General features: G+C 58.8%; 49 protein-coding genes, 1 tRNA gene and 4 pseudogenes. 17 read left to right on the top strand and 37 right to left on the bottom strand.

Features of this window, described 5'->3' with window-relative positions; genetic code table 11:
* Nucleotides 1-270: 270 nt before the first annotated feature.
* Nucleotides 271-580: pseudogene (locus EGJ86_RS25370) on the top strand (DUF3363 domain-containing protein); the annotation flags it as partial.
* Nucleotides 581-702: 122 nt separating this feature from the next.
* On the opposite strand, the gene arcC reads toward EGJ86_RS25370, so the two are convergent.
* From arcC to phbB, 12 genes are all read right to left on the bottom strand, one after another.
* Entirely contained in the window at nt 703-1,629 is a 927-nt protein-coding gene (gene arcC / locus EGJ86_RS16260) for a carbamate kinase (protein WP_038664471.1), read from the bottom strand.
* Nucleotides 1,630-1,718: 89 nt separating this feature from the next.
* A complete protein-coding gene (locus EGJ86_RS16255; protein WP_038664468.1) occupies nt 1,719-2,729 on the bottom strand; it encodes an ornithine carbamoyltransferase in 1,011 nt (336 codons plus the stop codon).
* A 118-nt stretch (nt 2,730-2,847) separates the two neighbouring features.
* A complete protein-coding gene (gene arcA, locus EGJ86_RS16250; RefSeq protein WP_038664465.1) occupies nt 2,848-4,098 on the bottom strand; it encodes an arginine deiminase in 1,251 nt (416 codons plus the stop codon).
* A gap of 51 nt (nt 4,099-4,149) precedes the next feature.
* Nucleotides 4,150-5,577, bottom strand: coding sequence for an arginine-ornithine antiporter (gene arcD, locus EGJ86_RS16245; protein WP_011911900.1), 1,428 nt, complete (start codon nt 5,575-5,577; stop codon nt 4,150-4,152).
* Between the two features lie 141 nt (nt 5,578-5,718).
* Entirely contained in the window at nt 5,719-5,934 is a 216-nt protein-coding gene (locus EGJ86_RS16240; RefSeq protein ID WP_010563423.1) for a YgdI/YgdR family lipoprotein, read from the bottom strand.
* On the bottom strand, nt 5,931-7,382 hold the full coding sequence (locus tag EGJ86_RS16235; protein ID WP_038664460.1) for a TolC family outer membrane protein: 1,452 nt from the start codon (nt 7,380-7,382) through the stop codon (nt 5,931-5,933). Before EGJ86_RS16235 ends, EGJ86_RS16240 begins: the two co-directional genes overlap by 4 nt.
* Nucleotides 7,383-7,447: 65 nt before the next feature.
* Complete coding sequence (locus tag EGJ86_RS16230) at nt 7,448-8,563, bottom strand: ABC transporter permease (protein WP_038664457.1); 1,116 nt, start codon at nt 8,561-8,563, stop codon at nt 7,448-7,450.
* 1 nt (nt 8,564) lies between these two features.
* On the bottom strand, nt 8,565-11,303 hold the full coding sequence (gene rbbA, locus EGJ86_RS16225) for a ribosome-associated ATPase/putative transporter RbbA (protein ID WP_106733390.1): 2,739 nt from the start codon (nt 11,301-11,303) through the stop codon (nt 8,565-8,567).
* Entirely contained in the window at nt 11,300-12,373 is a 1,074-nt protein-coding gene (locus EGJ86_RS16220; RefSeq protein WP_003464255.1) for an HlyD family secretion protein, read from the bottom strand. Before EGJ86_RS16220 ends, rbbA begins: the two co-directional genes overlap by 4 nt.
* A gap of 26 nt (nt 12,374-12,399) precedes the next feature.
* A complete protein-coding gene (phaC, locus tag EGJ86_RS16215) occupies nt 12,400-14,100 on the bottom strand; it encodes a class I poly(R)-hydroxyalkanoic acid synthase (protein WP_011911904.1) in 1,701 nt (566 codons plus the stop codon).
* Between the two features lie 140 nt (nt 14,101-14,240).
* Complete coding sequence (locus EGJ86_RS16210; protein ID WP_003464250.1) at nt 14,241-15,419, bottom strand: acetyl-CoA C-acetyltransferase; 1,179 nt, start codon at nt 15,417-15,419, stop codon at nt 14,241-14,243.
* Nucleotides 15,420-15,455: 36 nt separating this feature from the next.
* Nucleotides 15,456-16,211, bottom strand: a complete 756-nt coding sequence (gene phbB, locus EGJ86_RS16205; protein ID WP_011911905.1) for an acetoacetyl-CoA reductase — start codon at nt 16,209-16,211, stop codon at nt 15,456-15,458.
* A gap of 241 nt (nt 16,212-16,452) precedes the next feature.
* Here phbB and EGJ86_RS16200 point away from each other — a divergent pair.
* A pseudogene (locus EGJ86_RS16200) lies at nt 16,453-17,433 on the top strand (AraC family transcriptional regulator); the annotation flags it as partial.
* Between the two features lie 51 nt (nt 17,434-17,484).
* Here EGJ86_RS16200 and gltS read toward each other — a convergent pair.
* The 6 genes from gltS to EGJ86_RS24995 are packed head-to-tail and all read right to left on the bottom strand — an operon-like array spanning nt 17,485 to nt 24,369.
* A complete protein-coding gene (gene gltS, locus EGJ86_RS16195) occupies nt 17,485-18,705 on the bottom strand; it encodes a sodium/glutamate symporter (RefSeq protein ID WP_010563430.1) in 1,221 nt (406 codons plus the stop codon).
* A gap of 15 nt (nt 18,706-18,720) precedes the next feature.
* The gene (gene fabI / locus EGJ86_RS16190) at nt 18,721-19,500 is read right to left on the bottom strand and encodes an enoyl-ACP reductase FabI (protein WP_010563431.1); all 780 of its coding nucleotides are present in this window, start codon (nt 19,498-19,500) and stop codon (nt 18,721-18,723) included.
* On the bottom strand, nt 19,497-20,705 hold the full coding sequence (locus tag EGJ86_RS16185; protein ID WP_003464233.1) for an acetate/propionate family kinase: 1,209 nt from the start codon (nt 20,703-20,705) through the stop codon (nt 19,497-19,499). The genes fabI and EGJ86_RS16185 overlap by 4 nt, the downstream gene beginning before the upstream one ends.
* On the bottom strand, nt 20,702-21,634 hold the full coding sequence (locus tag EGJ86_RS16180) for a phosphate acetyltransferase (RefSeq protein ID WP_003464230.1): 933 nt from the start codon (nt 21,632-21,634) through the stop codon (nt 20,702-20,704). Before EGJ86_RS16180 ends, EGJ86_RS16185 begins: the two co-directional genes overlap by 4 nt.
* The gene (locus EGJ86_RS16175; RefSeq protein WP_003464227.1) at nt 21,631-24,180 is read right to left on the bottom strand and encodes a DUF3141 domain-containing protein; all 2,550 of its coding nucleotides are present in this window, start codon (nt 24,178-24,180) and stop codon (nt 21,631-21,633) included. The genes EGJ86_RS16180 and EGJ86_RS16175 overlap by 4 nt, the downstream gene beginning before the upstream one ends.
* Before the next feature lie 39 nt (nt 24,181-24,219).
* Entirely contained in the window at nt 24,220-24,369 is a 150-nt protein-coding gene (locus tag EGJ86_RS24995; RefSeq protein ID WP_153336801.1) for a hypothetical protein, read from the bottom strand.
* Nucleotides 24,370-24,427: 58 nt separating this feature from the next.
* Here EGJ86_RS24995 and EGJ86_RS16170 point away from each other — a divergent pair, with 58 nt between their 5' ends.
* On the top strand, nt 24,428-24,994 hold the full coding sequence (locus EGJ86_RS16170; RefSeq protein ID WP_003464225.1) for a phasin family protein: 567 nt from the start codon (nt 24,428-24,430) through the stop codon (nt 24,992-24,994).
* 34 nt (nt 24,995-25,028) lie between these two features.
* On the opposite strand, the gene phaR is transcribed toward EGJ86_RS16170, so the two are convergent.
* Nucleotides 25,029-25,553, bottom strand: a complete 525-nt coding sequence (gene phaR, locus EGJ86_RS16165; protein ID WP_010563433.1) for a polyhydroxyalkanoate synthesis repressor PhaR — start codon at nt 25,551-25,553, stop codon at nt 25,029-25,031.
* 300 nt (nt 25,554-25,853) lie between these two features.
* Between phaR and EGJ86_RS16160 the strand changes: the two genes are divergently transcribed.
* The 4 genes and pseudogenes from EGJ86_RS16160 to EGJ86_RS25650 form a co-directional block, all read left to right on the top strand.
* Nucleotides 25,854-27,776 carry a triacylglycerol lipase gene (locus tag EGJ86_RS16160; RefSeq protein WP_231998077.1) on the top strand — a complete coding sequence of 641 codons (1,923 nt, stop codon included), beginning with the start codon at nt 25,854-25,856 and terminating at the stop codon, nt 27,774-27,776.
* On the top strand, nt 27,773-28,807 hold the full coding sequence (locus tag EGJ86_RS16155) for a DUF4105 domain-containing protein (protein ID WP_003464218.1): 1,035 nt from the start codon (nt 27,773-27,775) through the stop codon (nt 28,805-28,807). Before EGJ86_RS16160 ends, EGJ86_RS16155 begins: the two co-directional genes overlap by 4 nt.
* Nucleotides 28,807-28,971 carry a hypothetical protein gene (locus EGJ86_RS25110; RefSeq protein WP_010563435.1) on the top strand — a complete coding sequence of 55 codons (165 nt, stop codon included), beginning with the start codon at nt 28,807-28,809 and terminating at the stop codon, nt 28,969-28,971. Before EGJ86_RS16155 ends, EGJ86_RS25110 begins: the two co-directional genes overlap by 1 nt.
* 319 nt (nt 28,972-29,290) lie before the next feature.
* A pseudogene (locus tag EGJ86_RS25650) lies at nt 29,291-29,692 on the top strand (very short patch repair endonuclease); the annotation flags it as partial.
* Between the two features lie 338 nt (nt 29,693-30,030).
* Here the strand turns inward: EGJ86_RS25650 and EGJ86_RS16145 are convergent.
* Entirely contained in the window at nt 30,031-32,112 is a 2,082-nt protein-coding gene (locus tag EGJ86_RS16145; RefSeq protein WP_003464215.1) for a S9 family peptidase, read from the bottom strand.
* An 89-nt stretch (nt 32,113-32,201) separates the two neighbouring features.
* Between EGJ86_RS16145 and EGJ86_RS24990 the strand changes: the two genes are divergently transcribed.
* Both EGJ86_RS24990 and EGJ86_RS16140 read left to right on the top strand, forming a co-directional pair.
* A complete protein-coding gene (locus tag EGJ86_RS24990) occupies nt 32,202-32,360 on the top strand; it encodes a hypothetical protein (protein WP_153529665.1) in 159 nt (52 codons plus the stop codon).
* Nucleotides 32,361-32,524: 164 nt separating this feature from the next.
* Nucleotides 32,525-32,680 (top strand): annotated as a pseudogene (locus tag EGJ86_RS16140) (IS21 family transposase); the annotation flags it as partial.
* Nucleotides 32,681-33,087: 407 nt separating this feature from the next.
* Here EGJ86_RS16140 and EGJ86_RS16135 read toward each other — a convergent pair.
* From EGJ86_RS16135 to EGJ86_RS16110, 6 genes are all read right to left on the bottom strand, one after another.
* On the bottom strand, nt 33,088-34,050 hold the full coding sequence (locus EGJ86_RS16135) for a site-specific integrase (RefSeq protein ID WP_003464213.1): 963 nt from the start codon (nt 34,048-34,050) through the stop codon (nt 33,088-33,090).
* Nucleotides 34,051-34,283: 233 nt separating this feature from the next.
* Nucleotides 34,284-34,532, bottom strand: a complete 249-nt coding sequence (locus EGJ86_RS16130) for a hypothetical protein (protein WP_125835803.1) — start codon at nt 34,530-34,532, stop codon at nt 34,284-34,286.
* Nucleotides 34,533-34,759: 227 nt separating this feature from the next.
* Complete coding sequence (locus EGJ86_RS16125) at nt 34,760-35,086, bottom strand: hypothetical protein (protein WP_045107818.1); 327 nt, start codon at nt 35,084-35,086, stop codon at nt 34,760-34,762.
* Between the two features lie 54 nt (nt 35,087-35,140).
* Nucleotides 35,141-35,470, bottom strand: coding sequence for a hypothetical protein (locus tag EGJ86_RS16120; RefSeq protein WP_226342867.1), 330 nt, complete (start codon nt 35,468-35,470; stop codon nt 35,141-35,143).
* Nucleotides 35,471-35,539: 69 nt separating this feature from the next.
* Nucleotides 35,540-36,265, bottom strand: a complete 726-nt coding sequence (locus EGJ86_RS16115) for a phage antirepressor N-terminal domain-containing protein (RefSeq protein WP_003464201.1) — start codon at nt 36,263-36,265, stop codon at nt 35,540-35,542.
* Between the two features lie 4 nt (nt 36,266-36,269).
* Entirely contained in the window at nt 36,270-36,755 is a 486-nt protein-coding gene (locus tag EGJ86_RS16110) for a hypothetical protein (protein ID WP_003464199.1), read from the bottom strand.
* A 96-nt stretch (nt 36,756-36,851) separates the two neighbouring features.
* On the opposite strand from EGJ86_RS16110, the gene EGJ86_RS16105 reads away from it, so the two are divergent.
* The gene (locus tag EGJ86_RS16105) at nt 36,852-37,106 is read left to right on the top strand and encodes a helix-turn-helix domain-containing protein (RefSeq protein ID WP_003464196.1); all 255 of its coding nucleotides are present in this window, start codon (nt 36,852-36,854) and stop codon (nt 37,104-37,106) included.
* Here the strand turns inward: EGJ86_RS16105 and EGJ86_RS16100 are convergent.
* From EGJ86_RS16100 to EGJ86_RS16085, 4 genes are all read right to left on the bottom strand, one after another.
* Nucleotides 37,103-37,408 carry a hypothetical protein gene (locus tag EGJ86_RS16100; RefSeq protein ID WP_038664426.1) on the bottom strand — a complete coding sequence of 102 codons (306 nt, stop codon included), beginning with the start codon at nt 37,406-37,408 and terminating at the stop codon, nt 37,103-37,105. The genes EGJ86_RS16105 and EGJ86_RS16100 overlap by 4 nt on opposite strands.
* 491 nt (nt 37,409-37,899) lie before the next feature.
* Nucleotides 37,900-37,975, bottom strand: a tRNA-Thr gene (locus EGJ86_RS16095).
* Between the two features lie 271 nt (nt 37,976-38,246).
* Nucleotides 38,247-38,576, bottom strand: coding sequence for a DUF2790 domain-containing protein (locus EGJ86_RS16090; RefSeq protein ID WP_125835802.1), 330 nt, complete (start codon nt 38,574-38,576; stop codon nt 38,247-38,249).
* 119 nt (nt 38,577-38,695) lie between these two features.
* Complete coding sequence (locus tag EGJ86_RS16085) at nt 38,696-39,937, bottom strand: OprO/OprP family phosphate-selective porin (RefSeq protein ID WP_232531624.1); 1,242 nt, start codon at nt 39,935-39,937, stop codon at nt 38,696-38,698.
* A gap of 502 nt (nt 39,938-40,439) precedes the next feature.
* On the opposite strand from EGJ86_RS16085, the gene EGJ86_RS16080 reads away from it, so the two are divergent.
* Entirely contained in the window at nt 40,440-41,345 is a 906-nt protein-coding gene (locus tag EGJ86_RS16080) for a LysR family transcriptional regulator (RefSeq protein ID WP_037020081.1), read from the top strand.
* Between the two features lie 73 nt (nt 41,346-41,418).
* Nucleotides 41,419-42,747, top strand: a complete 1,329-nt coding sequence (locus EGJ86_RS16075; protein WP_012017832.1) for an OprD family porin — start codon at nt 41,419-41,421, stop codon at nt 42,745-42,747.
* A gap of 48 nt (nt 42,748-42,795) precedes the next feature.
* Here EGJ86_RS16075 and cadR read toward each other — a convergent pair whose 3' ends face one another.
* Nucleotides 42,796-43,236, bottom strand: a complete 441-nt coding sequence (gene cadR, locus EGJ86_RS16070) for a Cd(II)/Pb(II)-responsive transcriptional regulator (RefSeq protein WP_021488258.1) — start codon at nt 43,234-43,236, stop codon at nt 42,796-42,798.
* A gap of 240 nt (nt 43,237-43,476) precedes the next feature.
* Between cadR and EGJ86_RS16065 the strand changes: the two genes are divergently transcribed.
* Nucleotides 43,477-44,817: an OprD family porin gene (locus EGJ86_RS16065; RefSeq protein ID WP_031306429.1), complete on the top strand. Its 1,341-nt coding sequence runs from the start codon at nt 43,477-43,479 to the stop codon at nt 44,815-44,817.
* Nucleotides 44,818-44,958: 141 nt separating this feature from the next.
* A complete protein-coding gene (locus EGJ86_RS16060; RefSeq protein ID WP_021488260.1) occupies nt 44,959-45,150 on the top strand; it encodes a hypothetical protein in 192 nt (63 codons plus the stop codon).
* Nucleotides 45,151-45,929: 779 nt separating this feature from the next.
* Here EGJ86_RS16060 and EGJ86_RS16055 read toward each other — a convergent pair.
* Together EGJ86_RS16055 and EGJ86_RS16050 are read right to left on the bottom strand one after the other, a co-directional pair.
* Nucleotides 45,930-47,363: a heavy metal sensor histidine kinase gene (locus EGJ86_RS16055; protein WP_012017834.1), complete on the bottom strand. Its 1,434-nt coding sequence runs from the start codon at nt 47,361-47,363 to the stop codon at nt 45,930-45,932.
* A complete protein-coding gene (locus EGJ86_RS16050) occupies nt 47,360-48,034 on the bottom strand; it encodes a heavy metal response regulator transcription factor (RefSeq protein ID WP_003464910.1) in 675 nt (224 codons plus the stop codon). The genes EGJ86_RS16055 and EGJ86_RS16050 overlap by 4 nt, the downstream gene beginning before the upstream one ends.
* Before the next feature lie 399 nt (nt 48,035-48,433).
* On the opposite strand from EGJ86_RS16050, the gene EGJ86_RS16045 reads away from it, so the two are divergent.
* The 3 genes from EGJ86_RS16045 to EGJ86_RS16035 are packed head-to-tail and all read left to right on the top strand — an operon-like array spanning nt 48,434 to nt 54,182.
* Complete coding sequence (locus EGJ86_RS16045) at nt 48,434-49,684, top strand: TolC family protein (protein ID WP_003464906.1); 1,251 nt, start codon at nt 48,434-48,436, stop codon at nt 49,682-49,684.
* A gap of 57 nt (nt 49,685-49,741) precedes the next feature.
* Complete coding sequence (locus EGJ86_RS16040) at nt 49,742-51,007, top strand: efflux RND transporter periplasmic adaptor subunit (RefSeq protein ID WP_012017835.1); 1,266 nt, start codon at nt 49,742-49,744, stop codon at nt 51,005-51,007.
* 22 nt (nt 51,008-51,029) lie between these two features.
* The gene (locus EGJ86_RS16035) at nt 51,030-54,182 is read left to right on the top strand and encodes a CusA/CzcA family heavy metal efflux RND transporter (RefSeq protein ID WP_125835801.1); all 3,153 of its coding nucleotides are present in this window, start codon (nt 51,030-51,032) and stop codon (nt 54,180-54,182) included.
* A 75-nt stretch (nt 54,183-54,257) separates the two neighbouring features.
* On the opposite strand, the gene EGJ86_RS25645 is transcribed toward EGJ86_RS16035, so the two are convergent.
* From EGJ86_RS25645 to EGJ86_RS16020, 4 genes are all read right to left on the bottom strand, one after another.
* Nucleotides 54,258-54,401 carry an IS3 family transposase gene (locus EGJ86_RS25645; RefSeq protein WP_372237972.1) on the bottom strand — a complete coding sequence of 48 codons (144 nt, stop codon included), beginning with the start codon at nt 54,399-54,401 and terminating at the stop codon, nt 54,258-54,260.
* 106 nt (nt 54,402-54,507) lie between these two features.
* The gene (locus EGJ86_RS16030) at nt 54,508-54,864 is read right to left on the bottom strand and encodes a histone-like nucleoid-structuring protein, MvaT/MvaU family (RefSeq protein ID WP_125835800.1); all 357 of its coding nucleotides are present in this window, start codon (nt 54,862-54,864) and stop codon (nt 54,508-54,510) included.
* Nucleotides 54,865-54,908: 44 nt separating this feature from the next.
* Entirely contained in the window at nt 54,909-55,832 is a 924-nt protein-coding gene (locus EGJ86_RS16025) for a tyrosine-type recombinase/integrase (RefSeq protein WP_125835799.1), read from the bottom strand.
* 6 nt (nt 55,833-55,838) lie between these two features.
* Nucleotides 55,839-57,465, bottom strand: a 1,627-nt coding sequence (locus tag EGJ86_RS16020) for a helicase/relaxase domain-containing protein (RefSeq protein ID WP_125835798.1), incomplete at its 5' end; no start/stop codon positions are given.

The following is a 57,465-nucleotide window of genomic DNA, read 5'->3' as shown; positions in this document are numbered from 1 at the left end:
GTAGCTGCTGCTCAGTTTTGAAGTCAGCGCGACTTCTAGCTCTTTCGCCGCCATATTCCCGGCCGCCTTTCCGCTCTGGTTCTACCCGATCACTCTCCTGCTGACTAGAGTGCTACTCCTAGGTTGGCAAATCGGGCTCGTTTGGATTTTCGGCACGTTGGCCTTTCGTGATGGCTACCTGCGTATCGGGCTATGAACGGTTGGGCCGGTGGGGCACTGGTGGCATTTGGGTTCCAGAAGATCTTCGCGCGCTGAGACGCCTGAGCAGTTCAAGGTCGTCGTGTAATCCTGACGCGTAACCTGCAGGCGACGTTGCGCAATCGAGAGCGAACCCAGTTCGCTCTCGAGATCGCCGCCGAAACGGGGTTAGAGCACCGACCAATCCTTGATGATCGGCGCGTGATAGGCATCTACGGCGTAGCGTCTGCTCGCCAGTGGACGTTACGCCGTGCTCGATGACGGTAAGGGATTCAGCCTAATGCCGTGAACCCCATCATCGAACAACGACTCGGGCAGCAAATTGCAGTGACCCATGCGCCATGGCAGAGTGTTCTGGGAGATTAGTCGGTCGCAAGGCTGAGATGTAGAGTCGAAGCATACTGGTGAAAACCAAGTGAACCTCGTAGCCCTCTAGATTGTCTCGAGTTTGTCCAAGTTATCGCGATGCAGATGGCCGGGCTCGAACATGTTGGCATCTCTCCTTCAGCGATAGGCGATGGCGCTGTAATCCAGGCTGATCCGGGTACCGGATTTGCCCTGGACGATGGCCTCGATATTTTCCAGCGAGCCGATCACCGCCGTGCTGCCAGTGTTGCGGGCGAACTCGCAGGCGGCTTGCACCTTCGGCCCCATGGAGCCGGCGGCAAAGCCGAGTTTGTCCAGCTCGTCGGGGTGAGCTTCGGCGATGGATTTCTGCGTCGGCTTGCCCCAGTCGATATAGGTGGCGTCGACGTCGGTGGCGATTACCAGCAGGTCGGCGTTGAGCTGTTCGGCGAGCAGTGACGAGCACAGATCCTTGTCGATCACCGCCTCCACGCCATGCAATTTGTTGCCGTCGTACATGGTGGGAATACCGCCGCCACCGGCGCAGATCACCACGCTGCCTTTTTCCAGCAGCCATTTGATCGGGCGAATTTCGAAGATGCGTTGTGGCCGTGGGCTGGCCACGACGCGGCGGAACTTGTCACCGTCCGGGGCGATGCTCCAGCCTTTCTCGGCGGCCAGGCGTTCGGCTTCTTCCTTGGCGTAGACCGGGCCTATAGGTTTGGTTGGTTTCTTGAACGCTGGATCGGCGCTGTCCACTTCGACCTGGGTGAGGATGGTGGCGAAGGGCACCTCGAACGGCAGCAGGTTGCCCAGCTCCTGCTCGATCATGTAGCCGATCATGCCTTCAGTTTCGGCGCCGAGTACATCCAGCGGGTAAGGATTGGCGGCGTCGAAGGCATTGCCCTGCAGGGCCAGCAGGCCGACTTGTGGGCCGTTGCCGTGAGCGATCACCAGCTCGTTTCCGCCTGCAACCTTGGCTATCTGCTCACAGGCGATACGTACATTTTCACGCTGGTTTTCCGCGGTCATGGCTTCGCCGCGACGAAGCAGGGCGTTGCCGCCCAGGGCGATGACGAGTCGCATGATGGTTGCTCCTTGTTCTCGTTCGTAGCCCGGATGCAATCCGGGGATGGCGAGGGGGCGATTGCCCCGGATTGCATCCGGGCTACGGTTTAGATGTCGGCCAGGGTCGCGACCAGAATCGCCTTGATGGTGTGCATGCGGTTTTCCGCCTGCTCGAAGGCGATGTTCCATGGCGACTCGAAGACGTCCTCGGTCACTTCGATGCCGTTCTTCAGGTGCGGATACTGTTCGGCGATCTGCTTGCCGACCTTGGTTTCGCTGTTGTGGAAGGCCGGCAGGCAGTGCATGAACTTCACCCGCGGGTTGCCGGCGGCCTTCATGATTTCGGCGTTGACTTGGTACGGCAGCAGTTCCTGGATGCGTTCACCCCAGGCTTCCACCGGCTCGCCCATCGACACCCAGACGTCGGTGTGGACGAAGTCGACGCCCTTGACCGCTTCCTTCGGGTCTTCAGTGAGCAGCAGGCGGGCGCCGCTTTCCTCGGCGAATTTCTTGCAGGCGGCGACATGTTCGGCGCTCGGCCACAGCGCCTTGGGCGCGGCGATGCGCACGTCCATGCCGAGCTTGGCGCCGATCAGCAGCAGCGAGTTGCCCATGTTGTTGCGCGCATCGCCGAGGTAGGCGTAGGCGATGTCGTGCAGCGGCTTGTCGCTGTGCTCGCGCATGGTCAGCACGTCGGCGAGCATCTGCGTGGGGTGGTACTCGTCGGTCAGACCGTTGAACACCGGCACGCCGGCGTAGGTGGCCAGTTCCTCGACAATCTCCTGCTTGAAGCCGCGATACTCGATGGCGTCGTACATGCGTCCGAGCACGCGAGCGGTGTCCTTCATCGACTCCTTGTGACCGATCTGCGAGGAGCCGGGGTCGATGTAGGTGACGTTGGCGCCCTGGTCGTAGGCGGCCACCTCGAAGGCGCAGCGGGTGCGGGTCGAGGTCTTCTCGAAGATCAGCGCGATGTTCTTGCGGCTCAGGTGCTGCTGCTCGGTGCCGGTGTACTTGGCGCGCTTGAGGTCGCGCGACAGGTCGAGCAGGTAACGCAGCTCACGGGTGCTGTGGTGCATCAGGCTGAGCAGGTTGCGGTTGTGCATGTTGAAAGCCATGAGATTTCGCTCCGTTGGCAAGGGCAACTGTAGGGCGGACATGCTGCAGGCTTGTCCGCCTTCTTGCTGGCAAAGGTGGACAAGGCTGCGCCATGTCCACCCTACGAATATGTGTCCGTCAGTAATCGATTGGGTCGCGGATGATCGGACAGGTCATGCAGTGGCCGCCGCCACGGCCGCGTCCCAGTTCGCTGGCGCTGATGGTGATGACCTCGACGCCGGCCTTGCGCAGCAGGGTGTTGGTGTAGGTGTTGCGGTCGTAGCCGATGACCACGCCGGGTTCCAGGCAGACCACGTTGTTGCCGTCGTCCCACTGCTCGCGTTCGGCCTCGTAGGCGTCGCCGCCGGTTTCCACCACGCGCAGTTTCTTCAGGTTGAGCGACTCGGCGACCACGTCGAGGAAGCTGCGCTCGTCGCGGCGCAGGTCGATACCGCCAGGCTTGCTTTCATCCGGGCGCAGCACGAAGGGCACGATGGAGTTGGCCACTTCCGGGAAGATGGTCACTAGGTCGCGGTCGCAGAAGCTGAACACGGTGTCCAGGTGCATGGCCGAGCGCGATTTGCCCAGGCCGGCGACTATCACCTTGTCGGCGGCGCCTTTGGCGAACAGGGTACGCGCCACCTGGCCGATGGCCTGGTGCGAGCTGCGCTCACCCATGCCGATCAGCACGGTACCGTTGCCGATTGGCATCACGTCGCCGCCTTCGAGGGTGGCCGAGCCGTGATCCTGATCCGGGTCGCCATACCAGACCTCGAACTCTTCATTGATGAAGTCCGGGTGGAATTTGTAGATGGCACTGGCGAGCAGGGTTTCCTGGCGGCGCGCCGGCCAGTACATCGGGTTGAGGGTTACGCCGCCGTAGATCCAGCAGGTGGTGTCGCGGGTGAACTGGGTGTTGGGCAGCGGCGGGAAGATGAAGCTGGACTCGCCCAGATAGGCGTTGAACATCTTCGCTGCTTCCGAATCTTTGTATTTCTGCAGGTCTGCGCCGGACACGCCGCCGATCAGGAATTCGGCGATGCGCCGTGGCTCCAGGCTTTCGATAAACGAACGAACTTCGTTCTGCAGACCGAGGCCGACGCTGTTGGGGGTGATCTTGCGCTCGAGAATCCACTGCAGCGCTTGCGGGTTGCGCACGGTCTCTTCGAGCAGGTTGTGCATCTCCACGACCTCTATACCGCGTTCACGCATCTTGGTCATGAAATCGAAATGGTCGCGCTTGGCCTGCGATACCCAGATCACGTCGTCGAACAGCAGTTCGTCGCAGTTGGCGGGGGTCAGGCGCAGGTGCGCAAGGCCGGGCGAGCAGACCATCACCTTGTGCAGCTTGCCGGCTTCGGAATGAACGCCTAGGGCTTTCTTGGACATGTCAAACTCCTTCTCGTGGAACGTGGCCCCGGAAGGTCCGGGGCGGCACTTTTACAAACTCAGGAAACCGTCATACAGGCCGAATGCGGCAATGCCGGCGCCGATCAGTACGGCGATGAAGATCAGCTTCTCGACGCCCGTGAACACCGGTTGGCCCAGCTCGCGCTTGGCCTTGGCGAACAGGATTGCGCCAGGGGCATAGAGCAGCGCGGAGAGCAGCAGGTACTGCACGCCGGCGGCGTACACCAGCCACACCGCATACAGCGTGGAGATCAGCGCGATCAGCAGATCCTTGTTGCGTTCGCCGGCGGCGTTTTCGTAGGTCTCGCCGCGCAAGGCCAGCAGCACGGCGTAGGCACTCGACCAGAAGTACGGCACCAGAATCATCGAGGTGGCCAGATACAGCAGGCTGAGGTAGGTGGACTCGCTGAACAGGGTGATGATCAGAAACAGCTGGATCAGCCCGTTGGACAGCCACAGCGCGTTAGCCGGGACCTGGTTGGCGTTCTCCTTGCGCAGGAACTCCGGCATGGTGTGGTCACTGGCGCTGGCGAAGAGAATCTCGGCGCACAGTAGTGTCCACGACAGCAGCGCCCCGGCCAGCGAGATGATCAGGCCGATGGAGATCAGTTGCGCCCCCCAGGGGCCGACTACCTGTTCCAGCACGGCAGCCATCGACGGGTTTTTCAGTCCGGCCAGTTCGGCCTGGGCGAGGATGCCCTGACTGAGGATGTTGACCAGCACTAATAGCAGGAGCACGCCGATGAAGCCGATGACGGTGGCCTTGCCGACATCGCTGCGTTTCTCGGCGCGGGCGGAGAAGATGCTCGCACCCTCGATACCGATGAACACCCAGACGGTGACCAGCATCATGTTGCGCACCTGATCCATCACGCTGCCGAGCTCGGTGTTGCCGCTGCCCCAGAAGTCCGAGGTGAACACGTCCATCTTGAAGGCGACGGCGGCGATGACGATGAACAGCGCCAGCGGCAGCATCTTGGCGATGGTGGTGATGGTATTAATGAAGGCCGCTTCCCTGATCCCGCGCAGCACCAGAAAGTGCAGCAGCCAGAGCACGATAGAGGCGCAGATGATCGCCGGCAGGGTGTTGCCCTCGCCGAATACCGGAAAGAAGTAGCCGAGGGTGGAGAACAGCAACACCATGTAGCTGACGTTGCCGATCCAGGCGCTGATCCAGTAACCCCAAGCCGAGGAGAAACCCATGTAGTCGCCGAAGCCGGCCTTAGCGTAGGCATACACCCCGCCATTGAGGTCGGGTTTGCGGTTGGCCAGGGTCTGGAAGACGAAAGCCAGGGTGAGCATGCCGACACCGGTGATCAGCCAGCCAATAAGGGTGGCGCCGGCACTGGCACTGGCGGCGATATTCTGCGGCAGGGAGAAGATCCCGCCGCCAACCATTGAACCAACAACCAGAGCGATCAACGCGCCGAGGCGCAGTTTTTGAGTCGAGTCAGACATAGCGAGACCTCCTTGGTCTAGTAATAACTACCGGGCAGACTCTTTCGGAGTTTTCCTAATGTTTAACAAGTTCAATGCAGTCGTGATAAATGGGGTTAGAAAGTTTGAAGGTGGTATCACGAAACCGCTGTCATTGCTGAATCAGAGCGTCCTGATGGTATTCACCTGATCTTTATTTATACGTTGGGGTTTCCCGTCAGGTTGCTTAAATTCGTAGAAACCACTTTTTGCATCGTATTTGGGTTCGTCTAGTGTCTGGATTTCCTGACCGCTGTTGAGCACGATCAGCGAGGGGGTAGAACAGCCAGCAAGCAGGCTGAGAGTCAGAGCGGAAAGTACAAGGCAGATTTTTTTCATGATGATGCTCCTAAGTTGTCGTCAGTAAAGTTGGCTTCTAATGTTTCTTCCGGTAGGAAGTCTTTGTCCGGGTTGTAGTCAGGCTTGAGGAAGCTGTCCAGCGCTTCCAGGTCAGCCGGACTGAGGGTGCCGGCGGCCTGCTTCAGGCGCAGGTTGTTGAGGATGTAGTCATAGCGCGCGTCGTTGTAGTTGCGCACCGCGCTGTACAGCTGACGCTGGGCATCGAGCACATCGACGATGTTGCGGGTGCCGACCTGGTAGCCGATCTCGGTGGCTTCCAGGGCGCTCTGGTTGGAGATGATCGACTGGCGGCGCGCCTGCACGGTCTCCACGTCGGTATTCACCGCACGGAACAGGTTACGGGTGTTCTGCACCACCTGGCGGCGCAAGCTTTCGCGCAACTGCTCGGTCTGCCCCAGGCGCTGATAGGCCTCACGCACCTGCGAGCTGGTCAGGCCGCCGCTGTACAGCGGGATATTCAGTTGCAGGCCGATGGAGCGCTGCGAAACATCGCCACCGTATGTAGTGGGTGACGCAGCAGAGTTGGTAAAGCCCAGGCTGTCATTGTCGCCCTTCTGATAGCTGGCCACGGCATCCAGGGTCGGCGCATGGCCGGCCTTGCGCTGGCGCAGGTTTTCCTCGGCAGCATCGACCGCGAAGAAGCTGGCCTGCAGATTGAGGTTCTGCGCAGCGGCGGTATCGACCCAGGTTTTGGCGTCGTTCGGTGTCGGCGCCAATACCGGCAAGGTATGCACGATACCTTCGACTGCCGTGTAGCTGCGATTGGTCAGCGCCACCAGGGCCTCGAAGGCATCATCCACGGCGCGCTCGGCGAGAATGCGGTTGGCTCGGGCAGTGTCGAAACCGGCCTGCGCTTCGAGCACGTCGGTCTTGTCGGAAAGGCCAACATCGAAGCGCTCGTTGGCCTGATCCAGCTGGCGCTTGAACGCCGCCTCTTCGGCACGGGTCGAGGCCAGGGTGTCCTGGGCGCGCAACACGGCAAAGTAGGTCTCGGCGCTCTGCAGAATCAAGCTCTGCTCGGTCGCTGACAGCTCCAGCGCCGCCTGCTCACTGGTCGCCTCGGCCGCCTGCAGCTGGAACCATCGATCGGCACGGAACAGTGGCTGGCTCAGGTTGGCCTGATACACCAGACCGCTGCGCGACAGGGTGTTACTCGGCGAATCGAGCTCGGTGCGGGTATCGCCATAATTGGCCCCCGCCGACAGGTTGGGCAGCAGCCCGGCACGCGCCTGCGGCACCACTTCGCGACGCGCCTGGTAGTCGGCGCGAGCGGCAGCGATATCGGCGTTGTTCTTCGCTGCTTGTTTGTACACGGTGACCAGGTCGGTTTTGGCCGGGGTGGGTAGGGAGGTTGCCCAGCCCTGTGCTGGGATGCCCAGGCAGATGGCTGTCACCAGGGCCAACCTAGCGGTTGTGGTTATCTCCACGTATTAGTTTCCTTATTTGGTCTGTCTTGCATGTCTATTCGAATGGCACCGTGTGGATGGCCTTCTCAATGCAGGGATTTGCGCAGCCGCGACAAGGCACCGATGAAAAACACGCTACCGATGGCGCCTAGGGCAAGCATTTGCGGCCAGACGACAGCCGGGCCGGCGCCACGGAAGAGAATGGCTTGGGCTAGCTCGACGAAGTGCGTGGTGGGTGCCGCCAGCATGACGTTCTGTACGACTTCCGGCATGCTTTCGCGCGGGGTCATGCCGCCGGAGAGAATCTGCAGAGGCATCAGCACGAGAATGATCAGCAGGCCCAGCTGTGGCATCGAGCGGGCCAGGGTGCCGAAGAAGATGCCCATCGAGGTGGTGGCGAACAGGTGCAGGGCGACACCGCCGAGGAACAACAGCACGGAGCCGGGAATGGGGACGGCCAGCCAGCCCTCGATGATGATGCGCATGGACAGGGCGGTGGCGGCCAGCACCACTAGGCCCATCGACCAGACCTTGGCCGACATGATCTCGAACGGCGTGACGGGCATCACCAGCAGGTGCTCGATGGTGCCGTGTTCGCGTTCGCGGATCAGTGCGGCGCCGGTGAGGATGATCGACAGCATGGTGATCTGGCTGACGATTGCGTTGACGGAGCCGAACCAGGATTGCACCAGGTTGGGGTTGTACTGCATGCGTACCACCGCTTCGACGGGTACCGCGTTGGCGCCACGAAAGCGCCTGAGGAACTCGCCGACCTCGTCATTAATGATCTGCTGGATATGTCCAGCCCCCGTGAACGCTTGGCTGACTTGTGTGGCATCGACATTGAGCTGGATGGTTGGCTGGCGTCCGGCTAGCAGATCTTGCTGGAACTGCGGCGGGATGTTCAGGGTGAAGGTATAGCGCCCGGCGTCCATGCCGCTGTCCATGGTTTCCAGGTCGATGGCCGCGGGCTTGATGAAGTAGGGCAACTGGAAGCCGCCGACGATGCGCGTCGACAGTTGCGAGCGATCCTCGTCGAGCACGCCAATGCTGGCCCGGTGCGGCGACTCCGGCACACTGTTGGCTTGGGAGTAAATGCTCAGGGTGAAGGCGTAGAGGATCAGCAGCAACAGGGCCGGGTCGCGATACAGGCTGCGCAGTTCCTTGATGCCCAACTGCAGGATGTTGTTCAGTTTGCGCATCTTATTTCTCCTGCTTCTTCAGGCCGGCGACGCTGAGCAGGGTCAGTGTGGGGATGGTGATCAGCAAGGGAATGAAGTAGGGGTAGAGTTCGGCCAGGCCCAGCGCCTTGGAGAACACGCCACGGCTGATGATCAGGAAATGGCTGGTCGGGTAGAGGTTGCCGATCAAGGCGCTGGCGCCTTCCAAGGCCGATACCGGGTGGATCAGACCGGAGAATTGCGTAGCCGGCACCACGGTGGCGATGGCGGTGCCGAAGATCGCGGCGATCTGGCTATTGAGCACCGAGGAGATCAGCAGGCCGAGGCTGGTGGCGCAGGTCACGTAGAGCAGTGCGCCGAGTGTCAGGGTCAGCATGCTGCCCTTGACCGGCACATCGAAGAAGCAGACCGAGAAGGCCACCAGCATGAAGAAGTTGGCCATGCCCAGGGCGATATAGGGCAACTGCTTGCCGATCAGGAACTCCAGGCGGGTCACCGGCGTGACGTAGAAGTTGGTGATCGAGCCCAGCTCCTTTTCCCGCACCACGCCCAGGGCGGTGAGCATCGCCGGAATCATCATCAACAGGATCGGGATCACCGCCGGCACCATGGCTTGCAGGCTTTGCACATCGGGGTTGTAGCGGTAGCGCAGGGCGATGTCGAACTGGCTGCGGGCCGCATTCCCGGGAGCCGTCGCGGCAAGCTGCTGCAGGTAGCCCTGGTGGATGCCCTGTACGTAGCCCTTGACCGTATTGGCGCGGGTCGGCATGGCGCCGTCGACCCAGAATCCCAGCTGTGGTACGTCACCGCGCTTGAGCTCGCGACCGAAGCCTGGCGGAATCTCCACGGCCAGGCTGATATCGCCCTGGCGCATGCGCCGTTCGAGTTCGTCGTAGTCGCGCAGTGGCGGTTTTTCCTGGAAATAGCGCGAGCCGGTAAGGGTCTCGGCATAGGCGGCGCTGGTGGTGGTCTGGTCGCGATCGAGTACCGCGTAGCTCAGATCCTCGACATCCAGGTTGATGCCGTAGCCCATGATGAACATCAGCAGAACCGTACCGATCAAGGCCAGGGTGGCGCGAACAGGATCGCGGCGCAGTTCCATGGCTTCGCGCTGGGCGTAGCTGTACAGGCGCCGAGGGCTGAAACATGATTTTGCCGCGCTGGCATGGACGAATTCCGCCTCCTCTGGTGCCTGCTGCGGGGCGTCCGCCGGTGTGTCGTCAGCGGCATCGCGCAGGTAGGCGATGAAGGTTTCTTCCAAGGTGGACAGGCCGCGCTTGGCCATCAGCGCCTGCGGCGTGTCACTGTCCAACACGCGGCCGGCGTGCATCATCGACATGCGGTCGCAGCGCAGCGCCTCGTTCATGAAATGGGTGGAAATGAAGATGGTCACGCCATCCTTGCGCGACAGGTCGATCAACAGCTCCCAGAAGCCGTCGCGGGCTACCGGGTCGACGCCGGAAGTCGGCTCGTCGAGGATCAGGATCTCCGGCTGGTGAATCACCGCCACCGCCAGCGACAGGCGCTGGCGCACCCCCAGGGGCAGATCCTCCGGCAACTGCTCGGCGACTCCCTGAAGATCGAACCTGTCGAGCATTTCCTGAATGCGCGCGGGACGCCGTTGCGGCGGGATTTCGAACAGCCGGGCATGCAGGTCGAGGTTCTGCAGCACACTCAACTCGCTGTACAGCGAGAACGCCTGGGACATGTAGCCGACCCGGCGGCGGGTGTCGATGTTCCTTGGGTCGACCGGTTTGCCGAACAGGAAGGCTTCGCCTTCGCTGGCCGGCTGCAGCCCGGTGAGCATCTTCATGGTGGTCGACTTGCCGCAGCCGTTGGAGCCGAGGAAGCCGAAGATTTCCCCGCGCTCGATGCGGAAATCTACATGATCGACGGCGACGAAATCACCAAAGCGGCAGGTCAGGCCGTGCGCCTCGATGGCCACCGCATTCTCGCCGCTGGCCGCCGGGCGCGGTGGAATCACTAGGGTATGGTGGCCGCTGCGCTTGGCTTCGGGCAACAGGGCGATGAAGGCTTCTTCCAGATTGTCGGTGCCGGTGCGTTCGAGCAGTTCGCCAGGGGTTCCGATATCCAGCACCTTGCCGTCGTCCATGGCCACCAGCCAGTCGAAACGCTGGGCTTCGTCCATGTAGGCGGTGGCGACCAGCACGCTCATGCCGGGGCGGCGCTTGCGAATGCGCTCGATCAATTCCCAGAACTGGTTGCGCGCCAGCGGGTCGACGCCGGTGGTGGGTTCGTCGAGGATCAACAGATCCGGATCGTGGATCAGCGCACAGCACAAGCCGAGCTTCTGTTTCATGCCGCCGGACAGCTTGCCCGCCGGGCGTTCGACAAACGGCGCCAGGCCGGTGCTTTGCGTCAGGTCGGCAATCCGCGCCCTGCGCTCCTGCTCATCCTGGCCGAACAGGCGGCCGAAGAAGTCGAGGTTCTCGAACACGGTCAGGGTCGGGTAGAGATTCTTGCCCAGGCCCTGGGGCATGTAGGCGATGCGCGGGCAGACGTCGCGGCGGTGGCCGGCATCGGCCATGTCGCCGTCGAGCACCCGTATCGTGCCGTCCTGCATCCTACGCGCCCCGGCGATCAGGGCCAGCAGGCTGGACTTGCCCACGCCATCTGGGCCGATCAGGCCGACCATGCGGTTGGCGGGGATGTCGAGGGTGACCGCGTCCACCGCGCAGGTTTTGTTGTAGCGCAGGCTGACCTCGATCAGTTGCACCACGCTGGGGTCGTTCGCTGTCATGGTGTGATTCGCACGTGCAGGCTTTCGGGCCACTCGGCGGCGGCGTCAAGTTTCAGGTAGGCCATGCCGGGAACCCCGGTCTTGACCTGTTCGAGGTGTTTTTGCAGCAGTTCTGGATCGATTCGGGCCTTGACCCGGAACATCAGTTTTTCCCGTTCGTTGGCGGTTTCCACTGTCTTGGGGGTGAACTGTGCGACGCTGGCGACGAAGGTCACCTTGGCTGGAATTACATATTGCGGTGCGGCATCCAGGATCAGTCGCACGTCCGCGCCCAGGGCGACTCGACCAGCCTGTTGCGCCGGCAGGAAGACGTTCATGTACACGTCGTTGAGGTCGACCAGATTGAGTACCTTGCCGCCGGCACCCAAGACTTCACCTGGCTGGCTGACGCGATACTGCACACGGCCACTTCGGGGCGCCTTTAGCCGGCTGTCCTCGATATCCGCTTGCAGCCGCTCGACGCTGGCCTGGGCTGCCTCCACGCTGGATTCGGCCTCGATCACCTGCGATTGCGCAGCATCTATGGCGGCCTGGCTCGACAGAACCTGGGAACGGGCGGCGCTGAGTGCGGCCTGGCTGCTTTGCAGGGCGGCCAGGTCATCGTCGAGTTTCTGCTGGGGCAAGGCATTGCGTCTGACCAGGGTCTCGGTACGGGCGTAGCGCTTCTGCGCCGCAGTCAGCTCGGCCTGACGCTGGTGCACAACGGCTTCGGCGGTGGCTTTCTCGCTGATGCGCAGGGAAACTTGGGAATGGGCCGTGCGGGTGGCGTTCTGCGCCTGGCGAACCTGGGCCTGGGCCTGGCTCAACTGGGCGGTGAGCACCTGGATGTCCATTTGCGCGAGTACTTGTCCGGCGGCGACGAAATCGCCTTCGTCGACGTCGATCTGCAGCAGACGGCCAGCTAGTTTCGTGGCGACGTCCACTTCGGTTGCCTCGATCCGGCCATTGGCGCTGGCGAAACCGGAACCCAGGCCGCTCGGGCGCAGTTCCAGCCAGACCAGTGCGGCCACGGCGGCCAGGGCGACGGCGGAGGCCGTGTGGATCAGGGTTTTCTTCTGTTGTGGCTTCATCGAGGGTTTTCCTAAACTTCGGGCGGTCATTGCTTCACGTAGCGCCCAGGCGCTTGTTCTAGGGGAGGGTATTCGGCATTGCCCATCCGCGTGATGGCGGGCCGGAGCTCGCCGGCATGCCCGGCCAGCCAGGCGAACCAATCGACCCACCAACTACCTGCGTGTTGTTGAGCGCTTTGTAGCCAGTCGTCAGCAATCGGCGTGATGTGCTCGTTTACCCAGTAATGGCGTTTGTTGCTTGCTGGTGGGTTAATCACTCCGGCGATGTGGCCAGAAGATCCGAGGACGAAGCGTTTCGATCCCCCAAGAAGAGCCGTGCTGGCATAGGCACTGCGCCATGGGACTATGTGGTCATCGTGGGTTCCGAGGAGGTAGGCTGGCGCCTCTATGGAGCGCAGATCCAGCTTGACCCCGCACAGCTCCAGCTCGCCCGACTTGAGGTCGTTCTGCAGGTAGGTGTGGCGCAGATACCAGCAGTACATGGGGCCAGGTAGGTTGGTACTGTCGTTGTTCCAGAACAGCAGATCTAGGGCGCGTGGTTTCTGTCCCTTGAGGTACTTGTCGACGTTGTAGTTCCACCACAGCTCGTTGGGCCGCAGCAGGGAGAAGGTGTTGCCCATATCCTCTCCGCGGAACAGGCCACATTTACCACCATGGCCACCGATGGTGCGCTCGCGGTAGGCCACCAGTTGCTCATCGACAAAGACACTGATCGGCCCGGTATCAAGGTAGTCGAGGAAGGTGGCGAACAGGCTCAGACTGGCAATGTCGTGGTCGCCCCTCGCAGCCAGCACTGCCAACGCGCAGCTCAGCAGGGTGCCGCCGATGCAGAAGCCCAGGCAGTTCAGATGACGCTCGCCACTGATGACCCGGGTAGTGCGTAGGGCGCTGATCACTCCGTCCTGGATGATCTGCTCCCAGGTGATGTCAGCCTGTTTCTGGGTGAAGTTGCGCCAGGACATCAGGAATACCGGGTGACCCTGTTCCAGCAGATGGCGAACCAGAGAATTTTCCGGGCTGAGGTCGAGGATGTAGTACTTGTTGATGGCCGGCGGGACGATAAATATTGGCCTCTGGTACTGTGTATCGGTGAGCGGCAGGTATTGGATCAACTGGAACAGCGGAGTTTCCAGCACCACCTCACCGGGAGTGACGGCGAGATTCACGCCAACTTCGAAGTCGCCTCGGTCGCATTGACGCAACTTGCCTTCTTGTAGGTCTCCGGCCAGATGCAATAGACCACTGAGCAGGCTGGCCCCCTGGGTTTCCACCAGGCATTTCAGGGCATCGGGATTGCTCAGCAGGAAGTTGCTCGGGGCGCTTGCGGCGATTGCCTGCTCGATCAGGTAGCGCAGACGCTGACGTGGCTTCTCTTCTTTGATGGTGAGCAGCTCCAGCAATTTCAGCAGAAATCCGGAATTCAGCAGGTAGAAGGCGGCCATGGAACCGAACAACGGTTCACTCCAGTTGCCACTAGCGAAACGCCGGTCGTCGAAGTCGAACGGTTGACGGGCCAGCAGTTGCTGGCCAAGCGCTGTCCATTGTTGCTGGTAGTCAACCTGCAATTGTTCCAACGCTTCGGGGGAGACATTGAACCACTGGCTTTGGTCATGCCCGTTGAACCAAGAGTTTTGCGCTACGTACAGGCGCAGTTGCTGTAGGGCGAAGCTGGTGATGAAAGGCGCCTGTCCTGACCAGTAGTGAGCGAAAGAATGTGAATTGTTCATGTTCATGGTTTGTCCAAGAAAATGAAAAAAGGCCGCGCCCGGCAAAGGGCACGGTGCGATCATTTCGGGGAATACCCTCACCGCCATCCAGGCGGTGAGGGTGCAGGGGAGCTCGCCCGATAGATCCGCGAAATTGTTAGTCAGCGTTCAATGGCCAGCGCCACGCCCTGGCCGCCGCCGATGCACAGCGTCGCCAGGCCTTTCTTGGCATCGCGGCGGATCATCTCGTGCAGCAGGCTGACCAGCACGCGGCAGCCGGAGGCGCCGATCGGGTGGCCAAGGGCGATGGCGCCGCCGTTGACGTTGACCTTGGCGGCATCCCAGCCCAGCTCCTGACCAACGGCCAGTGCCTGGACGGCGAAGGCTTCGTTGGCTTCGATCAGGTCTAGCTCGTTCAGGCTCCAGCCGGCTTTGTCCAGGCAGTGGCGGCTGGCCGAGACCGGGGCGATACCCATGATCGCCGGATCGACGCCTGCGTTGGCATAGGCGCTGATTTTCGCCAGCACCGACAGGCCCAGCGCTTTGGCCTTGGCTGCGCTCATCAGCAGCACGGCGGCGGCGCCATCGTTGAGGCTGGAGGCATTGCCGGCGGTAACGCTGCCGTCCTTCTTGAACGCCGGCTTGAGTTTGGCCAGCGACTCGGCGGTGGTGCCGGCACGCGGCTGCTCGTCACGGGCGAAGGCGATTGGATCGCCCTTGCGCTGCGGGATCAGCACCGGGGTTATCTCGGCGTCGAAACGACCAGCTTCGATGGCGGCCACGGCCTTCTGCTGCGAGGCGGCGGCAAAGGCGTCCTGGGCTTCACGGCTGATGCCGTACTTGTCCACCAGGTTCTCGGCGGTGATGCCCATGTGGTAATCGTTGAAGGCATCCCACAGGCCATCGACGATCATGCTGTCGAGCATCTGCGCATGGCCCATGCGCAGGCCGGTGCGGGCTTTGGGCAGCACGTAGGGCGACAGGCTCATGTTCTCCATGCCGCCGGCAATGATCACCTCGGCATCGCCGCAACGGATAGCCTGGGCAGCCAGGTGCAGGGCCTTGAGGCCCGAGCCGCAGACCTTGTTCAGGGTCATCGCAGGAACGACGTGGGGCAGGCCGGCGCGAATCACAGCCTGGCGTGCGGGGTTCTGTCCGGACGCGGCAGTGAGCACCTGGCCGAGGATCACTTCATCGACCTGGGCAGCATCGAGGCCGGTCTGCTCGAGCAGGCGCCGGATGACGATGGCGCCGAGTTCCGGTGCCGGAATCTCGGCCAGGCTGCCTTGGAAGCTACCGATGGCGGTGCGGGTTGCAGCGACGATAACGACGTCGATCATCTGGAATGCCTCATGTTATGACTAGTCGATTGCGCATCACTGCATATTCATGCCGCCGTTCACCGAGAAGTCGGCGCCGGTGGCATAGGCGGATTGATCAGAGGCTAGCCAGGCTACGATCGAGGCAATTTCCTCAGGCTGGCCGAGGCGACCGACGGGGATTCCGGCAATCATGCCTTCAAGGATGTCTGGGCGAATTGCCGCAGTCATATCTGTCTTGATATAGCCAGGGGAAACCGTATTGACGGTCACGCCCTTGCCACTCACTTCTCGGGCCAAAGCCATGCTGAAACCATGGATACCGGCTTTGGCTGCAGAGTAGTTGGTCTGGCCGAACTGACCCCGCTGTCCATTGATCGAGGATATGTTGATGACACGCCCCCAGCCCTTGGTCAGCATGCTCTCGATGACCTGACGGGTTGTGTTGAACAGGCCGGTGAGGTTGGTATCGATCACTGCTTTCCAGTTTTCGGGAGGCATCTTGCGTAGCGTACCGTCTCGGGTGATCCCCGCATTGTTGACCAGTACATCAATCGGGCCGACATTTTCGCGCACCATCTCAAAAGCCTGGCGGGTGCTGTCCCAGTCGGTGATGTCGCAGTCGATGCAGTGGAAGTGGAAGCCAGCCTCTAATTGCTTCGCCATCCAAGAGGCTTTGCGGCTTGAGTAGGGGCCGCAACTCACCACTACGGTGAAACCATCCTGGTGCAGGCGCTGGCTGATCGCTGTGCCGATGCCGCCCATGCCGCCGGTGACCAGTGCTATACGTGTCGAATTACTCGAAGTAGCCACTGACCATGCCTCCTTAATCGAAGCCTTGATATTTTGGTCAAGCTTCCGGTGCTTCACGGGCAGGAACAATGTTTCTGGGTGACGCTGGGTTGTCCTTGCGCGCCAATTCTGTCGCGTTTTGACAGTGGTTCGGCCTGGTCTTGATCTGGATCAGGAAGAATGCCTTGCGGGCCTCTAATATGCGTATTTCACGGCGATCAATCGTTTGCCTTTCGGCTGGGAACGGGCGCAGAGGGATGCTATGTACAGGATCAGTTCCAGTTACGTCGGGATGCTGGTGGCTATGCTGCAGGCGGAGGGACTGGATGCGGTGCGTTTGTGTCGTGAGGCAGGAATCGATATGTGTTTGCTGGCACAGGAGGATGCGTTCTTCACGCGCGCTAGCGCCTATCGACTGATGGCGCTGGCCGAGTTGGATTCGGACAATCCGAATCTCGGCCTCAAGGCTGCCGTGCATTTCAAACCTGGCAGTTTCCAGTTGGTGGGCTACGTGATGATGTCCAGTGCCAACCTGAAACAGGCTCTGGAGCATTTTGTGCGTTTTCACTTGCTACTTGGCAATGGTGTCACTCTCGCACTGTCTCCTGAGCAAGGCGGGCGTCTGCGTTTGACATGTTTGGAGCATCCTGAAGAGGGCTGTCCCAGAAATCGAGCGTTTGAGGATGCCGGTGCCGCAGCCCTGTTGGGTTTTTGCCGTTGGCTGATGGGGGGAGGGCTGCCGCAACCGCTGCAATTCGATTTTGTCCATGACGAGCCGGGTAATCTCCCTGAATATCAGCAGTTATTCGGGTGTTCGTTACGTTTCGGTGCCCAGCACACTAGTGTCCTGTTCGACCAGCAAGAATTGTTGCGCCCGTTGAGCACGGCCAATGAGGCGCTTGCGTTGTTACATAAGCGCTTCGCCGAGTTTCGTCTGGGGCAGTTGGGTGGTGTCTCCTTGGGGGGGCGCGTGCGTGGCCTGATAATCGAGCGCCTGGGTCAGGAAGGATGCGACATGGAGTCGATCGGACTGGCTCTTTGCATGAGCAAGCGTACCCTGCAGCGAGGCCTGGAAAAGGAAGGGCTGAAGTTCAAGGACATTCTCGGTGATGTTCGCCGGCAGTCGGCCGATTATTACCTGTGCCGCAGCTCATACAGTCTGACCCAGGTGGCCGAGTACCTGGGGTTCCACGATCAGAGCAGTTTCCACAAGGCCTGCCTGCGCTGGTTCGGGAGGTCTCCGGGTCGATACCGGCTGGACGAAGGCGAGCAGAGTACGCCCCATGAGGATGTCTCAGATGCCGCTCATCAGGCTGATGATCAGTGCATTGACGATATCGATGAAGAAGCCGCAGACCAGCGGAACGATAATGAACGCCTGGTGCGCGGCTCCGTAGCGCTGAGTAACTGCCGTCATGTTGACGATGGCCGTTGCAGTTGAACCCAGGGCGATGCCGCCGAAGCCGGCGGCTATCACGCTGGCTTCGTAGTTGCGGCCCATACAACGGAAAACCAGCAATACGGTATAGAGGATCGTCAATGTTATCTGCAATGTCAGGGCTGTGACGACGAAGACCAGAACACCGCCTAACTGCCACAACTGCAGTCCCATCAGCGCCATGACTAGAAACATACCCAGGCAGATATCGGATATCAGCGCCAACCCTTGGCCGGCTCCGCTCCAGTGCTTGATGCGTTGACCGCCGATGGCTGCTTGCAACAGGTTACGAATGACGATCCCGGCCAACAGGCAACTGACAAACGAGGGGAGGGTGATTCCGCTGTTGAGCAGCAGCAAGTTGAAGCCGTGGCCCAACATCAGCGTCATGTTCAACCACATCCAGGCCCACAGGATGTCGTAATGGCTGATGGGGGCGGAGATGTCTGCCGAGGTTGCTGGTACTCCAACTTCCAGGTCTGAATCGCGAGAGGGGGTTAAGGCGTGGCGGCGTATCAGGTAGTTAGCGATCGGCCCGCCGATACAGCACGCTGCGATCAACCCCACTGTGTTACTGGCAATACCTAGCTCCATGGCATTTTCGATGCCCAATTGCTCGGTGAACAGCGGTGCCCAGGCCAGGGTGGTACCGACGCCGCCGGTGAGCGAGATCGAGCCGAGCATCAGGCCGGCTCTGGGATCCAGGCCGAAACCGCTGGCCACGCCCATACTCAGCAGGTTCTGCAAGACGATGAACACGCTGGCGAGTACCAGCAGAATTAGCAGCGGGCGGCCACCCTTGACCAGGTTGCGGATATCCGACTTCAACCCGATGCCTGCGAAGAAGTAGAGCAGCAGTACATCGCGTACCTCCAGGTCGAAGACCACTTCGATATCCAGTATGTAGAACAGAACGGCGGTAACAGCGGCACAAAGGAAGCCACCGAGCACTGGTTCTGGAATGCTGTAGCGGCCTAGTGGTTCGTAACGCTGTGCGAGCCTCTTGCCCGCGAACAGCAGCATGATCGCCAGAGTAAAACTGACCAGCCCCTCAACGAGAAAGGTATTGTCCTGCATGAAGAGTCCTTGCGGTTAGCCGAGGATGTTCAGGCCGCCATCGACGAAGTGGACGCCGCCAGTTTGGCCCTGACTGGCATTACTGACCAGCCATGCGCACAGACCGCCGACTTCTTCCAAGCTGACTAGGCGGCGCAGGGGCGCGCGATGGGTAGAGGTTTGCAGCAGGTGATCAAAGTCTTTCAGCCCGGATGCTGCTCGAGTCGGCATGGGGCCGGGGGAAATGGCATGCACGCGGATGTTGTGTGGCCCCAGCTCGGTGGCCAGGTAGCGCACACTTGATTCCAGGGCGGCTTTGACTGGGCCCATCAGTGCGTATCCTTCGATCGTTTCCTGGGCTCCCAAGTAACTCATGGTTACCAGACTGCCGCCCTGGGGCATCAACGGCTCGGCCAGGTGCGCCATGCGGATGAAGGAGTGGCAGGAAATGTCCATGGCCTGCTGAAAGCCGCTGCTGGAACTGTCCAGCAGGCGGCCGCGGATTTCCTCTTTGGGTGCGCTGGCCAGGCAGTGTACGACGAAGTCCAGTGATCCCCATTGCTCTGTAATGTGCTCGAATAGAGCCTCTAGCTCGCCGGGCCGGGTGACGTCCAGCGGCATCCGCACGCTGGCTTGCACCTGTTGCGCCAGGGGCTCGACATGCGCCCTGGCTTTCTCATTCAGCCAGGTGATGGCCAGTTCCGCGCCCATTTCATGTAGCGCTTGGGCACAGCCCCAGGCGATCGAATGGGTGTTTGCGATGCCTACCACCAGGCCGCGCTTGCCAGCCAGGGACAGACTTTCTTTGATGCTCATGGGTGTTGCTCCTGATACAGGTGCCAGCTATGGCGCGCGATGATGCTCTCTTCGTCGGTGGGGATGACCCATACTGATCGGGTGCTGGATGTACCGGATATAAGCTCGGCGTTGCGTCGGTTCGCCGTGTCGTCTAGCTGCAGCCCGAAGAGCGGCGCGAGATGCTGTAGTACCTGGGCACGCAGCTCAGCATCCTTCTCGCCGATACCGGCCGTGAATACCAGTGCGTCCAGTCCGCCCAGGCATGTGGCAAGCCGACCGACTTCCTGGGCGATACGGTAGGCGTAGTAGTCGATGGCCAGGGCCGCGCGCGGCTCGTTGCTGGCGCGTAGCTTGCGCATGTCGCTGCTGACCCCGGATATGCCGAGCAGGCCGGATTGTCTGTACAGCAGTTTTTCCAGCTCATCAACAGATATGCCTTGCCCCAGCAGGTACAGCAATACGCCTGGATCCACGGCGCCGCAGCGGCTTCCCATGGGTAAGCCGTCGAGAGCACTAAAACCTGTTGTCATTTCGATGCTGCGGCCAGCTTCGATAGCGCAAAGGCTGGAACCATTGCCTAGGTGAGCGATGACCAGCTTGCCAGTAGCGAGCTCCGGTGTTTTGTCGATTAGGCGCTGGCTGACGTATTCGAAGGACAGGCCATGAAAGCCGTAACGGCGTACGCCCTGTTCGTATAGCGCGTAGGGCAAGCCGAAGAGTTGACTGATTTCATTGCGTCCAGCATGGAAAGCCGTGTCGAAGCAGGCGATCTGGGGCAGTTGAGGGTCGTGCTCGAGCGCGGCATGGATTGCCGCGAGGTTGTGCGGTTGATGCAGTGGTGCCAGAGGCTCCAGCGTCTTCAGACGTGCCAGTGTAGTGTGATCCACGCGCACCGGTGCGCTGAAATCCATGCCCCCGTGCACCACACGATGGCCGATCAGCACCGGTGGGCGATCCTGTAGGCCTTCTTCAAGGACACGATAGATCTGCTGGAAGGCCGCCTGCATATTGGCAATCTGTTCCGGCTCGAAACTCGTGTCCTGCATTATCGTTCCGTCGGCCATGACGACCTGTAGACGTGGCGCCACGCCAATCCCGTCCAGCTTTCCGCGCGCCAGCAAGCGAGGTTGATCTTCGCCCCGGCGACCGGAGAATAGGCCGGTCTTAATGCTCGAAGAGCCTGCGTTGACGGTGACGATGAGTTCGTCCTGAACAGGGCTCATACAGGTATCCCCAGGCGAGCGCGCCGTGCTTCGGCAAGTAGCACGGCCAGCCCACAACTGGCGATGCGCGCTCTTGGACTGTCAGCGCGGCTGGTGAAAACAATAGGTACTCGGGCGCCAAGGACGATGCCAGCAGCTTCGGCTCCGGCTAGATAGATCAGCTGCTTGGCGAGGATGTTGCCCGCTTCCATGTCCGGTACCAGCAGGATGTCCGGGTCGCCGGCGACTTCTGAGTGGATACCCTTGACCCGCGCGGCTTCGGCGTTGATCGCATTGTCGAAGGCCAGTGGCCCGTCGAGCAGCGCGCCGTCGATCTGTCCGCGCCGGGACATGACCACCAGTGCGGCGGCCTCCAGGGTTGAAGGCAGCTTGGCGGTGACGGTTTCCACCGCCGACAGCAGCGCAACCTTGGGCTGTTCGATGCCGAGAGCGTGCAGCATCTGGATCACATTGCGGCAGATGTCGGCCTTGTCTTCCAGGCCGGGGAAGATGTTGACCGCCGCGTCGGTGACGAACAGCGGCTTGTGGTAGCTGGGCACGCTCATGGCGAACACATGGCTGAGGCGCCGTTCCGTGCGCAGACCGTTTTCGCGGTCGGCCACGGCATGCAGCAGTTCATCGCTGTGCAGGCTGCCTTTCATCAGCAACTCGCCACGGCCTTGGCGGATCAGGGCGACACCACGCTCGGCGGCGGCGTGGCTGTGTGGCACGTCCTCCACGGTCAGCCCGTCGATATCCAGACCGGCTTCGCTGGCGGTTGCCGCAATCTTCTGGCGCGGGCCAACCAGAATCGGTGTGATCAGCCCGGCCTGGGTGGCCTCCAGCGCCCCGCGTAGCGCGTTCGCCTCGCAAGGATGCACGACGATGGTGGGCAGCGGGCCAATCTCGGCGCAGCGGTTCAGCAGCGCCTGGTAGTGATCCAAGCTCATTCGGCGTTGCCTCCCTTGTCCGGGCTCGCGAGGCCAGGTGCGGGCGCGGAGCGGGTTGCCTTGATGCGTGCTGGTTTTTCCGGCGCGGCCACTGGGCTCCTGCTCCGGGTCGCTGCCGGGGGCGGGCTGGCATCAGTCTGTGCCTGCGCCTTGGCAGGCCGGGCGGCATTTTTCTTCCTTGGTCGCGTGGCGGCCTTGGACGTAGGGGCGTCCGCCTCGGGGAGGCGCAGGCTTGCCTGGATTTGCTCTGGCGGGCTGTCCACCGTGATGAGTGGCACGGATGGTTGGGCGAAATCCGGCAATGGGTGTTCGAGCAGATCATGCAACCGACGCCAAAGATCACCCACGGCACCCTCGGCGTACAGCAACTCAGGCACGAGGTGCGTGGCGGCTGTCAGGACGACTTCACGCTGGCTGGCCTTGGCTAGCAAAAGGGGCAAGGTGTTCAGGCTTTCCTCGGGGTGGGCGAAGACCAGTAGATCCTGCAGGCGGACGCTGTCACGTACGGCGAGAGGGTCGATGCCGAGCTGTTGCGAGAGCGTGCGAGCGCGCTGGGCGAGCTCTTCGATGCGTTCTTTGCCGAACCTGCCGCTGGCACGTGCGAGCAGGCAGAAAATGCGAATGAGCGCTTCCCGCTCCCCACCCTGGAGAAGCGAGTCGTGCAGATGCTCGATCAGAGCCTTGTCCCGTTGTTCTATGTGGCTCTGTTGCGAGCGCGGTGCTTGCCCTCCGGTCAGGGTGCTCAGCCCGCCGTAGAAGCTGTGGAAGAGCAACTCCTGGGATGCATCGCGGATGTCGCGATAACCATCGAGCTGGGCCTCGATGACGCTGGAGAATACCTCTTGCCAGGCAAGCAGGGGGTTGTTGGGGGATGCCGGGCGGCGATTGGTGCGGGTCAGGGCCGCGCTTCCCGCCAGCCACCAGAGGGCTGGATTGAGGCTGCTCCAGACGATCTGCTGCTGGTGAAATGGGTGGCTCTTGCGCAGGGATTCGGCGAGTGGTTCGTTGATCGCCCTGCGCATCCAGGGCCGCACGAACCAGTCGTAAAGCGTGCTGTTGAGTCCGGAGACGCGGTCGACCAGGGCGAATTCACGCTCGTCGCTTCGGCCATCTTCATCGTGGGCGAGAATATCGGCGATACGCCGGGACTCGAAATGTACCTGATACGCCTGGTCACCACTGGGGGATGCCGGTAGATCGTCGATCATCAACTCGTACAGGCCAGGCGACAGCAGGGCGATGGCATCGATGGCGCCGAGCAGCTGCCGGTGTTCGCGCCGGGCGACCTTGCCGGAGACGAAGATGCCCAGGTGGCCGATGCTGGCATGCTGCAGGTAGACGATGGTGCGTCCGGCGCTGCGCAGTGCCAGGTCGCTGGGGTAGACGTCGGCTATCCAGTTCAGTGCCTGCTGCGGCGGAGTGATGTTGTCGCCGTACGAGCAGAACACCACCACGGGCGCCTCGATGCGTTTCAGATCGATGCCGCTCGTGCGACCGGAACCGCCGGCCAGGCGGTTGCCGATGAACAGGTCGTCGACGATCACCTCGATCTCCTCGCTGTTGAGCAGGGTCGGGCTGCCCCACCAGCGTTCGAAATCGAGAAAGCGCGGGGTTTCGGCGTCGACGTCGCGGAACAGGTTGTAGTACTTGCTCCAGTAGGTGTTGGCCGGGTTCAGGCTCTCGAAGTTGCTGACCAGCCAGGTGCCGTCGAAGCGGCCGTTGCCCAGGTCGCTGCCCAGGCGGGTCATCCAGGCGCCGCCGAGCAGGCCGCCGGCATAGCGCATCGGGTTGCGCCCGTTGACGCCGGCCCAGTAGGACAGCGGCGCACCGTTGACGATCACCAGGCCCGGCAGTTCCGGACGTGCCGCCGCCAGGCCCATCAGCGCCCAGCCGGCCTGGCAGTTGCCGATCACCACCGGCTTGCCGGCCTCGGGATGGCGCGCGCTGACCGTTTCGATATAGCGGGCTTCGGCCTCGGCGATGTCGAGCAGGGTCTGGCCGGGCGCGGGGGCATGGCTGAAGGCGATGAAATAGGTCGGATGCCCGGCGCGCAGGCTTTCGCCAATTTCGGAGTCTTGCTTGAAGCCGCCGATGCCGGCGCCATGACCGCCGCGCGGATCGATGACGATGACCGGCTGACGCGTGGCATCGCTTGGCTGGTCAGCCGTTGGAAGGATGCGCAGCAGGGAATAGTTGACCGGATGAGGCAGGTCGTGGCCGTCGATCAGCACCTCGTAGGGAAACTTGAGCAGCAGGGGATAGCCGGCGCGCTCGTGGGCCAGGGTATTGTCGCCACGCTGGCGCAGTGCATCCCAGAACAGCAGGCCGCGTTGCCCGCAGTCGACCAGGTATTCCCAGCAGTCTCCCGGGCTGGGGGCACGCAGGCGACCTTCGTTGAGGGGCGCGAGCAGGGCCGCATGGCGTTGGCCGAAGGCATCGAGCATAAGCTTGCCGTGCAACTGCTGCAGACGGCTGAGGTGTTCGAACAGATTATGGAATGAGGAAAAGCTGTCTTCTCGCTTCGCAAAAAAACTTTCCTGGCTCATGAGCATTTCCTATCTCGGTGGCGTGCTAAAGGCCTGCGCTCAATCCTCCCCTTGGAGAGGCTGCATGGCGTTAAGGCTAGGTTTATAGCGAATCGCTGCGGCTTGGGCAAAATTTTTTTGCAGTGCAAAAAAGCTCTTGCGATCTTTTTTGTGCGGTGCAATATTATGCTGGCGCGGCAGCTCCATCATGGATGGCTTTCGCGTGTCAGGCCGTAGGTGGCCTTCCCCATTGCCAGGAGATCCGACCATGTCTTTTTTTGATTCGGAAAAACTGCAAAGCGCACAGAAAGCCAACCTTGACCTGCTGCAGCAGATCAGTGGCAAGGTATTCGAGAGCGTCGAGCAGCTCAGTCAGTTGCAATTCAAGGCGCTACGCGCTTCCAGTGGCGAGCAGTTCGACAGCTTGCGCAAGCTGCTGTCAGTGCGTGACCCGCAGGCCTTCGCCGAGTTGCAGGCGTCCTTCGCTCAGCCGGCAGCCCAGGCGGAGCGCCTGCTGGAGTTCAATCGCGAGGTGTACGATCTGGTCTCCAGCACGCAGGCGGATATCGCCAAGCTTGCCGAGCGCCAGGTCGAGGCGGGCACCAAGCAGGTGCGGGAACTGGTGGACGTTATCGCCAAAAACGCCCCGGCGGGTGCGGAACCGGCGGTAGCCGTGCTCAAGTCGGCACTGGAAAGCGCCGGCAGTGTCTATGAAAGCGCGCAGAAAGCCGCCAAGCAGGCAGCCGAGATCGCTGAGAACGGCATCGCTGCCGCCGCTTCCGCGGCCGGTCAGGCCACTCGTGAAGCCGGCAAGGCTGCGGGCGGGCGCAAGTAAGGCAGGGCGGCCGTGTCACGGACGGTGATGAGTTTCATTGCTCATCACCGTCTTTTTTCGTCTGCCTGAAATTGCCGGGTGGGATGCCGCCGAACATACCGAATAGGTTCTGGGTGCCCAAGTAGAGCTTCTTCGACTGTTCTACGTACTGGCTCATCATCTCCTGCATGACGGGCACCTGCTTGTGCATAAAGTCGCTCCAGGCCTGTGAGGATTGCACCCCGGTCTGGGTCTGGATTTCGATCACAGTCTGGATGCTCTTTTCCAGATAGTTGCCGAGCATGCCCTGGAATGGGCCATAGAAACGGATGATGCCCTTGAGCATATCGCTGGAGAAGAGCGGCTCGCCGTCGCTTTCCGCTTCCTGAATGATCTGCAGCAGGATGCTGCGAGTCAGATCCTCGCCAGTCTTGGCGTCGACCACCTGGAACGGTACTTCGTCGATGACCAACTGGCGGATGTCGGGGAGGGTGACGTGGGTGCTGGTATGGGTGTCGTACAAACGGCGGTTGGCGTATTTCTTGATCAGGCGTGGGGCTCTGTGGCCGTCATCGGACATGTGTAGCGTCTCATTATGAGTCGGAGTGTCTGTGGCAGGTATTATCTCAGGCCTCTCCCGGTGTAGATATATTGTTAATGCGGGGATAATTGGTTGTTTTAGTTTTTCGGATATAAGGCCGTAAGATATTCGCAGATACTTACTTGGGGCTGGCATCTACCGCCAGCAGAATCACTTCGCGCTGTATCAGTCGAGATGGCGTCTGAACCATATGCGGATCGTGATGATCCGCGCCATTTCCGACGTAATGGGTATCTACCGATTGTGAGCTCTTCAACTTATACCACCACTTCGTTCACTGTGAGTCGTTCACTGCGTTGCTTTCCGTCAGTCCTGCTGGTTCTAGTGCTGGCCGGGTGTGCAGGGGTCAAGGTCACGGCGGTCAGCAACAATGATTACCTGGCCCAGCGCCGCGGTGATGTGTTGACCACCGGCAACCTCAGTGCTTCGGCGGTTGCTGCCCTGCAGGTCGTGGGCAGTGATGAGAAGCGCTGCCTTGCTGACCTGCCGGCCTGCCGCGAGGCGCTGGACAGCACAACGGGGTTGCGTGACGAACAGCGGCTTTCCACGCTGGCCGAGCTGTGGCTGAAGGAAGCCCAGGACGGCGGCAAGGTGATGGCGGCGGAGGCCCGCACCGATGCCTACCTGGAGAGTGCCCGGTATGCCTACGCCTACCTCTTCCTGACCACCCGCACACCGAGCCAGCGCGCCCTGGAAGACCGGCAGACGCAGGTGCGCGACTACTACAACTTTTCGGTGCAGCAGGCGCTCGTCGAGGTCTTCGATCGCTACCGTGGACGGCCACCATCACCCGAGGACACTCAGGGTAATTTCCGCCTCAAGACCGGGCGCTGGACGATCGGCGGGCGCATGACCGATGTGAGGCTGGCCGATGACCGCCTGTTGCCGAAGGAGCTGATTCCGGCTGCGTCCCTGTCCTTTGGCGGGTTGCGCAACCAGTACCGTCGGGATGGACTGGGTGCCGAGTTGGTAGCGGTGACGGCCAAGCGCGTGGTGAGCAAGGGGAGCGATGAAATACCCTGGAGCGAAACCCCCTTCCCGGCGATTACTGCCGTGGCGCGCTTTCCCGGGGAGACCCTGGAGCAGGTGTTGTCCACCTATCAGGTGGAAGTGATCGGTTATGACCCCTACCGGCAGGATTCGGTGGACATGGCAGGTGTGCAGGCGCCCCTGGCGGCCAACTTCACGTCGGGCTATGGCCTGTGGCTGGCGCGTTCCGGGTTTGCCCGGCAGTCCCTGCTGACTCTGGTCGGACGCGGCGAAGTGTTGGAACGCCCCCATGTCTACCTGCTGCAGCCGTTCGATCCCGACCGGCGCATCGTGGTCATGCTGCATGGCCTGGCCAGCAGCCCGGAGGCCTGGATCAACGTGGCCAATGAAGTGCTGGGCGACGAGGAACTGCGCCGCAATTACCAGATCTGGCAGGTCTACTACCCGACCAACCTGCCGCTGGCCGTCAACAATCAGGCCATCCGCGAGGCCATCGAGCAGACCTTGGCGAATTTCGATCCGCAAGGCACGGCCAAGGCCAGCCACGATATGGTGCTGGTCGGGCACAGCATGGGGGGCGTGTTGTCACGGCTGATGCTGTCCTCATCGGGTGACCAGTTGTGGGATGCCATGCTGGGAAGTTACGGGATGCAAGGCGCGCGCCTGGAAAAAGCCCGGGCGAAGCTCGGGCCCTACCTGTATTTCGAGCCATTGCCTCAGGTGAGCCGGGCCGTATTCGCTGCGGCGCCACACCGGGGTACCCCGTTTGCCGAAAATCGCGTGTCGCGCTGGGCCGCAGGGCTGGTGAAGATGCCGGTGTCGATGTTGAACCGTTTCAAGGAGGTTGCCCAAGTGCTGGTTGACCCCAATGCGGCGGCACCGGTCGCGTTGGTGCGCCCCCTCAACAGCATCGACAACCTGAGCAACCAGGACCCCTTCGTCAAGGCCGCAGCCGACCTGCCCATTTCGCCACGAGTGCACTATCACTCGATCATCGGCAACTACACGCCAGACCTCGAGGTCCTGCTGTCCAGTGACGGCGTGGTGCCGTACGCCAGCTCGCACCTGGCTGGCGCCGACTCGGAGCTGGTCGTGCCATCGTGGCACAGCGTGCAGGAAACACCGCAGGCGATCATCGAAATTCGCCGCGTGCTGCATGAACACCTCACCGGCCTGGCCAGCCCCAAGGTGGCTACGGTACGAGCGCCATGAACGGGCTGTTGGGTCTTCTCCTGCGCAGTGTCCTCGCGCTGTCGTTTTTTCTGATCATGGCCTGGGGCGTGCTGGCGCTGTTCTACCAGACTGGAGGGCTGGCAACCTGGGTGCTGATTGCGGGCTGGTGCCTGCTTGGCTGCATTCTGCAGGTTCTGCTGTGGCGCGGGCGTCCCATACTGGCGCTTGTCGGTCAGGTGCTTGTCTTCGCCGCGTTGCTGGTCTGGTGGACAAGCCTGGAACCGTCAAACCAGCGTATCTGGGCTGGTGATGTCGCGCAGATGACCCAGGGCGAGCTCGTGGGCAATCAGCTCATCCTGCACAATGTGCGCAACTTCAACTGGCGCAGCGATGATGACTATGACGTTGCCTGGGAAACACGTCGCTACGATCTCGACCAGCTCGCCTCGGTCGACCTGATCACCTCCTATTGGGGCATGCCGGCCATCGCCCATGTTCTGGTTTCTTTCGGCTTCACGGATGGGCGTTTTCTGACGTTCACCGTTGAGGTGCGCAAGGAGCAAGGCGAGGCCTATTCGGAGATTGGTGGTTTCTTCAAGCAGTTCGAGTTGAGCATCGTCGCCACTGACGAGCGTGATGCCTTGCGCGTGCGCACCAACGTGCGCGGCGAAGACAGCTATCTCTATCGTATTGCTATGCCCGACGAGGCGATGCGTGCGTTGCTGCTCTCCTATGTGCAGCAGGCCAACGCCCTGGTCGATCAGCCGCGTTTCTACAACACCATTACGGCCAACTGCACCACCATCGTTTTCGACATGCTGCAGACGATCATTGGCGGACTGCCGGTCGATTACCGTTTGCTGCTGACAGGCTACCTGCCGGCCTATGTCATGTCGGTCGGTGGCCTGCAGGGTGGCTACAGCCTCGATACGTTGCGTCAGCACGGGCGCTTTACCGAACGGGCACGGATGGCCAACGATGCGAGCGATTTTTCCAGGCAGATCCGGCGCGGAGTGCCCGGCTGGGTGTCTCCCACCGATACCAGCCACAATGATGAAGGCAGAGACTGATGCGAGAACTTGAAGTGATGATTGGCCTGATCGGCCTGGGATTCCTGCTCCTGATGGTCGGCTACAGCCGGCGGGAACGGGACAGTGGTGTGCTGGTGATGGCCACAGGGATAGTGGTGATGTTGGCTACCATTGGTTACAAAATCTACATTGAGCTGAGGTAATGAACCATCCTGCACTCGTTGTTTGTTAGTTTTTGCAGCAGAGCGCCCGTTCCGTGAGCTTAAGTCGGGGCGGAGGCTCTCGATGGGGTATTGGTGAGCTAGTTTTGAATTTCGATAAAGTAGCCTGATGACTTTACCAATGGGTGATGTCGCTTGGGTTGCCACAACTATGTCGAACCGTCTACCGTCCCCGAATGAAGTGAATCCCTCACCCAGGCCACCCGGCCCCGCGAAGAGGTCCACCACCTGAATGGCGTGGTCGAGCTCACCTGTAGGGTCTGTGGGCGTACTATCGAAAAGATTCTTTTGGCCTTGAGTCATGGACATAGTCAGTAAGGAAGTCAGGTCTCGCATGATGGCGGGCATTCGGGGCAGCAACACGTCACCAGAAATGAAGGTCCGACGCCTGCTGCATCGGCATGGTTTCAGGTATCGCCTGCACCAGAAGGATCTTCCTGGAAAGCCTGATTTGGTGCTTTCTCGCTATCGTGTCTGCATTTTTGTTCACGGTTGCTTTTGGCACAGACACCCCGGATGTCGCTACGCTACTAGCCCCAAGACCCGGTTGGACTTCTGGCAGAGAAAATTTGACCAGAACGTCGCCCGAGATACCAGGAACAAGGCTGTGTTACTGGCATCGGGGTGGCGGGTGATACAGCTGTGGGAATGTGGGATACGTGCACCTGATGCCGAGATAATCTGGGTCTTGGATGCAATCCGTAATTCTAATCAAAAAACGGTCTCTTGGCCTGACCTCTCGACGGAACTTGCTCCATATCGCGGCGTGGTGACGTCATCCACACCGCATAGCCAGAGCCCGGCCCACATTCACCAGGTCAAGCTAGATCAACCGATTTCCGTTTTTGGGGTGCAGCGCGACTTGATCCACGTCCCGATATGGGAGCCAGAGCCCAGCGGGCACACCATCGAGAAAGACCACACCGCCTAAAGAATCGTAAGCCCAGGCTTATGTGTGTATTCCAGTGATGCTGACACCCAGCTCCAGCGATTGCGCCCTCGCACTGAGCCAATCGAACTCTCAACGCACCAGATGGCGCGCTAGCCTGCGGGGCGTACCTGAAACTCCGGGGCGGCTCTTCCTTTCAGGTGCAGATCCATCCAGCGCAGCAGGTAGTGAATGCTGAGACCACGGTGGCGCGCGTCATTACTTCCTCTAATAACGTGCCCCGCACCCTCGAATTGAATCAGTGCAGTGGGCACTCTCAGGTGCTTAAGCAACTTGAACATCAACTCGCTGCCTACGGATGAAGGCGTTCGATAGTCTCTGGTTCCACTCATGAAAAGCGTAGGCGTCGAGACGTCGAGCCCATGAGTTATCGGCGACCGAGCCTTATCCTTTTCATCCAGCCAGGGATATTTATCGGGGTCTGCCATGTCAGGCTGATCGCCCAAGAACCAATAGAGCGAATTATCCGCAACGCTACTGATCGAAACGGCAGCGCCGAATCGGTTCGTGTGGGTTATGGCCCAGTCCGTCAGGATCGCGCCTGCTGAACCACCTGCGATGCCGATTTTTTCTGCATCGATCTCATGGTGGGCAAGCACGTAATCCACGCCCGCCATCGTGTCATCATACTCAGGCCCTGGCCATTCTCCGGCGAGGCTGCCGGCAAAAACTTGGCCGTATGACATGCTGCCTCGCGGGTTCACATACAAGACGAAATAGCCAGCAGCAGCCATGGCCTGGATATCTCCGTCAAAAGCGCTGCTCCACCAGCTATATGGCCCGCCGTGCGCCCATACGATCAGGGGATACCTCTGCGAGGCAGTGAGCATCGGTGGCTGATGCAAGTAGCCATGAATTGTTTCGCCGCCTGGGCCTTCGTATGTGATTTCTTCAGGGGCAGTGAGCAGCAATTCATCTCGAATATGCCGATTGATCTCGGATATCTGCATGCCGGTACCATCAGCAACCTCATAAAGCTCAGGCGGGCTTACGAAGCTAGAGGCGACAGCAATCAGCCGATTGCTTTCCTGAGCTAGATGAAAACTCTGTACCACGTGGCGGCCAATCCATAGTGGCCGAACCTTCTGGGTCAGGATGTCCAACTCGATCAGATTGGCGTTGCCCGCGTCGCTTTTGATACTGATCAGTCGGCGATCATCCCGCCACATCAATCCATCACCGCCCACCTCACGGTCATAGCCCACGGTTATGTTGGTAGTTTCGCCAGTAACCATATCCATCACGAAAACATCATCTTGGGCGAAGTCCGACGGGGCTTCTGGATTGCCCATTGAAAAGGCGACCTTCGAACCGTTGGGGCTGAGGTAAAGCTGCGGAGCCGCTTCCATGTCTGTGCTGGTTCCCGGCACCTTGAAAGGCCTAACCACGCTCTGCTGGCCATCAATTAGGGCAACACTGCGCAAAGTAGACGTGCCTGCGCCGTAATAGGCTTCCATCGTATCGTTCGTGGTGAACAGGATAGAGCGGCTATCGACAGACCAGAATGCCAACGTGGCTGCTACAGACGCCTGCGTCAGCTGTCTTGGGGTCTGCGTGCCACAGTGAGAGTCGACCGCCACCACCCAAATTTGGGGCAAAGAGGCAGTACCGCCCCCTACTTCTTCAGATCGGAAATCGGCCCGTGTGATTATCCTGACCCCAGGCGGCGGCACGGGCGCCTGAGCGATGGCTACAGCCGAGGTGAAGGCAATGTTTTGACCATCAGGTGACCATCGATAGTCGTTAACGCCGTTCTCCAGATCGGTCAGTGAACAGACCAGGCCTCGTGTCAAATCCAGGACATGAAGCTGCGTCGCTCCCTCATCGGCTCGAAGGAACGCCAGCTTCGAACCATCAGGCGACCAGGCAGGCATGCTGTCATCATGCTGATCAGGGAAAAGTTTCGAAGCGCGTCGTTCCTTCAGACTCATCTTCCAGAGCGCGCCCTCCCGCTGATCGCCATCACCGTTCAGTTCGGTTACTTGGAAAATTAGTGTTGTCCCGTCGGGAGAAATGGCCAGCTCGCCGAGTTCTTTTACCCTGGCGATATCTTCGGTTTTGAATATCCGTTTTTCTGTGGCTTGTGTTGAAGCCACTAGGTGAGAAGTCGACATCAACCCTGCTATGCATATGGCCAAGCTGGCAAGCTTGGATGTTATCCAGACGTGGGCCATTGAGCACTCCTGGCTTCATGGCTCGCTGGTGAAAGAGCCGCTGGCGTAAAGCCTACCATCACCTGCAACCTGGGTGATCACCGCTATCGATGAGCGATGCCGTCCGCTTAAAAAACGAGGACTTAATGCAGGAGTTCGGAAGGTGGCTTGGCCGAACGTTTACTGGCCTTGCGCTGCATTACGTCAGCATCGGTGCAACCGAGATCGGCATAGACATTTTTGCTGCCTTCCTCAATCAATTGCGGTGACCTACAGGACGTGAGAGCAGACAGTTTAGTGCTTGAGGGATGGGTCAGAATCACCAGCAAAGTGGCTCACAATCACTGGAATGGAGGGACAGAACCATCAGCGCGAGTGGGTCAGAACCCCCGGAATAACGTGTCAGAACCTCAAGCGCCCACACCGTAAATTGACATGTCGCCAGGCATTAAAAGCTGATGCGCTGCACCCCAAATCGCAACGGCGTGCCGCCAAAGTGCTGTTAGCGCAGATCAAGCCTGAAGGGTACGTGGGGAGCAGCCTACTCACTGCGTTCATCCGCGCCTGGCGCGGTCAGCAAGGCATTGCTGGTGATACTGGTCAACGGCACAGATGATCCTATCAATTCCGTAGAGGGCGGAGACGTTGGCTTCTGGGGGATGAGCGAGCGAGGCTAGGTGATTTCAGCGCAGGTGAGCGAGAGCTACTTTGCTCGACTTGCTGGATATACACAGCCTGCACTAGTCCAGCGTATTCCGGCTTCCAGGTGATGCGAGCGAGCCCTAGCCTGAGCTATTCCAGTGGCAGGAGGCTAGGACGGCAAGTGTGGAGCTGGTGCCCATCCACGGTGGTGGTCACAAGGTGCCACAGCCATACTTCCCCGGCCCCAGAGTGCTTGGCCGCAATAGCTCATTCAATAGCCCCGAGCATGTCTGGAGATTTTTCATGCGAGCTATAGATCCCTGCGACTAGGGGCCACTCACAGCAGTCACGTGGCTACGACTGCGGAGCAGGTAGGATCTTGCCTGCTTGCCGTTGCTTCATCTCCGTATACCAATGGCCCCGGGTTGCGGCGGGAAATTCGATTGCTCCCAGAATGCGCCCCTGACCATATCGAGGTGGCTTCTGCGGCTGGCGAATGCTCGCCAAGACGGCGCTCTCTGCGGGGCGTACATGTGATTTCATGCCTGCGCCCAGTCGGCCATCACCGTACACGCTGATCGACGAGATGGACTGGTGCCCCATGATGTAAGCCATGCTTTCTGGGCTTTCTCCGGATGCTTTCAGAATTGATCCCATCTGGTGCCGGAAGCTTTTCAGCGTTGGCTGCTTTTTCCTCTTGGGCCAGAGGCGTCGGCACTCCTTGCGCAGGCAGTCTCTGATGGCGGTATTAGTGCGTGGGCACCCGGCCATCCACTGCGCGGCCCATTCCACCAACTTCAGCGTTCTTGGTTTGTCGATTACCAAGGTGCGGTCAGCGCCACGGTGCAGTTCAGCCGATTTCTTGCCTCCAATGATGTGCACGTGGTTGCCGGAGATAGTGATCGTGCGCATCTCGCATGGGCGTACACCGAGGCAATAAGCGAGCACCAGTGATGCGGCTTCGTCGAGATTGCCGCCTGCGCGCAGGTGCTGGTGCAGCAATTTAAAGTCTTCGAAGGGGACTTTCCGAATCTGCCCCGGCTTGGGCTTTTTCACTATCTGACTGCCTGGTGCCGTGACCGGGTTGACCAGCGCTCTGATGGTGTTTGCTGCCTCGATGTTTCGCCGGGCAAGCTGGTCATTCATTAGGGTGTTCTTGAGGGTGCTGAACGCATTCGGTCGATAGTCCGGTGCACAGGCAAGCAAAGCTGCGCAGATCTGCGCCGAAGATGGATCGTCCTCACCGCAGTGAGACCGATAAAAGTTTTGTGCCCGGGTTTGGTACCGCTGCAAGGTCGTAGGTTGCATCGCTGTCATCTCTCTTCTTGTTGTTTTGATGACAAAGCTAAGCCGCTTCGCGAACGGCGTTGTGTCAGCTCGAACTCCACTGAAACACTCCGCAGCCGCTCCGTTTTTCTCGTTACGTCCGAACTGCCTCAACGCCCCCTTACTCGCGGCGCGAGTAAGGGTTGCGCGCTCTCACTCACGCGACCCGCTTCATCTAAATTCAGCGTGCGCCGTGAGCAAAAGCGCGCGCAAGCGTTTTGTCATCAAAATCGAAGAGCAGCCAGCGCCATGGCGCTGAAAGGACGAGCCGGGGTAGCGCGAAGCGGTGCGTGGCTGGCGTGTCGAAATGGGGCATTCAAAAATGCTAGCCACGCAGTGGCGATTTGGTTATGAAAAAAGTCGCCGAAGTCAGTGTTTTCAAGGGTTGTAGCGATAATATAACCAAAAAAAGGAGTGCCAGTTTTGGCACGCTGAGCGCCATAACTGGCCAGCTCGGTGTCGGTTTGGGCCACTTTCAGCGCCGTATTGGGCACTCAAACTGCCGCTAGCGGCACGACCCCGAGTGTCGCAAAGTCATGGTGCGACATACACGGTGTATCGTTGCGACATGGCCAGCGTGTCGCAGCGTATCTGTGCGACAGTCCACGTGTGTCGCATAGGGGTTCCGCGACACTCACTGAGTGTCGCAGTGCCTCCTGCGATACGCAGGTCATGTCGCATCGGCTATCCCATCGCACTGCTAGTGCAGCTGCCATGGCTCTGGATACTCCATAGTTAGCATTCGATGCAGATAGTCATCCAGCGATTGCGCACCTTTTAAAATGTTGAAGCTGAGGATTACGTAGAAGCTGCCACTTAGCGTGTGCAGCACCCAAAACGGCCCCTCTCGCTCAGCCTGAACGATGGCTGATGTATGAATGTAGGCACCGTCACTGAAACGATCAGCTCTCACATGCCGGTAAGTGATCCCGTAGCCGCTTGATCCGCGAATATAGGCATCAGTCAGGTATCCGGTGACGGGTCTGCTGAAAGGAAGGTCTTCGACCTGCTCCAGCAGCTTCTGCAAGACTGGGTGTGTATACATGGCTATGTCGACAGATCAGTAAATGTGTTGGCTCGATCAGAAAATGCTCGCAACGGCGTCTGCGCTGACCTGGATGCGCGTGCCTGGTCCTAGAAGCAAGTAGGCTGTATTGAGCGTTCTGAAATGGAACTCCTCGTGATGGTGCAGAAGCGACGTTCGGACGAAGTCTCCGACATCCCACCGTCTTTCACTGTCGAAGATAACCGTGTGTGCATAGACCAGAGCAGGTTGTCGTCGGGTCTTTGCCAGTTGTAGGCGCTGGCTTTCAGTGACATCCAGATCAAGCCACCGCCAGTTCCGCACCAAGCAATAGCCGCCATAAACAAAATGCTGCCGTGCATAGGCCATGGCCTCAGTGTCGTTCATGCCACTGCCGCTCATCGGCTCGCCTGCTGAATACAGCAAGTCCGCCATTTCCCTAAGTGTGGCCATGGTCTAAGGCTGTTCGTGCTGAGCGCTGCTATGGTGGTGCTCCTCAAGCTCAATGCTGCACAACAGGGCCGCAAAGTCCGAGTCGAGCAGATGAATGCGCTGAGGGCGGGCATCCACGATGGATTTGATGATCGCGTCGACCCGTTGTGAAACAGGCATCTGGCTTGGCGATTTCGAGCGGTCATGCTGATAAATGATCGTGCTGAGCGAAGCGACGGCTCCACGCAACTGGTGCTCCTGCGCTTCAGCAATTTCAAAACCGTTTTTCGCACTGAATTGGTCGGAGAGCTCTTTGAGCACGGCTTTGCGGTTTCCTGGCTCAGCCTGTTGCGCTCGCCAGTTCAGAATCCGCTTCAGCACCGCAGGTGCTGCCGTTGCAGTTGGCGGTGTCGGCCCTGCCAGCGGTGTGGGCTCACCAAAGAAATGTGCGCGCAACTGATCGAGTCGCATGCGGGCGCCGGGGGAAACCTTGCGCGAGCTAAGGCTTTTCAGCCAGAACTCGAATTCCGACTGCGGCAGGCACAGCATTCGTTTCAGCAGTGGTTCCCCAGGCAGGGCAACGTCATGCTCGGTCGGGCTGTAGCGAGGGGGCTGCAGTTTGGCGGCTTGAGCATGCCAGTTAAGACCCATAGCTTCGCAAATGGGGCGTATCGGCCAGTAACGCTCATTGTCGCTGCTGATCAGACTTGGAATCGACAGTCCCTGGATTTTGATTTTGGTGGCGCGCATCGGATTACTGTCCTCCCGGAGCTGCATGGTTGGGGGAAGTGGCCGGTGGGTGTTGATGCTGTCTGCTGAGGATCTTGTGCATTGTTTGCGTGGCTTCATCAGAGTCCATCCACTTCAGCCATGTCTCGTAGACGTGGGGTTTGGTCTGTTGCAGCCTGGAAATCTTGTTGGCGCTAGCTTCAATGGTTCGGCAAGCATCTCGGAATTGCACGGCATCTGTTCTGCTATCTGAATCCAACTGGTCAAGAATCAGATCGATGAAGTCAGCAGATAGCTGCATTGGTAAGTAGTACAGCGGTGATCCTGAGTCGGGATCCTCTTTAATTAAGAGCTCGTTTTCCCAGATCGAAGCTGCAGCTTTAGCCAGGGTGGTGGGTGCGCTGAACGCGCAGAGCAGTGAGCCAAGTTCGATCTTGGTTTGCTGTGTTTTCTTGTCGATCAAAAACAGGATTTCCGAATTGCTCGATGGTGTCTTGGTGAGGGTATCCATGAATGGCTCCGTGAACCTTTATCCAGATAATCTGTAAATCAGATATCTGTAGATTAGATATACCCTTGCCGGATTGTCAAGCGTGAGGTGTACCCGTTGGAAAAGTCGGTGTATCGGGATGAGAACCTGGTGCTGCTCAGACTGCTAAAGCAGTGTCGAGTGGAAGCTGGTTTGACCCAGGCGCAATTCGCCCAAGCGCTGGAGCGCCCACAGTCGTTTGCTAGCGATATCGAGCGCGGCTTGCGCCGGATTGATCTCGTCCAACTGCGGGATATCTGCCACGCGCTGAACATCGGCCTCGTCGAATTCGTGCAGCGCTTCGAGACCGAGTTAGCGCGTAAGGACGCTTAAGGCTGGAGCAGATTTTCTGCTTTGCTGCGTTCGCATGCTGCCGCGTACAGCGCAGCCGCATCGGAGCACAGCAGCCGTAGTGCCATGATGCAGTCCAGAAGCAAATGGTTTTCCAAGGTGTTCAAGTCACTTGCACTGGAGAGTGCGTGGAGCATGCCGACTGCGGCGTTTTGGCGAAGCTGGGCTTCATCATGCAGTTGGCCGGAGGTGACGTCAGTGCGAACAGTGAACAGGCCATTAAACGCGTCGAGGGCTTGGGGCACTGAGTCGGTGGTGCCCGAAGGGATGTTGGTCTGCGGCATAGGGTGACCTCTAGAGTTTTAGAGAGGCCACCACCTTTCGCTTCCACACGAAGGGTGGCGGCTGCATGCGGGTGTGGAAGACCGAGACTCTAGGAACTCGGCGCGCCGAAGCGCCCCGCATGCAGCCACCATGACACAAGAATCCTCTGGCGCTGTGTTCCTGAAGCCAGGTCTGTCGACCCGCCCAATCACCCTATGCTGCCCGCAGAGGCCCTGCAAGGTGGCACTTTACGGGATATCGGCGAAAAAGGCTCTGACCATGAGTAGCCTTCAAGATGCTGGTAATGCCTAGATTTTGATGGCGGGGGATGTGATGCGGAGGGCGTCATCGGTGATGGCGGATGAAATAGCCCGATGAGCGGTCGTAAGACTGGCGCAGATTTTTTCTAACCGAGTGGTGGTGTGGTGGCAAATCCCTACCCCAATCCTACCCCAAGCCGAATTTCAGGCACAAAAAAGGGCTACGCTTTCACGTAACCCTTTGATTTGTATGGTGCCGGCACCAGGAGTCGAACCCGGGACCTACTGATTACAAGTCAGTTGCTCTACCAGCTGAGCTATACCGGCTAGGTGGGGGCGCCATTATAGCGATTGGTTGGGCGCTGTAAACCGGTTATGACCTGTTTCAGTTGCGCGTCAGCCTTCAGGGCACACGCTGCGGGGCACACGAATCCTCCGGGGCGGAATTTGGCAAAGGAAGCGTGATGTGTCAAGTTGCCATCGCCGCATGGCTGAGGTTTGGGCTCTATCCTTGAGAAATACCAGTGCCCGGAAGGATTGGCGAATCCTGAGTATAGGGGGCGCTCCATGATGCGCCGCGCCCACCTCTATCGTTTGCTTATCTCTGATTACGGCACTCGCCATAGCTCCGATAGCGGATGCTGCGAAGTTCATCATTCGAGTCTTCGAATACCATGATCTGGGGTACTACGCCGCAGTACTCGATGTTCGGGCTCTGATAAATGACTTTGGCAACATTCAGTTTCATGCTGTAGCGATAGTCCTGAATTTCAGGCACCGGCTTTCCGGTGCGCTCTGCGTATTTCTGAGCGATCTCGATACTCTTCTGTTCGATCTGCCTGACCTTGTCCTCTGGAAAGGACTGTGCGTAAGTGCTGCCAGCAGCCAGCAGAAGAGCGATCGGAAGGAGGCGTTTGAGCAGTTTCATGAGTAGGCCCGTTGGCTAGTGTTTAGCAAACATTAGCGATTCGTCCCTTACCCAGGCATTGCGCCAACATTACAATCGCGAAAGGGGCTGGCAGGTGAGGGCACCTGCCAGCGACTGACTCAGAATGCGTACTGCAAGCGCATGACGACGCCGTCGCCGCTATCATCACCGACCGAGTTACTGACCCTGTCGGTACTGGCCTTGATGTAGTTGGCACTGATCTTTACCGCGTCGTTGGCGTACCAGTTGACACCCAAGGTGTGAGCCTTGCCGCTTGCATCGCCGACTTGCCGCGTCGCGCTACTACTGGTCACGTTGTCATCTTCTATGTTGATCGAGTCGAATCGGTAGAATAACTCCCATGCGCCTAACTGTTTGTTGGCAGGTTTGATGGTGTCGAACTTGGCTCCATCGAGTTTATAGAGGCGCGGCTCACCTGTGAGCGTATAGGCCATCTGCACATAGTAGCCCTTGGCGTCTATATCGCTGCTAGCCTGATCGGCCTTGAGTGTGCGGCTAAGGTATTCGCCCTGAATCGAAAAGGCATTCAGTGCCCATGCACCTTCTACGCCCCAAACGGCATCGTCTTCCCAGAGGTCGGCAGTGGCCGCGCTACCACCGAACAGCGCACGGTTGCCGTTGGCGCCGGCACTGTTGCCACCGTTGGTATCGACGCCGCGCATCCCCATACGCGAGCGAATGCGAGTATCCACTGCACTGCCACTGAGGTCGCGATAGGCGTACTGCAGGCCTACATGCAGAACGTTACCCGGTTGGTTCAACGGCGCAAAAACGCCGCGAGCGTTGTAGCGTTTGACGCTGTCGCCGTCGGTATCGTTATTGTTCTCGCTGAAAACGCTGCCTGACAGGAACACGCTGTCAGCGAGTACGCTGCTGGCCTGTACGCCCATGCCCGAGTTGTCATTTGTCCATTCGGCCAGGTCGTATGAAAGGTTGCGTTCCAGGGCTGTCGTCCATTTGGAACTGGTAGCCTTTTCCAAGCCGAAGTCGGTGTAGAAACGCCCGAGCTTGATGTTCAGGGGGCTGAAACCAGTGTAGGTCACGCTGGCTTCATCGAAATAACCTGCGCTGTCGTTACCGGTGTTTCGTGACAGGTCATAGTTGACCTGGTACTTCCAGTCTTTGTAAGCAGTGCCACCCAATTCCAGATAGGCGCGACGGAAGTATGCCGCATCGGCAGCGTTGCCATTACGGGTGTAGTAGTCGTCGAACATCGCATAGTCGGCCTGTAGACGCCCACCGATCTTGAAGCTGAATGCCTTGTCGGTCGTCGCGACCTCCAGGCCACCTTTGGTCTTGATAACGATGTCAGCACCATCGGTGGTGACCGTGCCGGCCATTACCGAGAAGGCCGGCAGGCTTAGCAGAATGCCGAGTGCTAGTGGGGAGAGTTGGGTGCTTTTGATCAACATGCATGGCTCCTTATCGCCGAGTGCTGGGTGTTGGCGACGCGATGCTTTGCAGTTCGGGTGACGGTTATTGGTCTGTTTTGTGACGTTTTGATTGCGGGGTGTAGGCTGGTTCTGCCAGCCCAGAGTTGGCGGGTGTTGGGGCTTTTCGGTAATCGTCCGTGGGTGGTTTCACTTCAATTACCGTTTGGTGAAACCGCAGGCTGTGATGACCCCTACGCCGAAGGTAAGGGCGATCCAGCTAGACCAGCCGAAGTTTGAGTGCTCGGTGAGGGTCACGTTCCCGCATTACAGATAAGTAATTTTCCAGCAAGGCTGGTGATAGGTGGTGGTGAGTAGGCTTGCTTGCACGCAATCACTTCTCATCTGCCTTACATGATGCTTCTGGGTCACACATCGAATCGAATACCGGACGGCGCTTATGGGGGCTGCCGTGGCTGAGGTCGAACGGCAGGTGGCCAGAAGCTTCCTGACGACTGCGCGCTGTGCCAGTTTTAAGCAGGCTGCTCGCAGTCTGAACCTGCCTCCCATGGTGCTACGCAGGCAGTTGCAGCGGCTCGAGAAAACTGTTGGAGAGGCGCTCTTCGTGTATCAGGAGCGCGCCCTTGCTCTAACGGTACGCGGTCGTTCTTTGCAGGCAGAGCTGGCTGCCCAGTATCAAGATTTGCGGCCAGAGGCCGCGTTGCTTGAAAAACCCAAGCTTCGTTTGGCGTTACCCGACAGGGTGCTCAACGATATTCTGGGACGGCATCTGGTGGCCTTTCTGCGTAGGGATGCTGGTGTGCACCTGGAACTGATCCGCCAGGAACGTGGCCCGTTAATGCAGAGTGAGGTCATGATCTGGTTGGCCGATCCGAATCAGACTCGACCCGACCCAGGTTTCGCCATGACGCGACCGCAGCGTCTGGCCTGCATCGACTTTCAGGCGTGCATAGCCAAGCGCTATGCGCGTGAGCGGCGCCTCCCCGCCAGCCTCGAAGATCTGAATGACTACATGCTGGTTCAGCAGGCCGATATCCCGACATCGGCCCTGTTCTCACCGTGGAATGCTCTGGTGGACTCAAGGCGCAGCGCAGTGACGCGAGTGCATTCTCAGCAGTGGGCGATGGAACTGGTCAAGCATGCCGCCTGCGTTGGTCTGATGCCGAACTACATCACTCATCTCGATGCGAACCTGCAATCGCTACCCACCCTCTTCACGCAGCCCATGAGGCAATCGATCTGGCTGTCCTGCGCACCATTGTCCGCGCAGCGCGAGGACGTCGTTGGGCTGGTGGCGTTGATCCAGGCTGCGTTCGAGGAGCGGTGGCAGTGGTTTCTGCCTGATGACGGTCAGTGAAGCTACATGGCGAACTCGACAACATGGTTACAAGAACAACGATGCCTCACCCATGACAATTAGAGAATAAAGCATGAAACGATCCACCCTGGCACTGGCCATCACGGCGGCGGCACTCAGTCAGGCTGCTTCCGCCGATTTTCTCGGAGACAGCAAGGCGACGCTCGATATGCGCAACCTCTACTTCAATGAGGATGTGCGTGATCGCGACATTCCATCTACTCAGGAGTGGGGGCAGGGATTCATCCTCAACTATCAGTCTGGCTTCACCGAAGGGACGGTCGGCCTGGGGATTGATGCCATTGGCCTGCTGGGGGTACGCCTCGATGGCGGTGGCCGGTCGGGCAAGGCAGGTATTGATCGTAACCCTGGCGCCCTGTTCCCGCTGGATAGCGATGGTTCTGCGGTCAGTGACTATAGCAAGGCCGGTGTAACGGCCAAGGCACGTCTTTCCAAGACCGAGTTGCGCCTAGGCACTCTGCAGCCGAAGTTGCCGGTGGTGACTTTCAACGATGGTCGCCTGTTGCCGCAGTTGTTCGAAGGTGGTCAGATCGTCTCCAACGAGATCGAAGGGCTGACCTTGACAGCCGGTCAGTTGGAGCACGCAAAAGGTCGGAGCTCGACTGACTCACGTGGCTTGTCCATCGCCGGATCCAACAATGCAACCACTGGACAGTTCGTCAATACGTTCTATTTCGCGGGTGGCGACTACAAGGTCACCAAGGATCTCACCGCTCAGTATTACTTCGGCAATCTGGAAGATTTCTACAAGCAACATTTCCTGGGATTGATCCACAACTACGCACTGGGCGGTGGCAATCTCAAGACCGACCTGCGTTACTTCTACAGCACCTCCGATGGCAAGAACAGCAGTGAGAGCGGCCGGGCTGAGGGCTATCGCAGCAACGGTTACTGGACGGTCGGTGACAGCAAGCGTGGTGAGGTAGATAACCGTACCTGGAGTGCCTTGTTCACCTACAGCCATAGCGGTCATGAGCTGAGCGCGGGTTATCAGCAGGTGTCCGGCGATAGCGCCTTCCCGTACCTGAATGCTGGCGACGGGGCAACCAGTTACCTGATCACCGATCGGCAGATCGGTCGTGGTGGTAAATTCCTCAGTGCTGGCGAGCGCACTTGGTTGGCCGGCTATGCCTATGATTTTGGCAAGCTGGGTATCTCGGGGCTAAAAGCCTCGGTGATGTATTTGTCGGGTGATAACGTCGACAGCGCACAGGGTGAGCGTAACGAATGGGAGCGTGACCTGCGCCTCGATTACGTTCTGCAGGAAGGATCACTGAAGGGACTCGGCTTCTCTCTGCGCAATGCCAGTCTGCGTGGCAATGTTGGGGCAGACGTCGATGAGAATCGGCTTTATGTGACGTACAGCTTGCCACTGCTTTAAACCATGGAAAGTTGCCTCTTCTGTTCTGTGCAGAAGGGGCAACATGATTCACTTCAATTCGTTTTTTTCAGCGGTTGATAAAGACGAACCGCTACCGTGGCTGCTCAACTGGAGTACGATGCCACAGTATGCCATTTTTTCACTTCCTCCCTTGCAGCGCCCGAGCAATTCGCGCAACTGCGCATGCAGTGCCTGCAAATTCTGAATGCGTGCCTCGACATGAGCGATGTGTTCTTTCACCAATGTACTAATGAGTGCGCAACTCGCATGCGGCCGATCATGCATTGCCAATAAGCGACCTATTTCTTCCAATGTCATATCGAGTACACGACAATTGCGGATGAATGTCAGGCGCTCGAAGTGCAGCTGACTATATAAACGATAGTTACTGTTGTTGCGTGAGGGGCTGGGTAGTAATCCCTGATGCTCGTAGTAACGAATGGTCTCCACTGGGCAGCCAGTTCGCTTAGCAAGTTCACCAATTTTCATAATGATGCTTCCAGAGTACGCCAGCATGAGGGGCTGATAAAGCCGTTAGAGCGGCTTGCCATCATCTAGATTGATGGCTTCGTGACAGCCTGGAAATGAAGAGGTTCTTTGATTACGAAATTGTAATGCAGCGCTCATCTTCGAGTTATCTGGAGGTTGCAAGGATAGAGGGGCCAAATCCACAAGAAGAAATCGGCCTATGACAATCCCAGAACTGCCGGTAAGCATCAGGAGCAATGCATGAAAAAAAGTCCTCTAACCATGGCGATCATCTCCGCGTTGGCATTCGGTGCAAGCGCGATGGCTCAGGCATCCGAGTCTCAGGTTGCCGAAGGCTTCATCGAAGGAAGTAGCCTGAATATTCTTAACCGAAACATGTATTTCAACCGGGACTTTCGCAAAGGGGAGGCCAGGGTACTACCCAGCGGTGAGCGCAGCAGCTACACCGAGGCTTGGGGGCACGGCATCATGGCTAACTTCGAGTCCGGTTTCACTCAGGGAACCGTTGGTTTCGGCATTGACGCCTATGCCGGACTGGGCCTGAAGCTTGATACCGGTGATGGACGTTATGGTCCCGGTGGTAGTGTCAACATGTTCCCGGTCGACAGCGATGATCGTGCCGAGGACTCGTATTCGAAAGTGGGGGCCGCGGTAAAGGCGCGCTTCGCTGATACGGTCGTCAAGGCCGGTGACGTATTCCCAACCACGCCCGTCGTGCACTACGGGGACTCTCGTCTGCTGCCGCAGAGCTTCAAAGGTGTGACGGTCGTCAACGAAAGCATAGAGGGCCTGACCCTGCAAGGCGGTCGTCTACATGCCATGAGCCAACCGCAGGAGAGCACTTCACGCGGTGATTTCGCGACCTTCTATGCTGGGCAGGTGGACTCTCCCTGGGTCGGCTACTTTGGTGGTGACTACGAGCTCAACGACAACCTGGGCTTCAGCCTTTACAGCAGCCGTTTGAAGGATGCCTGGGATCAGTACTACGCTGGCATGTGGTGGACTTACCCACTTTCCGAGGATCTGTCGTTGTTTGGTGGTCTGAATTACTACAACGCCACCGACGAAGGTAAGAAGCAGCTGGGTGATTTCAGTAACAACATCTATAGCGGTAGCATCGGTGTCAAGTACGGCGCTCACCGTGTAGCGCTCTCTCACCAGCGTAACAACGGCGATGACGACTTTGACTACCTGCGTCAGTCCGACTCGATCTTCCTCGACAACTCCCTTCAGTACAGCGACTTCAACTCGCCCAAGGAACGCTCCTGGATGGTGCGCTACGATCTGGACATGGCTGACTTTGGTGTGCCAGGGCTGAGCTTCATGGCGCGTTACGCGCTGGGACGTGATGCGGATTACTCCAATGCCAACAGCATTTACATGCGCACGGATGGTGCCGGTAACCCGCTGACCGATCAGAAGCGCTGGGAGCGCAACCTTGAGGTCAAATACGTGTTCCTCGAGGGTTCTCTGAAGGATCTGTCCGTGCGTGTACGTCAGATGACCACTCGCGCTACTGCTTACGAAAGCGACCTCGATGAAGTGCGTGTAATCGTCGAGTATCCGCTTCAGGTGCTGTAACGACATTCAGGGGCGGCATAGCCGCCCCTCTCTGACAAGATTGTAATTTGAACCTCATGCTCATGTTAGGTGCCGATCCGTAACATGGGACTGTCTTCGAAGCATTCGTTTCCATATTTGCTCAGTCAGTCCGAGGTGCATATGAAAGTTTTTTCCCAGTTTCTGTTTATCGTGTTTCTGGGGGCAGCCAGCATGGTTGCCTCTGCAGAAGATGGCTCTGAGCGCTCTCTCAATGCCGTCAAGCAATTCCGTGAGAATCAACAGCGTATCCATGGTGACAACGCCGTTGAGCAGCAGAAGTCCCAAAGTGCTCAGAGTGAGCAAGACGATTGAGCGCATGAACTAACGCAGCCGTCCTGCTCGCTCTCTCCAGTCCATCTCTTGGTAGCTCCCGCTCCTTTGGTGAGAGATGGTTCCTTGGCGCCCCTTTGGGGGCGCTTTTTTTTGTTCGTCAAAGAATTGGGTTGGAACTGCTTAGTCTTGTGGGCGCGATATCTATCCACTTGAGTTTGCTCTATCCCAAGTTGAGTGGGCACTGATTGATAGTGGATAGTGTCTGCCGTAATAAGTGTCCATGATCCATACCAGGCGACGTTTTCCGAATAATTCAAAAGAGAGACGGTAGAGCAGTGCTTACTGGCACGACGCTTCGTCATATGTTCGAGAGACGCTTGGTATCGCTGAAAGTCTGTTGGGCAAGTGGAAGTGCTAGAACGAACAGCAGTGTGAGTTGTGAAAGTGTGAAGCTGCGCCAGCGGCTGGCTCAGGTCAACAGTAATGCGATGCTCTAAAGACGCTCGCCATCTCCTCACAGCCCACGGAGTCAAGTTTAGCGCTGTCGAGGCATTGGTCGGTCTCTATCCCGTAGCACTGATGTGCCGGCTGCTGTGGGTATTAAGCAACGGTTTCTATGCCTGGCAGCAGCGGTCGCCCTCGGTGTGAAAGATGGCGAGTCGGCGTCTGAGCAAGGAGAACCACACCATCTACCATGAGATGAATGTCTGTAGGGGACGAAGTGGGCGGCTGAAACTGAGAAAATGTGTCGTCTGGTGAGGGGCTTGTATTCGACGTAGATGGGGCAAAAAGGGGGCGCCATCCCTGGCGCAATTCGATTAAGCAGTCTTTTCCGTTGAGCTTTGGCGGGCCTGCTCGATCAAGGGCTTTGGTAAAGGGAAGTACAGCGTAAAAACTGTGGTCTGATCTGCGATGCTGCTCACGCCCACGTGGCCATGGTGCAGGCTCATGATCGAACGCACGATGGCCAGGCCCAGCCCGGTGCCGCCATCAGCACGTGACCGCCCACGATCCACGCGATAGAAACGCTCGAACAGTTTGGGTAGGTGCTCGGGAGGAATGCCTGCACCTGGGTTGCTCACTGCCAGGGTGGCGTTCGTCGCGTTAGTGATGAGGTCAATATCGATTTTCGAGCCTTCCGGGCTATGGCGGATGGCGTTGGATAGCAGGTTAGAGATAGCTCTCTGTACCATCAAACGATCGCCATTAATTGTTGCGTACCCTGATACGTTGAGTTTGATGTCCTTTTCTTCGGCCGTGAGGCTGAAAAGCTCCACTACTTTCTCTGCCTCTTCGTGCAGTGCAATTGCCTCGAAGGGGATAAGTGCTGCCGGATGGCTGACGTGGGCGAGAAACAGCATGTCCGATACGATCCGCGTGACCCGGCCGAGCTCCTCAGTGCAGTTCTCCAGCACCAGTTTGTATTCTTCTGGCGGGCGTTCCCGTGAGAGCGTCACCTGCGCTTTGCCGATCAGATTGGTGATGGGGGAGCGTAATTCATGTGCCAGGTCGTCAGAGAATTGCGAAAGCTGTTGTACGCCACCGTCCAGGCGATGAAGCATGAAGTTGATGCTGTTAGCCAATTCGCGAAGCTCCTGCGGTAGGTTATCCAGTGGCAGGCGATGGCTCAGATCCTGGGTCGAGACGAGTTCTGCAACCTTGCGGAACTGATTCAGGGAGCTCAGGCCGCGATGAGCGATCCACCAGGCTCCGGCCGCGATCAGAGCCAGTACGAAGGGCAGGGCAATCAAGGTGGATTCGACATAGGCGTGTAGCAGTGCTTGGTCAGCGGAGCGCTCCAGTGTAAGGACGGCGCGTATTCGTGATCCGTCCTTACGCAGAATAAGCTGCGAGGCGGTCAAGAGCTGCTTGTCCTGCGCATCTCGCCAATGTTCGAAGGCGATGGTCTCGCTGGCGTTTTCTATAAAGGAAGGTAGGGCCTCCTGTGTCTGGCCCACGCTCATGATTTCCTTGGGAGACGAGCTGTCGTCATAAAGAGCGAGCGAGAGGCTGTCGTGGCCTTTGATCAAATCTCTGATGTTGTGGGCCTGGTCACCGACTTCCGGGCGAGTGTTGATTTCTCTCATGCCATGGCGGATTTGCTGAAGCTTGTCCTCGAGGCTTTGCTCTGCAATGTAGTTGAGCTGCCGGCTTAACGAGAAATAAGCCAGCGCACTCAGCAGTGCAACCAGTATCAGGCCCAGTATTGCGACCGACAGGCTGAGTTGGCTTGAGAGTCTGGCAGGCCTCATTGACGAGCCTCCAGTACATAGCCGACGCCGCGCAAGGTGTGGATCAGTTTGTTCTCGAAAGGGTCGTCGATCTTGGCGCGCAAGCGCCGGATGGAAACTTCGACGACGTTGGTATCACAGTCGAAGTTCATGTCCCAGACCAGCGAGATGATCTGGGTGCGCGAGAGTACTTCGCCGCTGCGTCGCATCAGCAGGTGCAGCAGAGCGAACTCCTTGGTGGTCAGATCGATTCGTTGACCATTGCGATAGGCGCGGTGGCGGGCTGGATCCAGCTCAAGGTCGTCGACCTTGAGCACGTCTGGCGCGCTGACCTGTTCACCTCTTCGTAGCAGCGAGCGAACTCTGGCCAGAAGCTCGGGGAACTCGAATGGCTTCACCAGATAGTCGTCGGCACCGGAGTCGAAACCTTTGAGCTTGTCGGCCAGGCGCCCGCGTGCCGTCAGCATCATCACAGGGGTGCGACTATTACGGCGAATGCTGGCCAGTACGCCCCAGCCATCGATCTCTGGTAAGTCGACATCAAGGATGATCAATTCGTAGGACGCTTGGGCCGCCATGTGCAAGCCGTCGACACCATTGGTGGCAATATCGACGACATAGCCGCTCTCGGTAAGTCCCTGGTGGAGATATTCGGCAGTTTTAAGCTCGTCCTCAACAATCAGGATTCGCATGTAGTAGTTGACCTTGGTGGGGGAGAGAAATTTTTATCGAGTCGCGATGATTGTTGGACTTGGGAGCGATCGGCATTTTCATGGCAGATGATGATCCCTGTAGTAACTACAGGGTCAAGCGTCAGAGCCCCTAATTTAGGGGGCTGTAGCCTCTGTCTTTGTAAGCCGTTTGTTGCTCTTCTGATGTTTTTTATATGTCCAGTTGTAACTTCATGACTCGAATAATCGTTGCGTTGGCGTCATGGTAATACAGCGTTAAATGGCTTAGTTGGGCATTACGTATTTGTAATTTTGCAGTCACCTCGACGATAGGTGAGGCTCCCTAAATTCTGCACCGAATGAAGGTCTCGGAGATTTCATACATGTCTCCGAATTTATACAGGTGTGGAGGAAAGGCCCTTGTCGAGGCGTTATTCGAGAGTTGCTGAGGCACTTTGCCTGGCTGTTGCCTGCTCAGTTGTAGTGAATCATGCCGTGGCATCAACGCCGATCACCCTGGGCGACGCATGGGGGCAGGCACTGCAGACCAACCCGTCGCTGATGGCAGGTGATCGTAATGTCGGCATCGCAGAAGGTGAGCGTCGCCAAGCCGGTGTGATTCCCAATCCGGAGCTGTCTTGGGAGGTTGAGGACACCCGCAGTGCTACGAGGACCACGACGGTACAGATCAGCCAACCTATCGAGCTGGGCGGCAAGCGCGGCGCCCGGATAGAAATGGCCGAACGCGGTATCGACAGTGCTGCGGTCGGTCAGGAGCAGCTGCGCAATGAGCTGCGTGCCGAGGTGGTCGGGGCTTTTCAAGGAGCCTTGTTGGCGAAGATGCGCCAAGAGTTGGCTGAGCAGTCACAACGCCTGAGCGAACGCGGCGTGGCGGTCGTTGATGCGCGCGTCAAGGCTGGCAAGGCCTCTGCCCTGGAGGCATCGCGCGCCCGGCTGCAGTACGAAGAGGTTCGACTGGAGGCCGCGCGGGCTCGAGATCAGTACATCAACGCCATGAATCAGTTGCTGGCCTTGATTGGGGGGGCATCCGCCAGTGGTGAGCCTAGCCTCAGTGGCGATGTTACCGATATGCCCGCAATACCCTCTGAAGTCGCACTTCTGAGCCGTCTGGACAAAGTTCCGCAGATGCGTCTTGCCAGGGTCGAGATCGACCGGCAAGAGGCCGGAATCGCCGTTGAGAAAAGCCGGCGGATTCCCGATCTGACGGTCAGCCTCGGCAGCCAATACAGCAGTGAGGATCGTGAGCGCGTCAACCTTGTTGGTTTGTCCATGCCTCTGCCTCTGTTCGATCGCAACCAGGGAAATGTTCTGGCCGCCTCGCGGCGGGCTGATCAGGCGCGCGACTTGCGAAATGCTGCCGAGTTGCGCCTGCGCAGTGAGGTGCAGCAGGCCTATCAGCAATGGCGAACGGCGCAGGGAGCGATTAGCGGTTTCGAGGGGGGCCTGCTTGCGTCCGCGGACACAGCTTTGGAAAGCACGACGCGTGGATTTCAGATGGGCAAGTTCGGCTTTATCGATGTTCTCGATGCCCAGCGCACCTTGATCGACGTTCGCTCCCGTTACCTGCAGGCACTCGGCGAAGCGCTCGATGCCTGGGTTCGCCTTGAGCGCATCTACGGCGACCTATCTGCCCAAGCCGATAACTACTGATTTCCTGTCACGACGATCGGCGCGATGCCGGTTACTGATCATCTTTTGGGGTTGTTCATGCAGAAGAAACTTGGTGTTGCCATCGCGGCGGCCCTGACCTTGGGGTTCGTCGGTGGTGCGTTGTTTTATAACAGCGGGCGCTTTGCCGCAGAAATCGGGCACATGCTTGCCAGTAGCGACAGCGTTGTTGCAGTCAGGGCTGGGCAGGTCAGTGAGGCCGGGGACGATCATGCCGATGATGATCATGGCGAGGCTGGCGATGATCACGGTGAGTCCGCGGGTGGGCATGCCGAAGAGGGGGGGCTGGTGCTGAGTGAGGCGCAAATAGCCGCTGCGGGCATTGAACTCGTCGACGTACAAGCGCGCGCCATGAGCACATACATCTCTCTACCTGGCGAGGTGAATTTCGACGAGGAGCGCACGGCTCATGTCGTGCCGCCCAGCGCTGGCGTTGTCGAGCGCGTGCTGGTCGGGCTGGGGCAGAAGGTGGCTGCTGGGGATGGCCTGGCGACTATCGTCAGTCAGCAGGTTTCCGAGTTGCGTAGTGAAATGGCGGCTGCCGCTCGACGCGTTGAGCTGGCCCGCACGACCTTCGAGCGTGAACGCCAATTGTGGAAGGACGGTATTTCGGCCGAGCAGGATTATCTCCAGGCCCGGCAAACGCTGCAGGAGGCCGAGATCGCTCTGGCCAATGCCCGACAGAAGGGCAAGACGATCAGCCCTCAGGGCGAGGCTGGCGATGGCAGCCGTTACAACCTGCGTGCACCTTTTTCCGGTGTGGTGGTGGAGAAGCACCTGGTACCTGGCGAAGTCGTCAGTGAGACCAGTAATGCCTTCACGGTGGCTGATCTGAGTCGCGTCTGGGTCACCTTCAGCGTTTCCCCGCGTGATCTGGAACAGGTGAAAGTCGGGCAGTCAGTACGTGTCAGTGCGCCAGAGTTGGGGCGCGAAGCTACGGGTAAGGTGGCTTACATCAGCCGCCTGCTGGGTGAGCAGACGCGGACGGCGACAGGCCGCATCGACCTGGATAACGCCGACGGCATTTGGCGTCCCGGCCTGTTCGTCTCGGTTGCCTTGGCGACTGAAAGCCATGAGGCCGGGGCCGTGGTGCCGGCTTCATCGATTCAGGATGTCGAGGACAAGACCAGTGTCTTCGTGCGTACCGCTGAAGGCTTCGAAGTGCGTCCGGTGACATTGGGCACCCGCAGCGATGGCTTCGTCGAGGTACGCGAAGGCCTGAAGTCAGGCGAACGTGTAGCTGCCACAGGCAGTTTCATCCTCAAGTCCGAACTGGGCAAAGGCAGCGCCGAACACGCGCACTGATCCTCACCGACGAGTACTTTTCATGTTTGAGCGCATCATTCAATTCGCCATAGAACAGCGTTTTCTGGTGCTGTTGGCCGTTTTGGCGATGGCCGGTGTGGGCGTGGCCAGCTATCAGAAGCTGCCGATCGACGCCGTTCCCGACATCACCAACGTCCAGGTACAGATCAGTACCGCTGCCGAGGGCTTTTCGCCGCTGGAAACCGAGCAGCGCATCACTTTCCCGATCGAAACGGCCATGGCCGGCCTGCCGCATTTGAAACAGACCCGCTCGCTGTCACGCTCGGGGCTATCGCAGGTTACCGTGATTTTTGAGGATGGCACGGATCTGTATTTCGCCCGCCAGTTGGTCAACGAGCGACTGCAAAGCGCCAAGGAGCAATTGCCCGAGGGTGTCGAGGCCTCCATGGGGCCGATTTCCACCGGCCTAGGTGAAATCTTTCTATGGACGGTCGAGGCCGAGGAGGGGGCACTCAAGGAGGACGGTACGCCTTACACACCAACCGATCTGCGGGTGATCCAGGACTGGATCATCAAACCGCAGTTGCGCACGGTGCCTGGCGTTGCCGAAATCAACACCATTGGTGGCTTCGCCAAGGAGTTCCAGGTCGCTCCAGATCCCAAACGCCTGGCTGCCTACAAGCTGACGCTGGGTGACCTGCTGCTGGCGCTGGAGCGCAACAATGCCAACGTCGGTGCTGGCTATATCGAGCGCAATGGCGAGCAACTACTGATTCGGGCACCTGGGCAACTGAGCACGCTGGACGATATCGCCAATATCGTCGTGGCCAATGTGGACGGCACGCCCATTCGGGTTAGTCATGTGGCGCAGGTGATGTTGGGCCGTGAACTACGTTCTGGTGCTGCGACCGAGAATGGTCGCGAGGTCGTGCTGGGAACAGTGTTTATGCTGATCGGCGAGAACAGCCGCAGTGTGTCGCAGGCCGTGGCCGCACGTCTGGAGGAGATCAACCGTTCGCTGCCTGAAGGGGTGGTTGCGGTGACCGTCTATGACCGCACCAATCTGGTGGACAAGGCCATCGCCACGGTCAAGAAGAACCTGATCGAAGGGGCTATCCTGGTCATCGTCATCCTCTTCCTGTTCCTCGGTAACATCCGTGCGGCGCTGATCACAGCCATGGTCATTCCGCTGTCGATGCTGTTCACCTTCACCGGCATGTTCAGCAACAAGGTCAGCGCCAACTTGATGAGTCTGGGGGCACTCGACTTCGGCATCATCGTCGATGGTGCCGTGGTCATCGTCGAGAACGCTATTCGCCGTCTGGCTCATGCGCAGCACAAGCTTGGCCGCGAGCTGACCCGTAGTGAGCGTCTGCATGAGGTCTTCGCGGCATCCAAGGAAGCGCGTCGTGCGCTGATTTTCGGTCAGTTGATCATCATGGTGGTGTACCTGCCGATCTTCGCCCTGACCGGGGTCGAGGGCAAAATGTTCCACCCAATGGCCTTCACCGTGGTGACCGCCCTGTTCGGGGCCATGATCCTTTCGGTGACCTTCGTCCCGGCGGCTATCGCGCTATTCGTCACTGGTAAGGTGAAAGAAGAGGAAAACGCGCTGATGCGTGTTGCCCGGCGCACCTACGAGCCAGTGCTGGCCTGGGTCATGCGACGGCGTACGTTGGCCTTCAGTGCGGCCGTGGCGCTGGTTCTGTTCTCCGGTCTGCTGGCATCACGTATGGGCAGCGAGTTCGTGCCTAGCCTCAGTGAGGGGGACTTCGCGCTGCAGGCGCTGCGTGTACCGGGTACCAGCCTGACGCAGTCGGTGGAGATGCAGATGCGCCTGGAGGAGACCATTCTGGCCAAGGTGCCGGAAGTGGAGCGAGTATTCGCGCGTACCGGTACGGCGGAAATCGCCTCCGACCCGATGCCGCCGAACATTTCTGACAGCTACGTGATGCTCAAACCGCGCGATCAATGGCCCGATCCGAAAAAGTCGCGTGATGCTCTGATCGCCGAGCTGCAGGCCGCTGCCGAGTTGGTTCCGGGCAGTAACTACGAGCTGTCGCAGCCTATTCAGTTGCGTTTCAACGAATTGATATCGGGTGTGCGCAGCGATGTCGCGGTGAAGATATTCGGCGACGATATGGACGTTCTCAATAGCACGGCAGCCGAAGTGGCCGAAACCCTAGGCGGTATTGATGGGGCGTCCGAGGTGAAGGCCGAGCAGACAACGGGTCTTCCGGTGCTGACCGTGGCCATCGACCGAGACAAGGCGGCTCGCTATGGTCTGAATGTCGGTGACATTCAGGAAACTGTCGCCGTGGCTGTTGGTGGGCGCCGGGCGGGAACGCTGTTCGAGGGGGATCGCCGTTTCGATCTGGTAGTACGTCTACCGGAGAACCTGCGTACCGATATCGAGGGGCTTTCGCGACTGCTGATACCCGTTCCAGCAACGGGGGCAGCCACCAGCGTCGGCTTTATCGCGCTCTCCGAAGTGGCCAGTCTGCAACTGGCGCCAGGGCCAAACCAGGTCAGCCGCGAGAATGGCAAGCGCCTGGTTGTGGTGAGTGCCAACGTGCGAGGGCGTGACATCGGATCCTTTGTGCAAGAAGCCGAAGAGAGGATTCGCAGCGATGTGAAGCTGCCAGCCGGTTATTGGACGACCTGGGGCGGACAGTTCGAGCAGCTGCAATCGGCAGCCAAACGCCTGCAAGTGGTGGTGCCGGTCGCCCTGCTGCTGGTCTTCATGCTGCTGTTCATGATGTTCAACAACGTGCGTGATGGCTTGCTGGTGTTTACCGGTATTCCTTTTGCGTTGACCGGTGGCGTGATGGCGCTGTGGTTGCGTGACATACCGCTTTCGATCTCCGCCGGGGTGGGCTTTATTGCTCTTTCCGGGGTGGCGGTTCTCAATGGTCTGGTGATGATTTCCTTCATTCGTAATCTGCGCGAGGAGGGAATGGGGTTGCAGCAGGCCGTCACCGAAGGTGCCCTGCAACGTCTGCGCCCGGTATTGATGACTGCTCTCGTTGCATCGCTTGGCTTCGTGCCCATGGCTCTGGCGACTGGGACTGGGGCTGAAGTACAGCGCCCTCTGGCGACTGTGGTGATCGGTGGGATTCTGTCCTCTACCGCACTTACGCTGCTGGTGTTGCCAGCGCTCTATCGTTGGGCCTATCGGCGTGAGGAGGAGGGTGAGCTGAAAGGCTCGGAGTGAGTAGATAGTTTCGCTGGCTCGAAAAATTACGAGCCAGCGTCTTACCGATCTACCCTGGAGCTGGTGGATCGGTAGTTAAGATCTACTGCTCGCATTTCGCCGCTCAAACCCGATCAGCCTGAGGCAGTCCAGCGTCGAGTGTCGACGACTGTGATTGTAAAAGCGGATGTAGTCGAACAGAGCCCCTTTGAGTTCAGGATCACTGGCAGAGCCAGCTATTAATTAAAGGAGATAAGGACGCTGCATTTTACAGGGGAACTTAATAATGAACTCACTTTATCCCAAAGAAGGCCCGCTAATGCGGGCTTTCTTTATAGCGGGCCGGTCAATTCTGCCGCCAGCTTTCAATTACTTCAGCGCCATGCTCCTGCTTCCACGCCTTGAGCACCTTGTTGTTACCACCTTTAGTTTCAACGACCTCACCCGTCTTGGGGTTTTTATAGACCTTGGTCTGGCGTGCAGCCCGCTGTTTGCGAGGTTCGGCCTGCGGCTTGCTGGGCTGCGGATCCAGGATGGAGATCAGGCCGCGCAGGCTCACCCCATATTCGTCCATTAGTGCACGCAGCTTGCTCTCGAACTCAATCTCTCGCTGCATGGCCTTGTCATTTTTTAGCGCATCGAGCTGCTTCAGTTGCTCTGCTAATTGAGCCTCGAGAGCTTTGTATTCAGCGATTTTGGACATGTGCTGCTTTCCTTGAGATGGGAGTCTACATGGGTATAGGGCATCTATCTTTCCACACATTCGCGTAGCATTTCCACATCTACCGAAACGTACTCCAGTGTAGTCTTTATGTTCGTATGGCCTAGCAGCTCTTTCACAAGGTGAAGATTTCTCTCAGGTTTCTTCATAAGGTCTGTGCCGATCGTATGGCGGAACCTATGGGGGGATATCCTTGAGTTAGTAATGTTGGATATCTTTGCGTAGCAGGACTCAACCTGCCAGCAGTTCATCGTTAATCGTCTATGATGCGGGCTAAAACGATTTACGTTGAATAACTGATCGCTGTGCTTGAATTTCTGAAATTTAGCCCTGTCCACGAGCATCGAAATCCATGGGTGGTACTGGCTGGATATGGGAACTGGGTATTCACGTTTAGTTTTAGAGCCTTCCACAGTTGCCATGATTAACCTGTCATTCAAGTCCACATCTGCCAGCCTGATATTCAGTACCTGGTTCAGTCGTAAACCTGTTGAATAGAATGTCTCATTCACCACTTGCCAGAACCAAGCCGGGGTGATCCGGCTTCGCTCCTTGTTCTCCTGCTCCCAGGCCTCCATCTGCTCCAGGACCAGCCTGGCCTGATGAATCTGGCTGGTTGTTAGGGTCTTCTTAGGGCGCTTCGGTTCACCAACTAGGGTGCCTTTGAATGGGTTAGTTTTGGACAGAATCAGGCCCTGATCAATTCCAAAGCCCCATAATGCACGCAGATGTCTTGCATAACTATTCCAGCTGACCTCCCTCATCTGGGTAAGCGCTATTCTCCTCCACGAGAAAACGTCCCTGCTAGTGAGCTCCTCTGGGTGTGTCATTCCACAATTGTGCATAAACTTCTGCAGCTGGGCTGTTGCTGATTTGTAGCTCGTTTGAGATCTAGGCCGCAAGTGGCGTAAGAAAAAATACTCTTCTAATAGTTGGTCAAAGGTCAGCATGAGCGACTACTCTCCCTGCTCTAGGCTCAGGAAGGGATTGTCTGGTGGTACCGAATTGAATAGCTTGCTAGGCTCAGTTAACAAGTAGCCTTGTAATCGTGCTTTGTTTTTTTGTTGCCCGATTACGCGACACTTCCAAATATTTAGTCCTGCCTCCGTTTTTTTATGCAGGCCTAGTTTCTGGAACTGTTTCTGTACGACTTTCCAGCTCTCAGATTCCTTCTGCCCCTCATCCAGTTTTATCTGTGAGGGATGCTCCATTACGAATCGCTGAAATACCCCTGGCGTAACGATGAAGGCAGTTCCGTTCACTATGTGGACCTTTGCCTTGGCATCGTTGATGACAATTCTCCGATCACTTAGACCCTCCCTCAGCCATGCGATGAATCGCTGTCCCAGCGCCTCGCCTTCAAGTGTTCTCCCCCAAGAAGGTGCTGCGACAGCACTACGTGATTCACGACCGGCCTCAGCGTTTACAGCTGCGGATTGGGCGCAACGTTGGGATAGTGCCTTATTGCCATCATGCTCTGCAGCATATTGACCATCTTGCTGTGCTGGTGCGGGAGCTACACCCTGCATCAACAGATCAAGCTCATCCGGTTCCTGCGGCGTTGGTACTTGGTCAGGTATTGCCGATAGATACAGCGAAGACAACTCCGCATTGATATCGTCGAACGGTATGTCGAAATCCATGTGTGGAGGTGGGGAGTTGGAATCGCTCGCAAGGGGCTGTACTGACGCAGATACCTCTGATTGTTGCTTGTCGGCTGACCCCTGGTTCTCGCCATGATCGACCGTGATGGAGCCTGCGAAGGATGCGGGACGCTCCTCGCCGGCCCCCCAGATCATCGCCGGAGCGACCTTGAGCATGGTCAACGTCTGCTTCCAGCCGCTTGGATCCTGAACCGTGCAGCTCCAGATGGCCTTGGGCTCATCCCCTGGCGTTGGTTGGATGATGCCGTGCCCCTGCATTTCGTCGAACAGCCTGGAGTTCCTGGTGGGGACGCCTTCCATACCCTGGCTCATTAGAAGGGCGCGCAAGCGATCAGACACAGGCTTGCTCACCAGCCAGAGAGCGTCATCTGTGAGCCAGCCGCTGGCACCAGGTTGGTTCAACCTGAATGGGGCCTCGCCCGCTGAATCGCGAATCAGCTGTTTCAGGCCGCGTAACAGACGCGCCTGCAGAGAGTCTTGTGGGGCGTTTGCAGCAGCCATAGCCTTGGCCGGGTTTCCGCCCAGCGCCTTGGCCACGGAGGCTTTGTCGGCCTTGATGATTATTTCACCTAGGGTGCCGGCCTGGTCATAGTGGCCGCTGAAAACGAACGATAACTGGCCGAAGAGGAGAGGGACGCCAGCAATCCAGTCCAGCACAGCCGGGGAGAGTATCAGCGGAACCAGCAGGCTTCCTGCCGCAGGGTGTTGGTGGTAGTCCCGGCCGCGCACGAACATCATGCGATAAGGCTCGTTGATTGGGCCGTGCCAGGGACGCCAGATTCTCCCACTGGCCAGCTCTACGCGCTGGTCGACCGCGATCTTGCCTATGTCGTGAAGCAGAGTGTTGCCGCTGACCGAAAACTGACCCAGTAGAGGCTGTTCTGCCGACTGAAAACTGACCCAGGTGTTCAACTGCTTC

It is taken from the genome of Pseudomonas sp. o96-267 (genome assembly GCF_003935465.1).
Classification (GTDB): domain Bacteria; phylum Pseudomonadota; class Gammaproteobacteria; order Pseudomonadales; family Pseudomonadaceae; genus Aquipseudomonas; species Aquipseudomonas sediminis.
This window is presented reverse-complemented; position numbering and strand designations above follow the sequence as displayed.

Excerpts from the sequence above, each read along its gene's own strand:
- EGJ86_RS24990 (WP_153529665.1), top strand. The coding sequence starts at position 32,202 with ATGAGCGATGCCGTCCGCTTAAAAAACGAGGACTTAATGCAGGAGTTC.
- EGJ86_RS16030 (WP_125835800.1), bottom strand. The coding sequence starts at position 54,864 with ATGTCCAAAATCGCTGAATACAAAGCTCTCGAGGCTCAATTAGCAGAG.
- EGJ86_RS16035 (WP_125835801.1), top strand. The coding sequence starts at position 51,030 with ATGTTTGAGCGCATCATTCAATTCGCCATAGAACAGCGTTTTCTGGTG.
- cadR (WP_021488258.1), bottom strand. The coding sequence starts at position 43,236 with ATGAAAATTGGTGAACTTGCTAAGCGAACTGGCTGCCCAGTGGAGACC.
- EGJ86_RS16100 (WP_038664426.1), bottom strand. The coding sequence starts at position 37,408 with ATGCCGCAGACCAACATCCCTTCGGGCACCACCGACTCAGTGCCCCAA.
- EGJ86_RS16170 (WP_003464225.1), top strand. The coding sequence starts at position 24,428 with ATGTCTTTTTTTGATTCGGAAAAACTGCAAAGCGCACAGAAAGCCAAC.
- EGJ86_RS25110 (WP_010563435.1), top strand. The coding sequence starts at position 28,807 with ATGCGAGAACTTGAAGTGATGATTGGCCTGATCGGCCTGGGATTCCTG.
- arcD (WP_011911900.1), bottom strand. The coding sequence starts at position 5,577 with ATGTCTGACTCGACTCAAAAACTGCGCCTCGGCGCGTTGATCGCTCTG.
- EGJ86_RS16110 (WP_003464199.1), bottom strand. The coding sequence starts at position 36,755 with ATGGATACCCTCACCAAGACACCATCGAGCAATTCGGAAATCCTGTTT.
- EGJ86_RS16145 (WP_003464215.1), bottom strand. The coding sequence starts at position 32,112 with ATGGCCCACGTCTGGATAACATCCAAGCTTGCCAGCTTGGCCATATGC.
- EGJ86_RS16115 (WP_003464201.1), bottom strand. The coding sequence starts at position 36,265 with ATGCGCGCCACCAAAATCAAAATCCAGGGACTGTCGATTCCAAGTCTG.
- EGJ86_RS16185 (WP_003464233.1), bottom strand. The coding sequence starts at position 20,705 with ATGAGCCCTGTTCAGGACGAACTCATCGTCACCGTCAACGCAGGCTCT.
- EGJ86_RS16025 (WP_125835799.1), bottom strand. The coding sequence starts at position 55,832 with ATGCTGACCTTTGACCAACTATTAGAAGAGTATTTTTTCTTACGCCAC.
- EGJ86_RS16240 (WP_010563423.1), bottom strand. The coding sequence starts at position 5,934 with ATGAAAAAAATCTGCCTTGTACTTTCCGCTCTGACTCTCAGCCTGCTT.
- EGJ86_RS16220 (WP_003464255.1), bottom strand. The coding sequence starts at position 12,373 with ATGAAGCCACAACAGAAGAAAACCCTGATCCACACGGCCTCCGCCGTC.
- phaR (WP_010563433.1), bottom strand. The coding sequence starts at position 25,553 with ATGTCCGATGACGGCCACAGAGCCCCACGCCTGATCAAGAAATACGCC.
- arcA (WP_038664465.1), bottom strand. The coding sequence starts at position 4,098 with ATGTCCAAGAAAGCCCTAGGCGTTCATTCCGAAGCCGGCAAGCTGCAC.
- EGJ86_RS16155 (WP_003464218.1), top strand. The coding sequence starts at position 27,773 with ATGAACGGGCTGTTGGGTCTTCTCCTGCGCAGTGTCCTCGCGCTGTCG.
- EGJ86_RS16060 (WP_021488260.1), top strand. The coding sequence starts at position 44,959 with ATGAAAGTTTTTTCCCAGTTTCTGTTTATCGTGTTTCTGGGGGCAGCC.
- EGJ86_RS16065 (WP_031306429.1), top strand. The coding sequence starts at position 43,477 with ATGAAAAAAAGTCCTCTAACCATGGCGATCATCTCCGCGTTGGCATTC.
- EGJ86_RS24995 (WP_153336801.1), bottom strand. The coding sequence starts at position 24,369 with ATGATGGAGCTGCCGCGCCAGCATAATATTGCACCGCACAAAAAAGAT.
- EGJ86_RS16180 (WP_003464230.1), bottom strand. The coding sequence starts at position 21,634 with ATGAGCTTGGATCACTACCAGGCGCTGCTGAACCGCTGCGCCGAGATT.
- EGJ86_RS16175 (WP_003464227.1), bottom strand. The coding sequence starts at position 24,180 with ATGAGCCAGGAAAGTTTTTTTGCGAAGCGAGAAGACAGCTTTTCCTCA.
- rbbA (WP_106733390.1), bottom strand. The coding sequence starts at position 11,303 with ATGACAGCGAACGACCCCAGCGTGGTGCAACTGATCGAGGTCAGCCTG.
- EGJ86_RS16255 (WP_038664468.1), bottom strand. The coding sequence starts at position 2,729 with ATGGCTTTCAACATGCACAACCGCAACCTGCTCAGCCTGATGCACCAC.
- EGJ86_RS16050 (WP_003464910.1), bottom strand. The coding sequence starts at position 48,034 with ATGCGAATCCTGATTGTTGAGGACGAGCTTAAAACTGCCGAATATCTC.
- EGJ86_RS16090 (WP_125835802.1), bottom strand. The coding sequence starts at position 38,576 with ATGAAACTGCTCAAACGCCTCCTTCCGATCGCTCTTCTGCTGGCTGCT.
- fabI (WP_010563431.1), bottom strand. The coding sequence starts at position 19,500 with ATGAGCATCAAAGAAAGTCTGTCCCTGGCTGGCAAGCGCGGCCTGGTG.
- arcC (WP_038664471.1), bottom strand. The coding sequence starts at position 1,629 with ATGCGACTCGTCATCGCCCTGGGCGGCAACGCCCTGCTTCGTCGCGGC.
- EGJ86_RS16120 (WP_226342867.1), bottom strand. The coding sequence starts at position 35,470 with ATGAACGACACTGAGGCCATGGCCTATGCACGGCAGCATTTTGTTTAT.
- gltS (WP_010563430.1), bottom strand. The coding sequence starts at position 18,705 with ATGCAGGACAATACCTTTCTCGTTGAGGGGCTGGTCAGTTTTACTCTG.
- EGJ86_RS16055 (WP_012017834.1), bottom strand. The coding sequence starts at position 47,363 with ATGAGGCCTGCCAGACTCTCAAGCCAACTCAGCCTGTCGGTCGCAATA.
- EGJ86_RS16210 (WP_003464250.1), bottom strand. The coding sequence starts at position 15,419 with ATGATCGACGTCGTTATCGTCGCTGCAACCCGCACCGCCATCGGTAGC.
- EGJ86_RS16230 (WP_038664457.1), bottom strand. The coding sequence starts at position 8,563 with ATGCGCAAACTGAACAACATCCTGCAGTTGGGCATCAAGGAACTGCGC.
- EGJ86_RS16085 (WP_232531624.1), bottom strand. The coding sequence starts at position 39,937 with ATGGCCGGCACGGTCACCACCGATGGTGCTGACATCGTTATCAAGACC.
- phaC (WP_011911904.1), bottom strand. The coding sequence starts at position 14,100 with ATGAACAATTCACATTCTTTCGCTCACTACTGGTCAGGACAGGCGCCT.
- EGJ86_RS16135 (WP_003464213.1), bottom strand. The coding sequence starts at position 34,050 with ATGACAGCGATGCAACCTACGACCTTGCAGCGGTACCAAACCCGGGCA.
- EGJ86_RS16040 (WP_012017835.1), top strand. The coding sequence starts at position 49,742 with ATGCAGAAGAAACTTGGTGTTGCCATCGCGGCGGCCCTGACCTTGGGG.
- EGJ86_RS16075 (WP_012017832.1), top strand. The coding sequence starts at position 41,419 with ATGAAACGATCCACCCTGGCACTGGCCATCACGGCGGCGGCACTCAGT.